General features: G+C 75.3%; 54 protein-coding genes and 1 pseudogene (1 of these 55 cut by a window edge). 32 read left to right on the top strand and 23 right to left on the bottom strand.

Annotated elements, in window-relative coordinates:
* A protein-coding gene (locus HWY08_RS20630; RefSeq protein WP_176068795.1) for a 3-deoxy-7-phosphoheptulonate synthase crosses the window boundary here: on the top strand, positions 1-1,043 show its 3' portion. It extends 25 nt beyond the left edge of the window; only the last 1,043 of its 1,068 coding nucleotides appear in the window; its start codon lies beyond the left edge, outside the window; it ends in the stop codon at positions 1,041-1,043.
* On the opposite strand, the gene aroF is transcribed toward HWY08_RS20630, so the two are convergent.
* Positions 1,040-2,059 carry a 3-deoxy-7-phosphoheptulonate synthase gene (aroF, locus tag HWY08_RS20625; RefSeq protein ID WP_176068792.1) on the bottom strand — a complete coding sequence of 340 codons (1,020 nt, stop codon included), beginning with the start codon at positions 2,057-2,059 and terminating at the stop codon, positions 1,040-1,042. The genes HWY08_RS20630 and aroF overlap by 4 nt on opposite strands.
* Positions 2,060-2,257: 198 nt before the next feature.
* Here aroF and HWY08_RS20620 point away from each other — a divergent pair, with 198 nt between their 5' ends.
* Complete coding sequence (locus tag HWY08_RS20620; RefSeq protein WP_176068790.1) at positions 2,258-2,977, top strand: glutamine amidotransferase; 720 nt, start codon at positions 2,258-2,260, stop codon at positions 2,975-2,977.
* Positions 2,974-3,417, top strand: coding sequence for a hypothetical protein (locus HWY08_RS20615; protein ID WP_176068788.1), 444 nt, complete (start codon positions 2,974-2,976; stop codon positions 3,415-3,417). Before HWY08_RS20620 ends, HWY08_RS20615 begins: the two co-directional genes overlap by 4 nt.
* A 21-nt stretch (positions 3,418-3,438) precedes the next feature.
* On the opposite strand, the gene HWY08_RS20610 is transcribed toward HWY08_RS20615, so the two are convergent.
* Together HWY08_RS20610 and fsa are read right to left on the bottom strand one after the other, a co-directional pair.
* The gene (locus HWY08_RS20610; protein WP_176068786.1) at positions 3,439-3,915 is read right to left on the bottom strand and encodes a hypothetical protein; all 477 of its coding nucleotides are present in this window, start codon (positions 3,913-3,915) and stop codon (positions 3,439-3,441) included.
* A 163-nt stretch (positions 3,916-4,078) separates the two neighbouring features.
* Positions 4,079-4,735, bottom strand: coding sequence for a fructose-6-phosphate aldolase (fsa, locus tag HWY08_RS20605; protein WP_176068784.1), 657 nt, complete (start codon positions 4,733-4,735; stop codon positions 4,079-4,081).
* Between the two features lie 114 nt (positions 4,736-4,849).
* On the opposite strand from fsa, the gene HWY08_RS20600 reads away from it, so the two are divergent.
* From HWY08_RS20600 to HWY08_RS20590, 3 genes are all read left to right on the top strand, one after another.
* Positions 4,850-5,878 (top strand): KpsF/GutQ family sugar-phosphate isomerase, encoded by a 1,029-nt coding sequence (locus HWY08_RS20600; protein ID WP_176068782.1) that lies wholly within the window; start codon positions 4,850-4,852, stop codon positions 5,876-5,878.
* Positions 5,878-6,531, top strand: a complete 654-nt coding sequence (locus HWY08_RS20595) for a class II aldolase/adducin family protein (protein WP_176068780.1) — start codon at positions 5,878-5,880, stop codon at positions 6,529-6,531. The genes HWY08_RS20600 and HWY08_RS20595 overlap by 1 nt, the downstream gene beginning before the upstream one ends.
* 110 nt (positions 6,532-6,641) lie before the next feature.
* Positions 6,642-8,045 (top strand): NAD-dependent succinate-semialdehyde dehydrogenase, encoded by a 1,404-nt coding sequence (locus tag HWY08_RS20590; protein ID WP_176068778.1) that lies wholly within the window; start codon positions 6,642-6,644, stop codon positions 8,043-8,045.
* A gap of 17 nt (positions 8,046-8,062) precedes the next feature.
* Here HWY08_RS20590 and folK read toward each other — a convergent pair whose 3' ends face one another.
* From folK to HWY08_RS20540, 10 genes are all read right to left on the bottom strand, one after another.
* A complete protein-coding gene (folK, locus tag HWY08_RS20585) occupies positions 8,063-8,551 on the bottom strand; it encodes a 2-amino-4-hydroxy-6-hydroxymethyldihydropteridine diphosphokinase (RefSeq protein WP_176068777.1) in 489 nt (162 codons plus the stop codon).
* 15 nt (positions 8,552-8,566) lie between these two features.
* Entirely contained in the window at positions 8,567-9,319 is a 753-nt protein-coding gene (locus tag HWY08_RS20580) for a fumarylacetoacetate hydrolase family protein (protein WP_176068775.1), read from the bottom strand.
* 1 nt (position 9,320) lies between these two features.
* Positions 9,321-10,127, bottom strand: coding sequence for a 4-hydroxy-tetrahydrodipicolinate reductase (dapB, locus tag HWY08_RS20575; protein ID WP_176068773.1), 807 nt, complete (start codon positions 10,125-10,127; stop codon positions 9,321-9,323).
* Between the two features lie 12 nt (positions 10,128-10,139).
* The gene (gene dapA / locus HWY08_RS20570) at positions 10,140-11,027 is read right to left on the bottom strand and encodes a 4-hydroxy-tetrahydrodipicolinate synthase (protein ID WP_176068771.1); all 888 of its coding nucleotides are present in this window, start codon (positions 11,025-11,027) and stop codon (positions 10,140-10,142) included.
* A 27-nt stretch (positions 11,028-11,054) separates the two neighbouring features.
* Complete coding sequence (gene lysA, locus HWY08_RS20565; RefSeq protein WP_176068769.1) at positions 11,055-12,338, bottom strand: diaminopimelate decarboxylase; 1,284 nt, start codon at positions 12,336-12,338, stop codon at positions 11,055-11,057.
* A complete protein-coding gene (locus HWY08_RS20560) occupies positions 12,335-12,607 on the bottom strand; it encodes a hypothetical protein (protein ID WP_176068698.1) in 273 nt (90 codons plus the stop codon). The genes lysA and HWY08_RS20560 overlap by 4 nt, the downstream gene beginning before the upstream one ends.
* Complete coding sequence (gene argH, locus HWY08_RS20555; protein ID WP_176068767.1) at positions 12,604-14,007, bottom strand: argininosuccinate lyase; 1,404 nt, start codon at positions 14,005-14,007, stop codon at positions 12,604-12,606. The genes HWY08_RS20560 and argH overlap by 4 nt, the downstream gene beginning before the upstream one ends.
* Entirely contained in the window at positions 14,007-15,950 is a 1,944-nt protein-coding gene (locus tag HWY08_RS20550) for a TIGR04551 family protein (protein ID WP_176068765.1), read from the bottom strand. The genes argH and HWY08_RS20550 overlap by 1 nt, the downstream gene beginning before the upstream one ends.
* An 82-nt stretch (positions 15,951-16,032) precedes the next feature.
* Complete coding sequence (gene mce / locus HWY08_RS20545) at positions 16,033-16,440, bottom strand: methylmalonyl-CoA epimerase (protein WP_176068763.1); 408 nt, start codon at positions 16,438-16,440, stop codon at positions 16,033-16,035.
* 78 nt (positions 16,441-16,518) lie between these two features.
* Positions 16,519-17,979, bottom strand: a complete 1,461-nt coding sequence (locus HWY08_RS20540; RefSeq protein WP_176068761.1) for a transglutaminase-like domain-containing protein — start codon at positions 17,977-17,979, stop codon at positions 16,519-16,521.
* 69 nt (positions 17,980-18,048) lie between these two features.
* Between HWY08_RS20540 and HWY08_RS21675 the strand changes: the two genes are divergently transcribed.
* The 8 genes from HWY08_RS21675 (at position 18,049) to HWY08_RS20505 (ending at position 25,454) form a co-directional block, all read left to right on the top strand.
* Positions 18,049-18,645 carry a nucleoside recognition domain-containing protein gene (locus HWY08_RS21675; protein ID WP_209005200.1) on the top strand — a complete coding sequence of 199 codons (597 nt, stop codon included), beginning with the start codon at positions 18,049-18,051 and terminating at the stop codon, positions 18,643-18,645.
* 3 nt (positions 18,646-18,648) lie between these two features.
* Positions 18,649-19,188: a spore maturation protein gene (locus HWY08_RS21670; protein WP_209005199.1), complete on the top strand. Its 540-nt coding sequence runs from the start codon at positions 18,649-18,651 to the stop codon at positions 19,186-19,188.
* A gap of 139 nt (positions 19,189-19,327) precedes the next feature.
* The gene (locus tag HWY08_RS20530; protein ID WP_176068759.1) at positions 19,328-20,905 is read left to right on the top strand and encodes a zinc metalloprotease; all 1,578 of its coding nucleotides are present in this window, start codon (positions 19,328-19,330) and stop codon (positions 20,903-20,905) included.
* A gap of 9 nt (positions 20,906-20,914) precedes the next feature.
* Positions 20,915-21,511: a hypothetical protein gene (locus tag HWY08_RS20525; protein WP_176068757.1), complete on the top strand. Its 597-nt coding sequence runs from the start codon at positions 20,915-20,917 to the stop codon at positions 21,509-21,511.
* A 100-nt stretch (positions 21,512-21,611) separates the two neighbouring features.
* A complete protein-coding gene (locus HWY08_RS20520) occupies positions 21,612-22,190 on the top strand; it encodes a TIGR02265 family protein (RefSeq protein WP_176068755.1) in 579 nt (192 codons plus the stop codon).
* A 26-nt stretch (positions 22,191-22,216) separates the two neighbouring features.
* Positions 22,217-22,651 (top strand): hypothetical protein, encoded by a 435-nt coding sequence (locus HWY08_RS20515; protein ID WP_176068753.1) that lies wholly within the window; start codon positions 22,217-22,219, stop codon positions 22,649-22,651.
* Positions 22,648-23,634: an NAD(P)H-quinone oxidoreductase gene (locus HWY08_RS20510; protein ID WP_176068751.1), complete on the top strand. Its 987-nt coding sequence runs from the start codon at positions 22,648-22,650 to the stop codon at positions 23,632-23,634. Before HWY08_RS20515 ends, HWY08_RS20510 begins: the two co-directional genes overlap by 4 nt.
* A gap of 68 nt (positions 23,635-23,702) precedes the next feature.
* A complete protein-coding gene (locus HWY08_RS20505) occupies positions 23,703-25,454 on the top strand; it encodes an OPT/YSL family transporter (protein WP_235969731.1) in 1,752 nt (583 codons plus the stop codon).
* A gap of 49 nt (positions 25,455-25,503) precedes the next feature.
* On the opposite strand, the gene HWY08_RS20500 is transcribed toward HWY08_RS20505, so the two are convergent.
* Entirely contained in the window at positions 25,504-25,692 is a 189-nt protein-coding gene (locus tag HWY08_RS20500) for a hypothetical protein (RefSeq protein ID WP_176068747.1), read from the bottom strand.
* A gap of 203 nt (positions 25,693-25,895) precedes the next feature.
* On the opposite strand from HWY08_RS20500, the gene queF reads away from it, so the two are divergent.
* Complete coding sequence (queF, locus tag HWY08_RS20495; protein ID WP_176068745.1) at positions 25,896-26,267, top strand: preQ(1) synthase; 372 nt, start codon at positions 25,896-25,898, stop codon at positions 26,265-26,267.
* 402 nt (positions 26,268-26,669) lie between these two features.
* Complete coding sequence (locus HWY08_RS20490; protein ID WP_176068743.1) at positions 26,670-28,544, top strand: DUF4091 domain-containing protein; 1,875 nt, start codon at positions 26,670-26,672, stop codon at positions 28,542-28,544.
* On the opposite strand, the gene HWY08_RS20485 is transcribed toward HWY08_RS20490, so the two are convergent.
* Positions 28,541-28,783, bottom strand: coding sequence for a hypothetical protein (locus HWY08_RS20485; RefSeq protein ID WP_176068741.1), 243 nt, complete (start codon positions 28,781-28,783; stop codon positions 28,541-28,543). The two genes, HWY08_RS20490 and HWY08_RS20485, sit on opposite strands and share 4 nt — an antisense overlap.
* On the opposite strand from HWY08_RS20485, the gene HWY08_RS20480 reads away from it, so the two are divergent.
* The 6 genes from HWY08_RS20480 to HWY08_RS20455 all read left to right on the top strand — a co-directional run bounded on the left by HWY08_RS20480 (position 28,782) and on the right by HWY08_RS20455 (position 36,010).
* Positions 28,782-30,644, top strand: a complete 1,863-nt coding sequence (locus HWY08_RS20480; RefSeq protein WP_176068739.1) for a hypothetical protein — start codon at positions 28,782-28,784, stop codon at positions 30,642-30,644. The genes HWY08_RS20485 and HWY08_RS20480 overlap by 2 nt on opposite strands.
* Positions 30,645-30,745: 101 nt before the next feature.
* Positions 30,746-32,035 carry an oxalate/formate MFS antiporter gene (gene oxlT / locus HWY08_RS20475; RefSeq protein WP_255499725.1) on the top strand — a complete coding sequence of 430 codons (1,290 nt, stop codon included), beginning with the start codon at positions 30,746-30,748 and terminating at the stop codon, positions 32,033-32,035.
* Between the two features lie 18 nt (positions 32,036-32,053).
* Positions 32,054-33,586: an acyl--CoA ligase gene (locus tag HWY08_RS20470; RefSeq protein ID WP_176068736.1), complete on the top strand. Its 1,533-nt coding sequence runs from the start codon at positions 32,054-32,056 to the stop codon at positions 33,584-33,586.
* Between the two features lie 10 nt (positions 33,587-33,596).
* On the top strand, positions 33,597-34,382 hold the full coding sequence (locus HWY08_RS20465) for a fumarylacetoacetate hydrolase family protein (protein WP_176068734.1): 786 nt from the start codon (positions 33,597-33,599) through the stop codon (positions 34,380-34,382).
* Complete coding sequence (locus HWY08_RS20460) at positions 34,379-35,386, top strand: 2-dehydropantoate 2-reductase (protein ID WP_176068732.1); 1,008 nt, start codon at positions 34,379-34,381, stop codon at positions 35,384-35,386. The genes HWY08_RS20465 and HWY08_RS20460 overlap by 4 nt, the downstream gene beginning before the upstream one ends.
* A 153-nt stretch (positions 35,387-35,539) precedes the next feature.
* Entirely contained in the window at positions 35,540-36,010 is a 471-nt protein-coding gene (locus HWY08_RS20455) for a hypothetical protein (protein WP_176068730.1), read from the top strand.
* 28 nt (positions 36,011-36,038) lie between these two features.
* Here the strand turns inward: HWY08_RS20455 and HWY08_RS20450 are convergent, their stop codons facing one another.
* From HWY08_RS20450 to HWY08_RS20435, 4 genes are read right to left on the bottom strand one after another with little or no spacing between them, the layout of a single operon-like run.
* Positions 36,039-36,899: a dienelactone hydrolase family protein gene (locus HWY08_RS20450; RefSeq protein ID WP_443092844.1), complete on the bottom strand. Its 861-nt coding sequence runs from the start codon at positions 36,897-36,899 to the stop codon at positions 36,039-36,041.
* On the bottom strand, positions 36,784-37,440 hold the full coding sequence (locus tag HWY08_RS20445; RefSeq protein WP_176068726.1) for a DsbA family protein: 657 nt from the start codon (positions 37,438-37,440) through the stop codon (positions 36,784-36,786). Before HWY08_RS20445 ends, HWY08_RS20450 begins: the two co-directional genes overlap by 116 nt.
* A gap of 38 nt (positions 37,441-37,478) precedes the next feature.
* Positions 37,479-38,045 (bottom strand): hypothetical protein, encoded by a 567-nt coding sequence (locus HWY08_RS20440; protein WP_176068724.1) that lies wholly within the window; start codon positions 38,043-38,045, stop codon positions 37,479-37,481.
* 41 nt (positions 38,046-38,086) lie between these two features.
* Complete coding sequence (locus HWY08_RS20435; protein WP_176068722.1) at positions 38,087-38,821, bottom strand: thermonuclease family protein; 735 nt, start codon at positions 38,819-38,821, stop codon at positions 38,087-38,089.
* Between the two features lie 117 nt (positions 38,822-38,938).
* Here HWY08_RS20435 and HWY08_RS20430 point away from each other — a divergent pair, with 117 nt between their 5' ends.
* The gene (locus HWY08_RS20430; protein WP_235969730.1) at positions 38,939-39,787 is read left to right on the top strand and encodes a phosphodiester glycosidase family protein; all 849 of its coding nucleotides are present in this window, start codon (positions 38,939-38,941) and stop codon (positions 39,785-39,787) included.
* Between the two features lie 21 nt (positions 39,788-39,808).
* Here the strand turns inward: HWY08_RS20430 and HWY08_RS20425 are convergent, their stop codons facing one another.
* Positions 39,809-40,246: a hypothetical protein gene (locus HWY08_RS20425; RefSeq protein WP_176068720.1), complete on the bottom strand. Its 438-nt coding sequence runs from the start codon at positions 40,244-40,246 to the stop codon at positions 39,809-39,811.
* A 121-nt stretch (positions 40,247-40,367) separates the two neighbouring features.
* Here HWY08_RS20425 and HWY08_RS20420 point away from each other — a divergent pair, with 121 nt between their 5' ends.
* From HWY08_RS20420 to HWY08_RS20405, 4 genes are all read left to right on the top strand, one after another.
* Entirely contained in the window at positions 40,368-40,811 is a 444-nt protein-coding gene (locus HWY08_RS20420) for a CBS domain-containing protein (RefSeq protein ID WP_176068718.1), read from the top strand.
* Between the two features lie 54 nt (positions 40,812-40,865).
* Complete coding sequence (locus tag HWY08_RS20415; protein WP_176068716.1) at positions 40,866-41,798, top strand: GGDEF domain-containing protein; 933 nt, start codon at positions 40,866-40,868, stop codon at positions 41,796-41,798.
* A 78-nt stretch (positions 41,799-41,876) separates the two neighbouring features.
* Positions 41,877-43,124 (top strand): GAF domain-containing protein, encoded by a 1,248-nt coding sequence (locus tag HWY08_RS20410; RefSeq protein ID WP_176068714.1) that lies wholly within the window; start codon positions 41,877-41,879, stop codon positions 43,122-43,124.
* A 226-nt stretch (positions 43,125-43,350) separates the two neighbouring features.
* Positions 43,351-43,623 carry a hypothetical protein gene (locus HWY08_RS20405; RefSeq protein ID WP_176068712.1) on the top strand — a complete coding sequence of 91 codons (273 nt, stop codon included), beginning with the start codon at positions 43,351-43,353 and terminating at the stop codon, positions 43,621-43,623.
* Positions 43,624-43,708: 85 nt separating this feature from the next.
* Here HWY08_RS20405 and HWY08_RS20400 read toward each other — a convergent pair whose 3' ends face one another.
* Positions 43,709-45,187, bottom strand: coding sequence for a TolC family protein (locus HWY08_RS20400; protein ID WP_235969729.1), 1,479 nt, complete (start codon positions 45,185-45,187; stop codon positions 43,709-43,711).
* 126 nt (positions 45,188-45,313) lie between these two features.
* Positions 45,314-48,748, bottom strand: a complete 3,435-nt coding sequence (locus HWY08_RS20395; protein ID WP_176068710.1) for a tetratricopeptide repeat protein — start codon at positions 48,746-48,748, stop codon at positions 45,314-45,316.
* Between the two features lie 122 nt (positions 48,749-48,870).
* On the opposite strand from HWY08_RS20395, the gene HWY08_RS20390 reads away from it, so the two are divergent.
* From HWY08_RS20390 to HWY08_RS20370, 5 genes are read left to right on the top strand one after another with little or no spacing between them, the layout of a single operon-like run.
* The gene (locus HWY08_RS20390; protein ID WP_176068708.1) at positions 48,871-50,169 is read left to right on the top strand and encodes a protoporphyrinogen/coproporphyrinogen oxidase; all 1,299 of its coding nucleotides are present in this window, start codon (positions 48,871-48,873) and stop codon (positions 50,167-50,169) included.
* Positions 50,170-50,952 (top strand): glycosyltransferase family 2 protein, encoded by a 783-nt coding sequence (locus HWY08_RS20385; RefSeq protein WP_176068706.1) that lies wholly within the window; start codon positions 50,170-50,172, stop codon positions 50,950-50,952.
* 6 nt (positions 50,953-50,958) lie between these two features.
* Positions 50,959-51,867, top strand: coding sequence for a polysaccharide deacetylase family protein (locus HWY08_RS20380; RefSeq protein WP_176068704.1), 909 nt, complete (start codon positions 50,959-50,961; stop codon positions 51,865-51,867).
* A gap of 12 nt (positions 51,868-51,879) precedes the next feature.
* Positions 51,880-52,731 (top strand): lysophospholipid acyltransferase family protein, encoded by an 852-nt coding sequence (locus HWY08_RS20375; RefSeq protein WP_176068702.1) that lies wholly within the window; start codon positions 51,880-51,882, stop codon positions 52,729-52,731.
* Between the two features lie 41 nt (positions 52,732-52,772).
* Positions 52,773-53,693: an SDR family oxidoreductase gene (locus HWY08_RS20370; RefSeq protein ID WP_176068700.1), complete on the top strand. Its 921-nt coding sequence runs from the start codon at positions 52,773-52,775 to the stop codon at positions 53,691-53,693.
* 306 nt (positions 53,694-53,999) lie between these two features.
* Here the strand turns inward: HWY08_RS20370 and HWY08_RS20365 are convergent.
* Positions 54,000-54,268: pseudogene (locus HWY08_RS20365) on the bottom strand (transposase); the annotation flags it as partial.

Below are 54,268 nucleotides of genomic sequence, written 5' to 3'. Positions count from 1 at the left end.
GGATCGCGGCCATCCACGAGCTGGCGCCGCCGGCCCACCTCATCCGCGAGTTCCCGTGCACCGAGCGGGCGGCGGAGGTGGTCCACGCCGCGCGCCAGGCGCTGCACCGGATCCTGCACGGCGAGGACGACCGGCTGGCGGTGGTGGTCGGCCCCTGCTCCATCCACGACGTGCGCGCCGCGCGCGAGTACGCCGCGCGCCTGGCCGCGGAGCGGCGGCGGCTCGCCGGCGACCTCGAGCTCGTCATGCGCGTTTACTTCGAGAAGCCGCGCACCACCGTGGGCTGGAAGGGGCTCATCAACGACCCCGACCTCGACGGCACCTTCCAGATCAACCGCGGCCTGCGCATCGCCCGCGAGCTCCTGCTCGACGTGGCGGAGCTGGGGCTCCCGGCCGGCTGCGAGTACCTCGACATGATCACCCCGCAGTACCTGGCCGACCTCGTCTCCTGGGGCGCCATCGGCGCGCGCACCACCGAGAGCCAGGTGCACCGCGAGCTGGCGAGCGGCCTCTCCTGCCCGGTGGGCTTCAAGAACGGCACCGACGGCAACGTCCGGATCGCGGTGGACGCCATCCGCGCCGCCCGCGAGCCGCACCACTTCCTCTCGGTGACGAAGGGTGGCCACTCCGCCATCGTCGCCACCCTCGGCAACGGGGACGGCCACCTCATCCTGCGCGGCGGGCGCGCGCCCAACTACGACGCCCAGAGCGTGGCCGGCGCCTGCGAGGAGCTCACGCGCGTGGGGCTCGACCCGCACCTCATGATCGACGCCAGCCACGCCAACAGCCGCAAGGACGCCCAGCGGCAGCTCCCGGTGTGCGAGGCGATCGCCGGCCAGCTCGCGGCGGGCGAGGGGCGCATCGCGGGCGTCATGATCGAGAGCCACCTCGTGGGCGGGCGCCAGGACCTCGAGCCCGGGCGGCCGCTCGCCTACGGCCAGAGCATCACCGACGCCTGCCTCGGCTTCGAGGACACGGTGGCGGCGCTCGAGCTGCTGGCGGCGGGCGTGCGGCGGAGGCGCGAGGCGCGCCGGGCGGGCTAGCCGGCGAGCGGGCGGCCGACGGCCCCCGCGATCACCCGCACCTGCTTCATCAGCTCGGCGAACTCGGGCAGCGCCAGCGACTGGTGGCCGTCCGAGAGCGCCTGCTCGGGGTGGGGGTGCACCTCGATGATGAGCCCGTCGGCGCCGGCCGCCACGCCCGCCCTCGCCATGGCGGGCACGTGCTGGCGGAGCCCGATGCCGTGCGACGGGTCGACCACCACCGGCAGGTGCGTGAGCGACTTCAGCACCGGGACGGCGTTCAGGTCGAGCGTGTTGCGGGTCATGGTCTCGAAGGTGCGGATGCCGCGCTCGCAGAGCGCCACCTGGTAGTTGCCGTGGGCCAGGATGTACTCGGCGGCCATGAGCAGCTCCTTGATGGTGGCCGACGGCCCGCGCTTGAGCAGCACCGGCCGCTTCACCGCGCCGAGCCGGCGCAGGAGCGGGAAGTTCTGCATGCTGCGGGCGCCGATCTGGAGCACGTCGGCGTACTCGGCGCAGACCGCCAGGTCGTCCGGGTCCATGACCTCGGTCACGACCTTGAGGCCCGTCTCCTCGCGCGCCAGCGCGAGCAGCTTCAGCCCCTGCTCGCCGAGCCCCTGGAACTCGTAGGGGCTGGTGCGCGGCTTGAACGCCCCGCCGCGCAGGAAGGTGGCGCCGAGCGCCTTCACGCCGCGCGCGGCCTCGAGGAGCTGCTCCTTCGACTCGACCGAGCACGGCCCGGCGATGACGGCCACCGCCCGCCCGCCCAGCGTCGCGCCGCCGACGTCGAGGACGGTGTCCTCCTCCTTGACCTCGCGCGAGACGAGCTTGAACGGCTGCGAGACGCGGATCGCGTCGGCCACGCCCGGCATGCCGGTGAAGAGCCCCACCTCCAGCGCCCCCTTGTTGCCGGTGATGCCGATCGCGACGCGCTGCGCCCCCGGGATCGCGTGCGGCGTGTAGCCGAGCCCGCGGATCTTCTCCGCCACCGCCTCCACCTCCGAGGGGGTGGCGTGCGGCTTCATCACGATGAGCATCGCGGGAGTGTAACCCCGCGGGCGCGGACGCACCAACTGCGCGAGCGCCGGGTGGTGATCAATTGATCACTACCGAGCGCCGGCACGTGCTCCGTCTCCCTCGCCCCGCGGAGCGGGGAGAGGGCCGGGGAGAGGGGCCTCGCAACCCCGATCGTCGGCTCGCTTGCGCCCCCCGCGCTCCTGCGGCAGAAATCCGGGATGAGCCATCGCCAGAGGCGCGTGCTGCTGCTCCAGGCGGGCTCGGCGCCGGCCGCGCTGCGGGCGCGCTTCGGCGACTTTCCCGACTGGTTCGCGCGCCACCTCGCGCCGCGGGTCGAGCTCGAGGTGGTGCGCCCGTACGAGCGGGCGCTGCCCTCGCCCTCGCGGTTCCACGGCGTGCTCGTCACCGGGTCCCTGGCGAGCGTGACCGACCCGGCCCCCTGGATGGACGAGGCCGGCGCCTGGCTCGTCGACGCGGCGCGGGCGATCCCGGTGCTGGGCGTCTGCTTCGGGCACCAGCTCCTGGCGCGCGCCCTGGGCGGCCGCGTGGAGCTGAACCCGCGCGGCCGCGAGGCGGGGACGGTCGAGGTCCAGCTCACCGCGGCCGGCGCGCGTGACCCGCTCTTCGCGGGGCTGCCCGCGCGGCTCCTGGCGCAGGAGACGCACGAGGACCACGTGGCGGAGCTGCCGCCGGGAGCGACGCTGCTGGCGGGGAACGCCCGGACGCCGGTGCAGGCCTTCGGGGTGGGCGAGCGCCTGCGCTGCGTCCAGTTCCACCCCGAGTTCGACCAGGCCCGCTCGCGCCACCTGGCCGAGCTGCGGCGCGCGGCCGGCGAGGCGGCGGCCTGGGGCGACGTCGATCCGGCGGCGGTGCGCGAGACGCCGGAGGCGACCGCGGTGCTCGGCCGCTGGCTCGATCACTTCGTCGGTGCCCGGTGAGCCGCGACCGCCGCTGGGACTTCCTGTACGACCGCGAGCGGCAGCCGGTGAAGGACTGGCTGCTGGAGCGCTTCGCGGAGGCGCTCGCCGAGGAGCTCCGCGCCTGGCCGCCGCCCTGGGCCGACGCCGTCCCGCCGGAGCTCCTGGCGCGCCACGCGGCGGGGACCTCTGCCGCGCTCCCCGAGGCTGGCGTGCGGTTCGCGCTGCTGGTGGCGCGGCTCGAGCTCGCGCGGGAGGTCGAGCGGATCGACCGGCTCATGGCGGAGGAGGCGCCCCGGCGCTGGGCGGGCGAGGCGGAGGCGGCGGCGGGCCACCTCCTGGTGCGCCTCGTCACCGAGCGCTGCCTGGAGCTCAAGGAGCAGGCGGCGGCGCGGCTCGGCCGCGACGACCTCGCGCGCGCGGTGCAGCGGGCCGAGGGGCTCCTCTACCCCGGCTCCTGAGCTACAGGACGGGCGCGACCGTCACATCGGCGCGAGCCCGCGCGGGCCGGCGACCACCGGCTGGCCGACCTGGAAGGGCGGATAGCCCTCGTACACGTACCGGTCGAGGCCGCCGTCGTCGAAGCGGACGAACAGCTCGTACCAGCGCCGCTCGGCCGAGCCCTGGCTGGCGGCGGCGCCCACGGCCGCTCCGCCCACCGCGCCGACGAGCGCGCCTGCGGCGCTGCCGTGGTAGTGCCCGGTGCCCCAGCGGTCGTAGCTGGTGTGGCCGCCGAGCGCGCTGCCCAGGAGCCCGCCGATCAGGGCGCCGGCCACCGCGCCGCCGGCCGGGTTCCCCTCGTCGCGCTGCACCGTCTCTCGGACCGACTCGACGTGCCCCGGCCGCGACCACTCCTGGCCGTAGCCGTCGTCCCAGGTGCGGGTGGTGGTCCGGTGTGTGACGCAGCCTGAGAGCAGGAGCGCCGAGGCTGCGGCGGCGACGAACGGGCGAGTGCGCATGGCGGGCAGTACCTCCGCCCGGGAGTTTTGCACGCGGTGTGCCGCGGCCGAGCGGCCGCCAGGACACAGGATTTCGGCCCGGGCCGCGCCGCGCCCGTGCCGCCGGGCCACCGGCGTGCCGACGGGTCACGGCCGTGGGCAGGACAGGCGGGCGGCGGGCCGCCTACTTGAGCTCCTCCTTGGGCACCTTCTCCCAGTCCGCCAGGAACTTCTTCAGGCCGAGGTCGGTGAGCGGGTGCTTGGCGAGCTGCTCCAGCACGTTGAAGGGGATGGTCGCGACGTCCGCGCCGAGGCGGGCCGCCTCCAGGACATGGAGCGGGTGGCGCACGCTCGCCACCAGCACCTTCGTGGCGAAGTCGTAGTTCCGGTAGATCTCCAGGATCTGCGCGATGAGCGCCATCCCGTCCTCGGACACGTCGTCGAGCCGGCCGACGAACGGCGACACGTAGCTGGCGCCCGCCTTGGCGGCGAGGAGCGCCTGCACCGGCGAGAAGCAGAGGGTGACGTTGGTGCGGATGCCCTCGGCGGTGAGGTCGCGCACCGCCCGGAGGCCCTCGGTGATGAGCGGCACCTTCACCACCACGTTCTCCGCCACCTTGGCGTAGTGGCGCGCCTCGCGCATCATCCCGTCGTACTCGACGGCGGTCACCTCGGCCGACACCGGCCCCGGGACGAGCGCGGTGATCTCCTTCAGCACCTCGGAGAAGCGCCGGCCGGTTTTGGCGACGAGCGACGGGTTGGTGGTCACGCCGTCGCACAGGCCGAGCGCGAGCGCCTTCTTGATGTCCCCCACGTCGGCGGTGTCGATGAAGAACTGCATGGCGGGCTCCTCCGGTGGGGGCGGTGGGTGAACGGCGAGGGTATAGCGGAGCGGTCCGACAGGCCGCAAGCGCGCCCTGCTGTGCGGGCGGGCCGGGTGTGGTAAACGCCACGCATGCCGAGCCGGAAGAGCGCGCGGGTCCTGAAGCTGCCGAGCGGGCAGGCCGCCGCGCGGCGCCGCCGGCGCGAGCTCGTGGAGTACGGGCAGAGCGTGGTGGCGGCCGAGGCCGCGGCGCTCGGGCGGCTCGCGCTCGACGCGCCCTTCGCCACCGCGGTGGAGTGGGTGCTGGCGTGCCGCGGCCGGGTGGTCGTCACCGGCATGGGCAAGACCGGCTTCGTGGCGCAGAAGCTCTCCGCCACGCTCGCCTCGACCGGCACCCCGTCGCACTACCTCCACCCGGCCGAGGCGGCCCACGGCGACCTCGGGCGCGTGACGCGCGACGACCTGGTGCTGGCGCTGTCCAACTCGGGCGACACGGAGGAGATCCTGCGCCTCCTGCCGGCGCTGAAGAAGATCGGGGCCCGCGTGGTCGCGCTCACCCGCGACCTCGCCAACCCGCTCGCGCGCGGCGCGGACCTGGCCGTGGCCATCGGCGACATCGAGGAGGCGTGCCCGATGCGGCTCGCCCCCACCGCGTCCACCGCGGCGCTGCTGGCGGTCGCCGACGCGATCGCCATGACGGTCCTGAAGAACCGCCCCTTCGACCGCGAGGAGTACGCGCTCTACCACCCGGGCGGGAAGCTCGGCCGCGGGCTCATGAAGGTGCGCGAGGTGATGCGCACCGGCCCGGAGAACCCGCTCGTGAGCGCGACCGCGCCGCTCAAGGCGGCGGTGGCGGTCATGACCGAGACGCCGGGCCGCCCGGGCGCCTGCACCGTGGTCGACCGCGAGGGCAAGCTGGTGGGCGTCTTCACCGACGGCGACCTGCGCCGCAGCGTCGAGCGAGGGCGGGTGGACTTCGACGCGGCGGTGGCGGGCTTCATGTCGAGGAACCCGCGCACGGTGCGGCCCGAGGCGCTGGTGGCCGACGCGGCGCGGGTGCTCCGGCAGGCGCGCATCGACCAGGTGCCGGTGGTGGACGAGGCGGGCCGGCCGGTGGGGCTGCTCGACGTGCAGGACCTGCTCGCGGCGCGGGTCCTGTAGTGGGGCGGAGCGCGCCCAGCGAGGCCGCCCTCCGCCGCGCGCTGGTGGACGTCTGCCGCGCGCTCCACGCGCGCGACCTCATCGGCGCCGGCGAGGGGAACGTCTCCTGCCGCCTGGGGCCGGACCGCCTGCTCGTCACGCCCGCCGGCGCCAGCAAGGCGCTCCTCCGGCCCGCCGACCTGGTGGTGGTGGACCTCGCCGGCGCGAAGGTGCGCGGCCGGGGCCGCCCCTCGAGCGAGCTGCGCATGCACCTCGCCGCGTACGCCGCCCGCCCGGACGCGCAGGCGGCGGTCCACGCCCACCCGCTCACGGCGGTGGCGCTCACGGTGGCGGGGCTGCCGCCGCCCAACGACGTCATGCCGGAGGCCTCGGTGGTGCTGGGCGAGGTGTCGGTGGCGCCGTTCGCGACGCCCGGCACGGACGAGGTCCCGCGCGCGCTGGCCCCGCTGCTCGCGCGCCACGACGTGGTGCTGCTGGAGCGGCACGGCGCGCTGGCCCTGGGGCGCACGCTCGCCGAGGCGCTCGACCGGATCGAGACCCTGGAGCGGGTGGCGCGCGTGGCCTTCCTGGCGCGCCTCGCCGGCCGCTGCGAGCCGCTCCCGGCCGAGGCGGTGGCGAAGGTCCTGGCGGCGGCCGGCGTCACCCGGCGCTGAGCGCGGGCGCCGGCGCGGCTACGAGGTGACCGGGGGCCGCGGACGGCGGGTGACGGCCCGCGCCGAGCCCATTATCCTGTGCGCCGTCCACCCACAGGGAGGGAGGCGGCATGCAGAGCGTGAACCCGGCCACGGGCGAGGTGCTGCAGCGGTACCAGGACCACGGGCCCGCGGAGGTGGAGGCGCGGCTGGCGCGCGCGGCGGCCACCTTCCCGAACTACCGCCGCACGTCCTTCGCGGAGCGCAGCCGCTGGATGGCGCGCGCGGGCGAGCTCCTCGACGCCGAGAAGGACCGGATCGGCCGGCTCATGACCTCCGAGATGGGCAAGACCCTCAAGTCCGCCATCGCCGAGGCGGAGAAGTGCGCCTGGGTCTGCCGCTACTACGCGGAGCACGCCGAGCGCTTCCTCGCCGACGAGCCGGTGGAGACGAGCGCGTCGCGCAGCTTCGTCCGGCACCTGCCGCTCGGGCCGGTGCTGGCGGTCATGCCCTGGAACTTCCCCTTCTGGCAGGTCTTCCGCTTCGCCGCGCCGGCGCTCATGGCGGGGAACGTGGGGCTCCTCAAGCACGCCTCGAACGTGCCGGGCTGCGCGCTCGAGATCGAGGCGATCTTCCGGCGCGCCGGGTTCCCGGAGGGCGCCTTCCAGACCTTGCTGGTGGGCTCGGCGGCGGTGGCCGGCGTCATCGCCGATCCGCGCGTGAGGGCGGTCACGCTGACGGGCAGCGAAGGCGCCGGCGTGAAGGTGGGCGAGGCGGCCGGCCGCGCCATCAAGAAGGTCGTGCTGGAGCTGGGCGGGTCCGACCCGTTCATCGTGATGCCGAGCGCGGATCTCGACGCGGCGGCGAAGACGGCCGTCACCGCCCGCGTCATCAACAACGGCCAGTCGTGCATCGCCGCCAAGCGCTTCATCGTCCACGAGCGCGTCTACGCGGAGTTCGAGCGCCGGCTGAAGGCGGGGCTGGAGGCGCTGCGCGTCGGGGATCCCGCGCAGGACGGCGTGGACGTCGGGCCGCTCGCCACCGCGCAGGGCGTGGAGGACGTGGAGCGCCAGGTGACCGAGTCGGTGAGGGCGGGCGCGCGCCTCGTCACCGGCGGCCGGCGCGTCCCGGGCCGGGGCTGGTTCTACGCGCCGTCGGCCCTGGCGGACATCCCGCCGGCGGCGCCGGCCTACCGCGAGGAGGTGTTCGGCCCGGTGGCGCTCCTCTTCAAGGTGCGGAGCGCCGACGAGGCGATCGCGCTCGCGAACGACTCCGTGTACGGCCTGGGCTCGTCGGCGTGGACGAACGACCCGGCCGAGCGCGAGCGGTTCGCGAACGAGCTGGAGGCGGGGGCGACCTTCGTGAACGCGATGGTGGCCTCGGACCCCCGGCTGCCGTTCGGCGGCGTGAAGCACTCGGGTCACGGCCGCGAGCTGGGGCCGTGGGGCATCCGCGAGTTCGTGAACGTGAAGGCGGTCTCGATCCAGGAGCCGAAGGCGGGCGCGGCGCACCCGGGGACCCACGCGGCGGAGTAGGACGCGGCCTGGGGGCGTCACCCCGGGTACAGCCCGACCGGCTTCATGTCGTACGCCGGCACCGCCTTGAGCAGCTCGGCCACCGTGCAGCCGGTGCCGGGCACGAGGCGGTCGGGGCAGAGCTCGGCCAGCGGGGCCAGCACCCAGCGGCGGGAGATGAGGCCGGGGTGCGGGACGGTCAGGGTGGGGCTGCGGACGACGAGGTCGTCGCAGAGGAGCAGGTCGAGGTCGAGCGTGCGCGCGCCCCAGCGCAGCCCGCGCTCGCGGAAGGCGGCCTGCTCCACCGCCAGGAGCCGCTCGAGCAGCGCCTCGGGCTCGAGCGTGGTCTCGAGCTCGACCACCGCGTTGAGGTAGCGCGGCTGCGAGGGCCCCATGGGCGCCGCGTCGTGGACCCGCGAGCCGCGCAGGAAGGTGACGCCCGGGCAGGCGCGCAGCTCCCGCGCCGCGAGCGCCAGGTGCGCCCAGCGATCGCCCAGGTTCGACCCCACGCCCACGTACGCGCGCATGCGCTCCCCCGCGCCTCAGACGACCGGGTTCTTCAGCACGCCGATTCCGGAGACCTCCACCTCGACCCAGTCGCCGCGGCGGATGGGCCCGACGCCCTCCGGCGTGCCGGTGGCCACCAGGTCGCCCGGCAGGAGCGTCATGATCTGCGAGATGAAGGCGAGGAGGGCGTAGGGGTCCACCACCATGTCCCGCGTGGAGCCGCGCTGCCGCTGCTCGCCGTTGACCCGGCAGGTGACCACGGCGTCGAGCGGGTCGAGGTCGGTCTCCACCACCGGGCCGACCGGGCAGAACGTGTCGTACCCCTTGGCGCGCGTGAAGTGCTGCTCGGCGCGCTGGACGTCGCGCGCGGTGACGTCGTCGAGGCAGGTCCAGCCGAAGATCGCCTGGCGCGCCTCCGCCGCGCTGGCGCGGGTGAGGGTCCGCCCCACCACCGCCGCCAGCTCGGCCTCGTGGTGCACCTCCTTCGACGCCTCCGGCAGGCGGATCTCGCCGCCCGGCCCGATCACCGCCGTGGACGGCTTGAGGAACAGGAGCGGCTCCTTCGGCACCTCGTTCCCCAGCTCCCGCGCGTGGGCGCGGTAGTTGCGGCCGACGCAGACCACCTTCGACGGCGCCGCCGGCGCGAGCAGGCTCACCTCGGAGAGCGCGTAGGCCGGCCCCTCCGCCAGGCCGCCTGCCCAGGGCTCGGCCGTGAGCGCCCGCACCTCGAGCCCCTCGACCACGCCCCAGCGCTCGCGCCCGCCGCGCCTGAACCGGCACGTCCGCATCTCAGCTCCTCCGCAGCCCCAGCACGTCGGCCATGTCGTAGAGCCCCGGCGCCCGGCCCGCCACCCAGCGCGCCGCGCGCAGCGCCCCGCGCGCGAACTGGTCGCGCGAGGTGGCGCGGTGGGTGAGCTCGAGCCGCTCGCCCTCCCCCACGAAGTAGACGGTGTGCTCGCCCACCACGTCGCCGCCGCGGAGCGTCTGCACGCCGATCTCGCGCGGCGGCCGCTCGCCGATGATCCCGTGGCGCGCGAAGGCGAGGTCCTTGGCCGGGTCGCGCCCGAGCGCCTCGGCCGCCACCTCGGCCAGCCGCATGGCGGTGCCGGAGGGCGCGTCCTTCTTCTTGCGGTGGTGCATCTCGACCAGCTCGACGTCGTAGGCGTCGCCCAGCACCGCCGCCGCCTGCCGCACCAGCTCGAAGAGCACGTTCACCCCGACGCTCATGTTCGGGGAGAGGACGACGGGCACCTGGCGCGCCGCCGCCTCGACCCGCGCGCGCGCCTCCTTCGTGAAGCCGGTCGAGCCGACGACGAGCGCCACCCGCTCCGCCGCGCACAGCTCGGCGTGCGCCGCCGAGGCCTCGAAGCTGGTGAAGTCGATCACCACGTCGGCCCCGCCGCGCAGCGCCTGGCGCAGGTCGGCGGAGACGGGCACGCCCAGCGGCGGCAGCCCGGCCGCGGTCCCGGCGTCGAGCCCGGCGGCGAAGCCGGGCCGCTCGGTCGCCCCCGTGAGCTGGAACCCCTCCTCGCGCGCCCCGCGCAGGATGTGTCCACCCATGCGGCCGGAGACGCCGGTCACCACCACGCGGATCATGTCGCGGTCCTTTCAGGCCTGCTTCAGCAGCCCGAAGCGCACCATCGCCTCGCGCACCTTGACGAGCGTCGCGTCCGACACCGGCGCCAGCGGCAGCCGGATCTCCGGCCCCGCCCGGCCGAGCAGCGCCACCGCCGCCTTGACAGGGCCGGGGTTCGTCTCGAGGAACATGGCGCGGTTCAGGTCCGCCATCGCCACCTGCTGCTCGAGCGCCTTCGCGTGGTCGCCGCGCAGCGCGGCCGCGGTGAGCGCCTTCATCGCCGCCGGCGCGATGTTCGCCACCACCGAGATGACCCCGTGGCCACCGCAGGCGACGTAGGGCAGCACCGTGAAGTCGTCGCCCGAGAGGTAGACGATCGCGTCCCGGCCCACCTTCTCGACGAGCTGGACCTGGCGGTCCATGTTGGCGGTCGCCTCCTTGATGCCGACGATCGCGCCGGTCTTCGCGAGGCGCGCCACCGTGTCGGGGAGGAGGTCGCCCGAGGTGCGGGAGGGCACGTTGTAGGCGACCACCGGGAAGCGGGCCGCCTCCCAGATCGCCTGGTAGTGCCGGAAGAGCCCCTCCTGCGTGGGCTTGTTGTAGTAGGGCGTCACGACGAGGGCGGCGTCGGCCTTGAGCTCCTTCGCCAGCTTCACCGCCTCGACGCACTCGTGGGTGGCGTTCGAGCCGGCGCCGGCGATGACGGCGGCGCGGCCGCGCACCCGCTCCACGACCGTCCGGATGACGTCCGCCCGCTCCTTCGCCGTGAGCGTCACGCCCTCGCCGGTCGTGCCGCAGGGCACGATGCCGTCGGTGCCCTCGGCGAGCTGCCACTCGACGAGCTCCCCGAGCGCGCGCAGATCCACCGCGCCATCCTTCATCGGGGTGACGATCGCGACCATCGAACCTTGGAAGCGCATGGGACCTCCGGGCGGGAGACCTGGACTTTAACCGATCGGACGGCGGGTGCCGAAGCGGCGCGCGGGGGGGCTCGCCTGCTCTCCCCGGGTGAGGTCCGCGAAGGTCTCCCGCCGGCGGGCGAGGCGCGCCACGTCCCCGTCCACCAGTACCTCGGCCGCCCGGGGGCGGGCGTTGTAGCTGGAGGACATGGCGAAGCCGTAGGCGCCGGCCGACCGGACGCAGAGGAGCTCGCCCCCGTTCACCTCGGGCAGCCGCCGCCGCTGCGCCAGGAAGTCGGAGGACTCGCAGACCGGGCCCACCACGTCGGCCACGATCTCGTCCTCGCGCGGGCGCGCCACCGGCTCGATGGCGTGCTGCGCGCCGTAGAGCGCGGGCCGGACGAGGTCGTTCATCCCGGCGTCCACCACCACGAACTCGCGGCGGCCGTTCCGCTTGCGGTACAGGACCCGCGTCACGAGCACGCCGGCGTTCCCCACCAGCACCCGCCCCGGCTCGAGCAGCACCTCGCCGTCGAAGCCGCGCAGCGCCTTCTTCACCGCCGCGCCGTAGACGTCGGGGTGCGGCGGCTCCTCGCCGCCGTACGGGATGCCGAGGCCGCCGCCCACGTCGAGGTGGGCGAGGTGGATGCCCTCGCGCGCGAGGTCGCGCACGAGCCCCCGCACGCGCGCGATGGCGTCCACGAAGGGGCCGAGCTCGGTGATCTGCGAGCCGATGTGCATCGCGACGCCCTTGACCTGCAGGGCGGGGTCGCCGGCGGCGAGCGCGTAGAGGCGCCGCGCCTCCTCGACCGACACGCCGAACTTCGACTCGCGCAGGCCGGTCGCGATGTAGGGGTGCGTCTTCGGATCGACGGCCGGGTTCACGCGCAGCGCGATGGGGGCGCGCCGCTTCAGGCGCCGCGCGACGACGGAGACGCGCCCCAGCTCCTCCGCGCTCTCGACGTCGAGGACCTTCACGCCCTGGTCGAGCGCGAACGCGATCTCGTCGTCGCGCTTGCCGACCCCGCTGAAGACCACCTTGCCCGGCTCGCCGCCCGCCTTGAGCACCCGGTACAGCTCGCCGGCGGAGACGATGTCGAAGCCGGAGCCGAGCCGCGCGAAGAGCGACAGCACCGCCAGGTTCGAGTTGGCCTTCACCGCGTAGCAGAGGAGGTGCGGCATCCCCCGCAAGGACCGCTCCAGCACCTTCCAGTGCCGGGTGAGCGTGGCGGTGGAGTAGACGTAGAGCGGCGTGCCGTAGGCGCGGGCCAGCTCGTCGAGCGGGATGTCCTCGGCGTGGAGCACGCCGCGCCGGCGCTGAAAGTGGTTCATGGGCTGGGCGGCGCGGCGGTCGGGTTCGCCGGCGTCGGGGTCGGGGTCGGGGTCGGGGTCGGGGTCGGGGTCGGGGTCGGCGTCGGGGTCGGCGTCGGGGTCGAGGTCGGGGTCGAGGTCGGGGTCGAGGTCGGGGTCGAGGTCGGGGTCGAGGTCGACGTCGAGGTCGCGCCCGCCCCCCCGTCCGCCGGCTCCGGCAGCGGCGGCCGCGGCGGCGCCTTCACCCCGCAGGCGAGGAGAGCGGCGGCGGCCAGGGCGAGGCGCCTCATCCGGCCCTCCCCAGCTCCTTCTCCCAGCGGGCGAGCTGCCTCGCGACCTGCTTCGGCCCCGGCGCGCCGGGGATCTCCCGCCGCGCCAGGCTGGCGCGCGCGTCGAAGCGGCGGACCACGTCCGGCGCGAAGGCGCGGTGGAAGCGCCGCCACTCGGCGGCGGTCAGGGCGGCGAGCGCCTTCCCCTCGCGCGTGGCCCAGGCGGCGGCGGCGCCCACGGCCTCGTGCGCCTCGCGGAAGCGGACGCCCTTCTCCACCAGGTACTCGGCCGCGTCGGTGGCGAGCGCCTCGCCCGACCCGAGCGCCTCGGCCATGCGCTCGGCGTGGTAGGTGGCGGTCTCGACCGCGCCCGCCAGCGCCAGCGCGGTCTGGGCGAGCTTCCGCGGCGCGTCGAGCAGCGGCCGCTTGTCCTCCTGCAGATCGCGGTTGTACGAGAGCGGCAGGTTCTTCGGCAGGGTGAGCAGCGTCACCAGGTCGCCCACGGCGCTCCCCGCCCGGCCGCGTGCCAGCTCGCCGACGTCGGGGTTCTTCTTCTGCGGCATGAGCGAGCTGCCGGTCGAGAACGCGTCGGAGAGCGTCATGAAGCCGAACTCGCGCGTCGTCCAGAGGACGAGCTCCTCGCCGAGGCGCGACAGGTGCACCGCCGAGAGCGCGCAGGCGAAGCCGAGCTCGATGGCGCTGTCGCGGTCGGAGACGGCGTCGAGCGAGTTGCGCGTCACGCCGGCGAGGCCGAGCGCCCGCGCGGTGTGCGCGCGGTCGATGCGCAGGGTCGTGCCCGCCAGCGCGCCCGAGCCGAGCGGCGAGACGGCCGCCCGCGCCCGCACCTCGCCGAGGCGCTGCCGGTCGCGCCCGAGCGCCTCGACGTAGGCCAGCAGGTGGTGCGCCAGCGTCACCGGCTGCGCCCGCTGCAGGTGGGTGTAGCCGGGGAGCAGGGTGGCCTCGTGCCGCCGCGCCTGCCCGAGCAGCGCGCGCATGAGCGCGACCAGCGCCTGGTCGCACTGGCCGCAGGCGTCGACGATGAAGAGCCGCTCGTCGAGCGCCACCTGGTCGTTGCGGCTGCGGCCGGCGTGCAGGTAGCCCGCGTCGCGGCCCACCAGCTCGCCCAGGCGCCGCTCGACGTGGGTGTGGACGTCCTCCAGCGCCGGGTCGAACGCGATCTTCCCGGCGGCGAACTCCTCCCGCACCTGGGCCAGCCCGGCGTCGATGCGGCGCGCGGCCGCCTTCGGCACGAGGCCCCGCGCCGCCAGCATGGCGACGTGGGCGCGCGAGCCGCGGATGTCCTGCTCGAAGAGCGCCGCGTCCTCGCCGATGGAGACGGACAGCGCGACGAGGCGCGGGTCCGCCTCGCCCGAGAGCGCCGCCCGGGAGACCGGCTTCGCCCGCCCGCCGCGCCGGGCCATCAGAACTTCACCGCCACGCCGGAGCGGATGGCCCAGGCGCGCGACAGGTCGCCCTGCGGCGCCCCGATGGGCGCGCCGGCCGCGCCGTAGCCGAGGCCGCTGAGCGGCTGGAGCATGCCGACGTTGAGCCAGGCCAGGAAGCCGTCGTCGGACTTGTAGTTGAGCCCCGAGTCCACCTCGAGGCCGAGCGGCGTGCTGGTGCTGGAGGGGGTGGAGCTGGCGTAGATCGCCTGCGAGTAGATGACGGACAGCGTCGCCGCCAGGCCCTCGATGAACTCGTAGCGCAGGGTGGGCTTCAGGTAGAAGGCGTCGGTCACGCCCTGCAGGATGTCGCGCCAGAGGATGAGGTCGACGTGGTAGGCGGGGTTGAAGCGGAAGTTGCGGATGTCCTGCACCTTGTCGCCCGGCGCGAACTGCATCCCGTCGACGTCGCCCGCCTGCGGCTGGAGGCAGGTGGTGGTGAGCGTGCTCGAGGTGGAGCTCGTGTAGCAGCCGCGGCCGGGGCGGTTGCCGAAGCCGGGGTTCCGGTCGCCGCTCGCCATGCCGGCCTCGCCGCCGAGGGTGAACTTGCCGAGCGTCCAGGCCGCCTGCGCGGCGCCGCCGAACTGGCGCAGCAGCACCGGCCCGACGCCGTTGCCGGAGGCGTCCTGCGCGGCGTTGCCGATCTGGCCGTAGATGCCGGCCAGCTCCAGCTCGAAGCGGAACTTCTTCGTCTGGTACTTCGTCCACAGGTCGAGGGTGTGGGCGTACGCGTCGCGCTTCACCGAGCTGCCCGTCACCGGGTCGTTGGCGGTGGGGTTGGTCGAGCCGGTGGACGGCGGCGTCGTGACCCCGCCCACGGGCGTCCCGCCGGCCGGCACCGCGCCGGCCGCGAGCCACTGCGGGAACTCGTACGCCTGGGTCTTGTACATGTACCAGGCGCCGAAGGCGAGGGCGCCCTCGCCCCGCTCCAGCTTGCGCTTCACCTCGTCGTCGCTGTCGGCGCGGACGATCTTGAGGCCGATCGCCTTCGCGTCGTCGGCCATGTCGCGGTCGAACGGCTGGCCGAGCCCGCTCGACACGCGGAAGTCCTGCGAGGTGACGCCGGTCGCGACGATCTCGTACATCGGCACGAGCACCAGCCGGCCGACGGGGGTGCTGATCGGCGTGAGCGCGAACTGGAGCCGGTCGACGCTGTCGCCGAGGTCGTCGTCGATGCCGGCGCCCGCGTGCGAGAGGACGCCGAGGCCCCACGACGACGGCATGCGGCCGAACGAGAGCAGGCCGACCGGCGTCTGCACCTCGGCCCAGGCGCGCTTCGCGACCATGGAGTTGCGGTCGGAGTTGAGGCCGGCGGTCGGCGGGACCTGGCTCGTCGACTGGAACGGGTAGAGCACCGAGTCGCTGCGCGCGAACGAGCCCACCGGCGTCGAGCCGAGCACCAGGTTGTCGAGGATGTCGATCTGGCTCATCACCCGGATCTGCTCGGAGACGTTGAGCGTCGGCTCCAGGCGGAACCGCATGTTGCCGCTGGTGAGCGTGCCGCGGTGGTCCGGGTCGCGCAGCGGGCGCGGGAAGAGGAAGTAGCCGTCGGGGTCGGCCGCGCGCCGCAGGTCGAAGTTGTCCATCAGGTCCCCGCGCACGCGCAGGTACCCGTTGAGCTGCAGGAACTCGAGCTTGGGCCGGTCGCCGGCGGCGGAGGTCTCCATGAACTCGCGCGCCGACTGCGCGCCCTGGATCTCGGCCCGGACCTCGTCGCGCATCTCCTCCTTGGCGCGCTCCACCTCGCGGCGAACGAGGTCGCGCGTGGCGGGATCCACCGGCGCGCCGGACGGCGCCGCGGCGGGCGCGGGCGCGAGGGAGGGGGCGGCCGGAGAGGCGGGCTTCGCCTCGGCCGCCTGGGCGATCGCCCGCAGCGGGATGAGGGTCGAAGCCGCGAGCAGCACGGCGCAGAGCCGGGACATGGGGACACCCCTCTAGCGGAGCGCCGGGCGGGCGCTCTCTCGCTGGAATTTCAGCTCTTTTGTCACGCGCCGCGCGCGAGGGTCAAGCCTTCTGCGGACCCTGGCGCAGCTCGACCAGCACCCCGCGGCTGCCCTTGGGGTGGACGAAGGCCACCTGCGCGCCGCCGGCGCCGGGGCGCGGCACCTCGTCGAGGAGGGGCGCGCCGCCGGCCTTGAGGGCCGCCATGGCCTTCGCCAGGTCGGGGACCTCGAGGCAGACGTGGTGCAGCCCCTCGCCGCGCTTCTCGATGGCCTTCGCCATGGGGCTCGACGGGCCGGTGGGGCTCACCAGCTCGATGCGGCCGGCGCCGTGGCCGAAGATCGCCACCCGCACCTGCTCCGACGGGACCTCCTCCACCTCCGACAGCGTGAGGCCGTAGACGTCGCGGTAGAGCCGGATGGCGGCGTCGAGATCCGCGACGAGGATGGCGACGTGGTCGAGACCGGTCATGAGGGGCTCCGGGTGGGAGGCGAGGGGCGGACATCACACCTTGGGCGAGGCCGCGCGTCAACCGACCTCGACCTCGACCTACCCCTTCGGCTTCGCGCTCACCACCTGCAGCGCGCCCAGCAGGCCCACCGTGTCCACCTGCGGGCCGCGGCCCAGCACCACGTGCGTGGGATCGGCCACCGGCTGGTCGAAGGTGGGGTCCACCGCGATCCACTCCCCGCCGCTCTTCACCTCCACCCAGGCGTGCCAGTAGAGCGCCGGCACACCGTCGTCGTAGCGGGCGTAGACGAGGCCGTGCACCTGCCGCGCCGGGATGCCGGCGGCGCGCGCCAGCGCGGTGAAGAGCAGCGCGTGCTCGGTGCAGTCGCCCTTCCCGAGCGCGAGGACCTCGGTGGCGCGGTCGCGCGAGACGCCGTAGGCCTTCTCCAGGCGGCCGTAGACGAAGTGCACGAGCTTCACCGACGCCGCGTAGGCGCCGCGGGTGTCGCCCACCACCTGCCTCGAGAGCGCCTGCAGCACCGGCGCGTCCGAGTCCACCTCGGGCGTCGGCGCCAGGTCCTCCTTCAGCTCGGGAGGGAGCCCGCGCACGCGCGCCGCGTCGCGCGCGGGGTCGGCCGCGGCCGGCCGCCGCGCGGTGACCGTGAGCAGGACCGCGCCGTCCGGCTGCGGCGACCAGCTCTGGCGCGGGTCGGGGGCCTGGAACTCGCGCGGCACGCCGCGCAGCCGGAACACCAGCGCGCCCGGCACCCGGCGCGGCAAGGGCCCGGGCAGCTTCACCCGCGTCATGCCGAACAGGTCCACCTTGTCGAGGCGCTGGGCGGTGTCGGCGGGCTCGGCCCGGGCCGAGACGGCGTCGCCGAGGCGCAGCTCCACCACCCGCCCGTCCGGCGCGAAGGACACCCGCGTCGCGGCGCGGTCGCCGGCCTCGCGCTCCTCCACCTGGGCGAGCTCGGCCTCGACCCCGCCCGCGGCGGCGCGCGCCAGCCCCACGAACCGGTCCTCCATCTTCTTCACGCGCAGGGTCTCGAGGTCGAGCTGCTCGCCGCGCACCGCCTCGCGCCGGGCCGCCGCCAGCCGGGCCGCGTCGGCCTGCTCCGCCGTCTCGCCCACCGGCGGCAGCGCGCGCTCCTCGCGCTGGCCCTGCGCGGTGAGGATCGCCCGGCAGCCCTGCGGCGTGCAGCGGCCCTCCACCGTGCGGTCCCCGCCGTCGCCCTCGCGCCGGCTGCTGAAGGAGAGGAGCCGCCCGCCCGGGCGCGCCTCGTACACCTTCTCGTCCTGCTGCGTCCGCTTCACGGTGCGGTCGCCCACGGTGGCCGACAGGGTCGAGGTGTTCTTCGCCACCAGCACGCGCTGGCCGTCGCGCACCTCCAGGCCGACCCAGCCGGTGGAGAAGCCCGCCTTCTTCCCCATGAGGTAGACGCCGAACCACTCGGGCTGCGCCGGGCGGGCGAGGTTCACCACGGTGGGCTGCGCGGCGCGCGCGCCGCCGGCGAGGGTCAGCGCGGCGAGCGCGAAGGCGAGGGCGAGGGCTCGGGTCATCGGTTCTCCAGAACGCCGGTTCCTACCAAAAATTCGCCTCGCCCGTCGCCGCCGCCCAGAATCCCCGGCGTGAGCGTGCTGTGGACCCTGCTCGTGGCCGCGTCGGTGGCGGCCGCGGCCGTGAACGGCCGGATGGCGGAGCTCACCGCCGCCATCGCCACCTCGGCGCAGGCGGCGGTCACGCTGGCGCTCGGCCTGGTAGGCGTCCTGGCGCTGTGGCTCGGGCTCATGCGGGTGGCCGAGCGGGCGGGGCTGGTGGCGCTCGTCGCGCGCGCGCTGCGGCCGGCGCTCCGGCGGCTCTTCCGCGGCGTCCCCGACGACCACCCCGCGCTGGGGGCCATCGTCCTCAACGTCTCGGCCAACCTGCTCGGCCTCGGCAACGCCGCCACCCCCTTCGGCGTGGAGGCGATGCGGCGGCTGGAGGAGCTGAACCCGCGCCCCGGCACCGCCACCGACGCGCAGGCGCTCCTGTGCGCGCTCAACACCGCCTCGGTCCAGCTCGTCCCGGCGACGGTGATCGCGCTCCGCGCCGCGGCCGGCGCGCGCGACCCGGCCGACGTGGTGGGCCCGGTGCTGCTCGCCAGCGCGTGCGGGGCCGCCACCGCCGTCGTGGCCGCGAAGCTCCTCGCCCGCGCCTTCCCGGCGCCGCCGGCCGGGGCGCCCTGACCGATGGGCCGCGCCGCGCTCCAGCTCCTGTCCTCCTGGGCCATCCCGCTCGCCGTGGCCGGCGTCCCGCTGCTCGCCCTCGCGCGCAAGCAGCAGGTCTATCCGGCCTTCCTCGAGGGCGCACGGGAGGGGTTCGAGACGGCGGTGCGGATCATCCCGCCGCTGGTGGCGGTGGTGGTCGCGCTCGGCATGTTCAAGGCGTCGGGCGCGCTCGACGGCGTCGCCCGCGCGCTCGCGCCGCTCACGTCCGCGCTCGGGCTGCCCGCCCCGGTGCTGCCGCTCGTGCTGGTGCGGCCGCTCTCCGGCGGCGCCGCGCTGGGGGTGGTGGCGGACGTGCTGCGCACCGAGGGGCCGGACAGCCTCGCCGGCCGCCTCGCCTCGGTGATGGCTGGCTCGACCGAGACCACGTTCTACGTGCTCGCCGTGTACATGGGGGCCGCGCGCGTCACGCGGTACCGGCACGCGCTCGCGGCGGGCCTGCTGGCCGACGCGGCCGGGTTCGCCGCGGCGGCGCTGGTGGTGCACGCCTACTTCGGCCGGTGACGGCGCCGGGGCCCGGCCGCGGGAGCGCTTCGCACCCTGCGACAACGGCCTACCCGGGGCTGCCCCCGGCCGGGCAGCCCCGGGCCGCCGCGTTTTGCCCGCGCGGACGGCGGCGCGCCGGCGTAGAACTGGAGGACCCATGCGCCCGAGCCCACTCCTCCTCGCGCTCGCCCTCGTCGCCGCCGCCTGCGGCGGGAACTCCTCGACCCCCGCCGCGACCAAGTGCCCGCAGAAGCCGTGCGACACCGGGCTCACGTGCCAGCCCGACGGCACCTGCGCGGTCGTCACCGTGTCGCCCGACGGCGGCATCGCCGCCTGCGGGAGCGGCGACGTGAAGCCGGTGGGCGACAGCTCGCTGGCCGCCGGCAGCCAGGCGACGGGCGCCGCCTACGTGCTGAAGCGCGAGACGCACACGGTCGGCACGTCGATGACCTTCGACGTGCCCGCCGGGACGGCCAGCCTCACCCTCGTGGAGCAGGCCACGAAGGCGCCGGACGTCGTGACCTTCGTGGCCGGCGGCAGCACGTACCAACTCAGCAACACCGCCGTCCCGCACACGCTGACGTCGCCTGACCCCACCTTCAAGTTCAACGACGTCGACGACGGCCAGCTGGTGCTCCCGGACTACAGCATCCTCCCCGTCTACTTCTTCAGCGACTCGCCCGCGACCGGCACCCTCACCCTGCCCAACACGACGAAGGGGCTCTCCGTCGTCGCGGGTGGCGGCCTGCCGCCGGGCACCTGGAGCGCCCTCGTCTCCGACTACGCGTACGAGTGCGCGGCGGGGATCGGGAAGAGTCAGCTCGGCTACGACAGCTGCACGGGGGGCGCCCTCGACAGCACCTATGACGTCACCGTGATCGCGAAGCCGGTCGTCAGCGGCGCCATCCCGTCCAGCGGCACGCTCGACGTGGTGGTGTACTTCGTCGCGACGGCGGTCGACGGCATCCCGCTCAACAAGGCCCGGGCGGACGCCGGCCAGGACTCCGACGTGAACCGGCTGGTCCAGACGCTCAGAGGCCTCTACGGGAAGAACGGCGTCACCGTGAACGTCACGTTCCAGGACGCCCCGCCGAGCGTCCAGACGCGCTTCGCCTCGGGCGTCAACATCGACCAGACCGGCGCCTGCTCCGACCTGTCCCAGCTCTTCACGAGCTCGGCGAAGGGGAACACCCTCAACATCTTCCTCGTCCCGTCGCTCAACGAGACGGCCACGAGCGGCCAGGCGACCTACACGGTGGGCATCGACGGGACCATCCCGGGCCCCGCCAGCGTCGGCGGGACGGTGGCGAGCGGCGCGGCGGTCTCCGCCGCCGACCTGCGCCATAACCAGACCTCTTGCTCCGGCAGCGGCTTCGTCGGCACCTGCGGGGCGGACGAGACGGCCTACATCATCGCCCACGAGGCGGGTCACTTCCTCGGGCTCTACCACGTGACCGAGAAGTACGGCTTCGAGTTCGACACGCTCGACGACACCTTCACCTGCACCTGCCAGGCGTGCGCGCCGTCGGGCTCCGTCTGCGCGACCGCCACCGCCGCGCCGCCGAGCAACGCCTACCCGATGTCCGACGTCTCGAAGTGCGTCACCCCGACCGCCAGCAAGGACTGCGGCGGCGGCGACAACCTCATGTTCTGGCTCTTCGACCAGATCTACTCGAAGGGCACGCTCAGCACCCAGCAGGGCCAGGTGGTGCGCGCCAACCCGCTCATCCACTAGAGGTCACCCATGACCGCGCTCTCGCTCGCGCTGCTCCTCGCCCTCGGCGGCCGCCCCACGCACCCGCTGCCGCCCTCGCCCGCCGCACAGGCCCCGGCCGCCACCTCGCCCGCGCTCTCCGACGAGGAGGTCGCGCAGCGCGTGGACGGGTACCTCTCCTCCATCGACACGCCCGTCACCGCCGCCGAGTGGCGCGCGCTCGGCCCCGCGGCGGTGGGCCGGCTCGCGGCCGTCGCCACCGACGCGGGCGCGCTCCCCACCCGCCGCGCGAAGGCGCTCGGCGCCCTCTCCGTGCTGGGCGGCGCCCGGGCGCGGCAGGTGGTGCTCGAGACGGCGCAGTCCGAGCAGGCTCCGTTCGCCGTCCGCGCCAGCGCCCTGCGCGGCGCCGGGCGGCTGCTCGGCCCGAAGACCCTCGCGAAGAAGCTCGCGCCGGTCCTGCAGCAGGCGCGCGAGGCGCCGGTGCGCGCGACCGCGGCCGAGGTGCTGGCGGGGCACGCCGGCGCGGCCGGCTGCGCGGCCGTGCGGGCGCAGGCGGCCCGCGAGCCGGGCGAGGCGCGCGGCCACTTCGCGCGGGCGCTCGAGCGCTGCGGGCCCGGGAGCCCCTGACGGGAGCCATCGCGCTCCGAGCGCTGCTGCAATCTTGCGCTCCGGGGCCGGGTCGGGTTTACCTCTAGGCGCCGGGCGGGGGCCTGGAGCCGAACCCGAGATGCCTGCTGACCGCGCCGATCTGGAGCGCCGCATCGCCGCAGCCACGCCGCAGGACACCGTCCGCGGCGTCGTCTTCAAGGCCACGTCCAAGCTCCTGCGCGAGCACCTGGGCGAGGTCGCCGCCCGCGCCTGCGACCCGGGGAAGGGCTCGCGGGTCGACTTCCTCAGCTACCCGGTCGAGGACTACCTGCGGCTCGCCTGGGCGGGCGTCGACGCGCTCGAGCCGCGGCTCGGCTCGGTGGACGCGGGCTTCTTCGCCATCGGCGAGGCGGCCATGCGCGACGTGTTCGGCACGCTGCTCGGGCGGACCCTCCTCTCCCTCGCCGGCGACGACATGCGCCAGCTGCTCTCGCAGGTGGGCACCGGCTACAAGGCGACGGTGGGCTACGGCGAGCGCACGGTCGACTGGCCCGGCGAGCGGAGCGCCCACTTCGTCTTCCGCCGCGACTTCCTGGTGCCGGCCTTCCACTGCGGCGTGCTGGCGGCCGCGGCCAAGGCGCTCGGCGGCCGGGACGTGCTGGCCCAGGGGCGGCCCACCGGCTTCCTCGATCTGGAGGTCGATCTCACCTGGAGCTGAGGCGCGGCCGGCGTTAGCGAAGGGCGGTGGCCGAGGTCCTGCTCTTCGCGCTCGACGACCTGCGCGCCCGCTTCGGCCTCGCCGCCGCGGCCGGCGCCGACCCGCGCCAGGACACCGGCCCGTTCCGCGCCTTCCGCGCCGCGCTCTTGCCCGCCCTGGCCGCCGCGGCGGCCGCCGAGGCGGAGGCCAGCATGTGGTGGGAGGGCGGCTTCAACGGCTACGCGCTGGCGGTGGCGCTCGAGCCGGCCGGCGCGGTGCCGGGCGCCGAGGCGCGCGCGGGGCCCATCTGCCCGGTGGACGCCGTGCGGCTCGCGCCGGCGCGCCGCGACCGGTATCCTCTGGCCCGCCTCGCGCCCGGGCGGTACGAGCTCGCGCGCGACGAGACCGGCGCCCTCGTCGAGGCGCCCTTCGGCGCCCCGACCGGCCACTTCGGCGCGCCCGGAATGCGGAGGCTCCCATGAAGGCGGTCTTCTTCGCGGCGAAGGGCGGACCCGAGGTGATCGAGGTCCGCGAGCTGCCCGACCCGCGCCCCGCGCGCGGCGAGGTGCTGGTGCGGGTGCGGGCCGCGGGCGTCAACCGCGCCGACCTGCTCCAGCGGCGCGGCCTCTACCCACCGCCGGCCGGGCTGCGCGAGGAGGTGCCCGGGCTCGAGCTCGCCGGCGAGGTGGCGGCGGTGGGCGAAGGGGTCACCGCGCTGAAGCCGGGCGACCGGGTGATGGCCATCGCCGGCGGCGAGGCGCAGGCGGAGCTCGCCGTCGCGCACGAGCGGATGCTGGTGAAGGTGCCGCCCTCGCTCACGTTCGACGAGGCGGGCGCGGCCATGGAGGCGTTCGTCACCTCGCACGACGCGCTCGTCACCCTCGGCGGCCTCCGGTCCGGCTGGACGGTGCTCCTCCACGCCGTCGGCTCGGGCGTCGCGACCGCGGCGCTGCAGCTCGCCAAGGCGGCCGGCGCGACCGTGATCGGCACGAGCCGCACCGCCGACAAGCTCGAGCGGGCGCGCGCGCTCGGCCTCGACCACGGGATCCTCCTCGGGAAGGACGAGCCGCGCTTCGCCGACGAGGTGCGGCGGCTCACCGGGGGCGAGGGCGCGCCGGTCGTCGTCGACTTCGTCGGCGCCGCCTACGCGGCCGAGAACGTGGCGGCGCTGGCGCAGGGCGGCCGGATCGTCGTCGTCGGCACCCTGGGCGGGAACAAGGCGGCGATCGACCTCTCGCTCCTCATGCGGCGGCGCGGGGAGGTCATCGGGACGGTGCTCCGGCCGCGGCCGCTGGAGGAGAAGATCCGCGCCACCCGCCTCTTCGCGAAGGACGTCCTGCCGCTCCTGGCCCAGGGGAAGGTGAAGCCGATCGTCGACGCCGCCCTGCCGATGGCGCGCGCCCGCGAGGCGCACGAGCGGCTGGAGAAGAACGACAGCTTCGGGAAGCTGGTGCTGACCTTCTAGGGCGAGCGGACCCACCCCGAGCCGCGTCTCCCTGGCGGCGGGCGCGGAAACCGGCTTACATGCCGCGGATGGCGACGCCCTCCACGCACGTTCCAGCCCAGCCCTCCGCCGCCCCTGTCCGACGGCGCGAGCTCACCGCCCGCGCCGTCGCCGTCTCGGTGCTGGTGGCGATCATCATGGGCGCCTCGTTCCCGCCGGTGGTCCTCAAGATCGGCTACGGCCCGAACATCTCGGTCTCGGCCGCCTTCTTCGGCTTCATCGCGCTCGCGATCACCGCCGCGCTCTCGCGGGTGGGCGCGACGGTGTACGAGGCCAACATGGCGCAGACCGCCGGCACCGCCGCCGGCGAGATCGGCTTCATGTGCATCGTGCTGGCCGCCATCGACATGCTGAACGACCGGCCCGGCCTCGGCTTCTCGCTCCACCTCACCGGCTGGCAGATCTTCCTCTGGCTCACCTTCGCCGGGCTCACCGGCGCCTTCCTCGCCATCCCGCTGCGGCGCCACTACATCGACGAGGAGAACCTCACCTTCGCCGACGGCACCGCGGCCGGCGAGACGCTGGTCGTGCTGTACCAGGGCGCGCGCGAGGCGGCGATGCGGCTCAAGGCGCTCTTCGCGGGGCTGGGCCTCTCCGCCTTCGTCGCCTTCTTCCGCGACGGACCGTGGACCTTCATCCCCGGCGAGCTCCCCTTCGGCGCGCACGGCGCGGCGCTGCGCATGGGCACCGAGGTGGGCGTCCTCTCGATCGGCGCCGGCATGATGGTCGGCCTGCGCATCACCCTCTCCATGGGGCTCGGGATGGTGCTGGCCTGGGTGCTCGCGCCGCCGGCGCTGGTGGCGCAGGGCTGGGTGCCGCACCAGACGTTCCCCGAGGTGCTGCGGTGGGTGATGTGGCCGGCCACCGGGCTCATGGTGGCGGGCGGCCTCACCGCGCTCGTGCTCAAGTGGAACGTCATCGCCCGCACCTTCAGCAAGCTCTCCGCCAAGGACGTGGGGAGCGACGAGATCCCGCTCCGCTGGGTGGCGTGGGGCGCGGGGCTCTCGGCCGTGGCGCTGGCGCTGGTGCAGAAGCTCTCGCTCGACTTCCCCTACTGGCTCACCGCCGTCTCGCTGCTCCTCTCCATCCCGCTCATGCTGGTGGGGATCCGGGTGCTGGGCGAGACGAACTGGGCGCCCATCAGCGCGCTCGCGAACCTGATGCAGGCGGTGTTCGCCGGCCTGCAGCCGGGCCACGTGCCGGTCAACATGATCGGCTCCGGGATGAGCGGGACCGTGGCCGGCCAGGGCGAGCACCTCATGCAGTGCTACCGCTCGGGCAAGATCATCGGCTCGAACAACCGCAGCCTGTTCTACATGCAGCTGGTCGGGATCCCGGTCGGCGCGGCGGCGGTGGCGGTGGTCTACCCGGCGCTGCGCCAGAAGTACGGCTTCGGCGACCACGGCCTCACCTCACCCATCAGCGTGAAGTGGGCGGGCTTCGCGGAGCTCCTCGCCAAGGGCTTCTCCACCCTGCCGCAGGGCTGCCTGGCGGCGCTCTGCGTCGCGCTCGTGCTCGGCGTCGCGATCACGCTCCTCGAGCCGCGCTGGCACCGCTTCCTGCCGTCGCCGACGGCGCTCGGCATCGGCATGCTCGTCCCGGGCTACGCCATCGTCCCCATGGTGCTGGGCGGCATCGCTCAGTCGGTGTGGGCGCGCCGGAGCCCGCGGACCGAGGCCATCTACAACATCCCGGTGGCCTCCGGCTTCATCGCGGGCGAGGCGCTGGTGCTCTCCATCATCGCCATCGCGGCGGCCGTGCGGTCGCTGTCCGCAGGCTGACGGCGCCGGCCGCGCGGCCGGGCGAGCCCGGCGGGCGGGGGACCTCCCCTCAGACGAACTTGAGGTGGCGGTCCATCCGCCGGGCGAGCTGCGGGGCGGACAGGATGTTGGCTGCCCGCTCGATGCGCTGGCGACCGAACCCGTCGGCGGCCTCGTAGGCGGCCGAGACCAGATCGCCCAGCGTGGTGACGATCTTCTTGGGAAGCTTCGCGACGGCGCTCCGGCGGCTCTTCTTCATGGTGGGGGTCGTCCTCCCGTCTTCCAAAGGTGTCCGAGTCGCCGAAGACTAGCAATCGGCTTGCCGGTCCCGCGCGATCGAGATTCCAGGGACTTGCCTGCCGCGACCCCGGCCACCCGGCGGACGGGCTGTCCTTTTTTCAGCCCAGTGGGCTGGAAACGCGACAGTCACGCGCCCGCGGGCCGGGATGTTAGAAGGACCGCATGCCGACCCAGCCGTCCAAGAAGCTCGACACCTTCCCCAACCCGAGCCCGGCGCGCCCGTTCGAGATCGCGATGGAGTGCCCGGAGTTCACCTGCCTGTGCCCGATGACCGGGCAGCCCGACTTCGCCACCATCCGGCTGCGCTACGTGCCGGCGGAGCGCTGCGTGGAGCTCAAGAGCCTCAAGCTCTACCTCTGGAGCTATCGCAACGAGGGCGCCTTCCACGAGGCGGTGACGAACCGCATCTGCGACGACCTCGTGGCGGCGCTCGCGCCCCGCTGGATCGAGGTGACGGGCGACTTCACGGTCCGCGGCGGCATCCACACCGCCGTCACCGTCCGGCACGGCGAGAAGCCCGCCAGCATCGGCTGAGCACCCCTTAGATCCCACGCCACCTCTCGAGGGCGGCGCCGCCGGCTCCTGGCCGGCGCGCCGCCCTCTTCTTTTGCCCGCAGCCTGACGGCCCCCCGCTGATCCCCGCCGCGCGGGCCGCCCGCCCGCCCGCTGCGAAAACGGGGACCCCTCTCACCGGGCAGGCGAGCCCATCGCCGCCCTTCCGCGCTCCCGCCCTGCGAGGGCGGATCACCCCCACGCCTGCGCGCTCAGCGCGGCCGGGCGAGCGCTCGCGGTGCGAGCGAAGCCGACACGTCAGCCCCTGTGCTGACGTGTGGTCGCAAGGACGCACCAGGCACGCACTGCCCCACGCCTGGAGGGAACAGGCCTGCTTGGCGAGCCGTTCGGTCGACGCAGCCCAACGAACCGAAAGGACTCGCTTTGACCGTCTGCCGCCGAGCCACCCTCACCCTCGCCGCCCTGCTCTCGGTCGCCCCGGCCGCCGCTTCCGCGGCGAACGTCTGGACGGCCTCCGCGAACGAGAAGATCCGGCCGCAGGAAGCGGCCCGGAGCGATCGCTCCGCCGGCCTGGCGGCGGCGAAGAACGAGTTCGAGGCGTTCCAGGTGGTGGTGACCGGTCCGGCCAGCGGCGTCTCGGTCTCGGCGACCGAGCTCAAGGGCCCCGGGACCGTCCCCGCGCCCAAGCTCTTCCGGGAGGCGATCATCGGCGTGCAGCACCCGTCCTCCGCGGACGGCGCCACCGGCGGCTTCCCCGACGCGCTCATCCCGGACGTCGACGACGTGGTGGGGGAGAAGCGCAACGCCTTCCCGTTCGACGTGCCGGCCGGCGAGAGCCGCGCGGTGTGGGTCGAGCTGCACGTCCCGCAGGACGCCCCCGCGGGCGCGTACACCGGCAGCGTCACCGTGCACGCCGCCGACGGCGACGCGCAGGTGCCGGTGCAGCTCACCGTGTGGGACTTCGCGCTGCCCTCGACCTCGTCGCTCAAGACCGCGTTCGGGATGACCTACGGCGGCGTGCCCAAGGCCCACGGCGTGTCGGGGGAGGCGCTCACCGAGCTCCGCCAGAAGTACGCCCAGCTCGCGCTCGACCACCGCTTCAGCCTCTCGTCGCTGTGGGACGACGGCCAGCAGGGCGACTGGGCGCACTTCGACAACGCGTACGGTCCGTTCATGGACGGCCACGCCTCGACCCAGCTCGCGGGCGCGAAGCTCACCTCGCTCCAGTCGGGCGCGGACCTGAACAGCGCCGCCGCGCACGGCGACTGGGCCGCGCACTTCAAGGCGAAGGGCTGGTTCGACCGCCTCTTCCAGTACACCTGCGACGAGCCGCCCCTCACCTGCCAGTGGTCGGACATCCCGGCGCGGGCGCAGAACGCGAAGCAGGCCGACCCGAACTTCCGCACCCTCGTCACCACCGACATGGCCGACGCCACCAAGAACGGCGCGCTGGGCGCGATCGACCTCATGGTGCCGCTCGTCAACTACCTGGACGACCGCCCGCAGAGCGCCTACGGCTGGACCGCCGGCGGCCCGACCCGCTCGCAGTACGACGGGTTCCTGCAGCAGTCGAACAAGGAGCTGTGGGTCTACCAGAGCTGCATGAGCCACGGCTGCGGCGGCACCGTCGACATCGGCAACCCGAGCGCCGACCAGCTGTACTTCACCGGCTGGCCCACCTACGCCATCGACGCGAGCAACGTGCGCGCCCGCGCCATGGAGTGGTTCAGCTTCCAGTACGGGGCGACCGGCGAGCTCTACTACGAGACCACCCAGGCCTACTACGACAAGGCCGACCCCTGGACCGACCAGTACGAGTTCAACGGCAACGGCGACGGCACCCTCTTCTACCCGGGCACCCCGGCCAAGATCGGCGGGAAGACCGACATCCCGGTGGCGTCGCTCCGCATGAAGATGATCCGCGAGGGCATGGAGGACTTCGAGTACCTGAAGCTGCTCGCGAGCCTGGGCGGCGCGAGCGACGCGAAGAGCATCGCGCAGCAGCTCTTCCCGCACCCGTGGCAGTCGGAGGCGAAGCCGGCCGATCTCATGGCGGCGCGCGAGGCGCTGGCCCAGAAGATCCTCGCGGCCAGCGGCAAGCCGGCGCAGCCCACCGGCACCGGGACGGGCGGCGGCTCCGGCTCCGGCTCTGGCGGCTCGACCAACCTCTCCGCCGGCGGCGCGGGCGGCGGCGGCTGCGGCACCGCGGCCGGCCAGCCCGGCGGGCTGCTCGGGCTGGCGCTCATCCCGTTCGCCCTCGTGCTGCAGCGCCGCCGCGCGCGCCGCCGCCGCGCCTAATCGGCGAGCCGGGGCATCTCGAGCGGGCCGCCCACGGGCGGCCCGCTCTCTTTTTCGGCCGCGCCGCGGTCGCGGTTGCGGTCGCGGTCGCGGTCGCGGCCGCGGTCGAGGCCGCGGTCGAGGTCGCGCTCGAGGTCGCACGCGCCCCGCGCCCGCGGCCAAGCGCTCGCCGCCTCCGGGGAAGGCCCCGTGAGCCCCCCCTTCCCTCCCCGCCCGGCGAGCACATGTTGCTCGGGCATGACCGCGCTCGCCCTCCGCCCCCTCGCCCTCTCGCTCGCCGCGCTGGCGTGCAGCTCCCCCGCGCCCGGCGCCGCGCCTGCCGCCGGCGGGACGGCCGCCGCGGCGGCGGCCGGCGCGAGCCCAGGCGGCGCGCCCGCGGGCGCGCCGGCGGCCTGCGCGGGCGCCACCGGCCCGTTCTGCTGGGTGAACCCGCTCCCCCAGGGCGATCCGCTCGTCAGCCTGTGGGCCGCCCAGCCAGGCGACGCCTGGGCCCCCGGGCCTCCGGGCGTCCTGCTCCACTGGGACGGCGCCGCGCTCACGCCGGTGCCGGTGCCCACCGCGGCGCCGCTGCGCGCCGTCTGGGGCCGCGCGGCGGACGACGTGTGGGCGGCCGGCGACGCGGTCCTCCACTACGACGGTGCGCGCTGGGCGCTGGCGCCGGGCGCGCCGGCGGGCTCCTGGAACGCGGTGCACGGGGACGGCCGCGGCGAGGTCTGGCTGGTCGGCGCCGGCGGCGCGGCGGCGCGCTTCGACGGCGCGCGCTGGGCGGCGGTGGCCACCCCGACCGCGGACGAGCTGGCGGCGGTGGCGGTGGTCTCGCCGTCCGAGGTGTACGTGGCGGCGGCGCGCGGCGGGGCGGTGCTCCGCTGGGACGGCGCCGGCTTCTCGGTGTCGGCCCGCCTGGCGGCGCGGACGCTCCGGGCGCTCTTCGCGCCGGGCCCGGGCGAGCTGTGGGCCGCCGGCGAGCCGCTCGACGTGAACGCGGCGGCGGGCGCCCGCGGCACCGCGCTCGCGCACCTGCAGGGCGGGAGCTGGAGCGACGCCGCGGTGCCGGGGCTCGAGACCGCCTCCTGGTTCGCGCTGCACGGCGCGGGGGGCGCGCTTTGGGCGGCCGGCGCGACCAGCGGCGGCGCGGGGCGGGTCGCACGGCTCGACGGCGCGGGGTGGCAGATCGAGGAGCTCCCGGCGCTCCCGCTCCGCGCCGTGCAGGCGGTGGGCGGCGGCGCCCTGGCGGCCGGCGACGGCGGCGAGCTCTTCGCCCGCACCGCCTCCGGCTGGAGCGCGGTCCACCGCGGCGCCCCGGGCTACCTGCAGGCGGCGGCCTTCAGCCCGCAGGGCGACGGCTGGTTCGCCGCGGTGGCGCCCGGCGCGCCCCCGGCGGCGCCGGAGGCGCAGCTGCTCCGGGTCGCGCGCGGGGCGGTGGAGGCGGTGCCGGCCGGCGTGGCGGACGTGATCTACGGCGTGTGGGCCACCGCCAGCGACGACGTGTGGGCCGGCTCGCTCTCGAACGGCTTCCTGCACTACGACGGCCGCCGCTTCACCGCGGGCGCGGGGGGCTACCGCGGCCTCGTGGACGGGGTCTGGGCGAGCGGCGCCGCCGACGTGTGGGGCGTGGCGGGCGACGCCGCCCTCCACTTCGACGGCAGCACCGTGACCCGGCAGGCCCTCCCGGGCGGCGGCGCGCGGCGCATCTTCGGGTTCTCGCCCCGCGACCTGTGGGCGGTCGGCGCGACCGGCGCCGCCTACCGGTACGACGGCGCCCGCTGGTCCTCGTGGGCCATCCCCGGCCTGGCGCTGGCGGTCTGGGGGCGCGCCGCCGACGACGTGTGGCTGGTCGGCGAGGGGGGCCTGGCGCTGCACTGGGACGGACACGGCTTCACCCCGGTCGCGACCGGCACGACCGCGACGCTGTGGGCGGTGAGCGGGACGGCGACCGGCGAGGTGTGGGCGGTGGGCGCCGGCGGCACCGCGCTCCGGTTCGACGGGAGCGGGTTCCAGCCGGTGGCGACCGGCACCCGGAACACCCTGGCAGCGGTCGCGGTGAGCCCGGGCGGCCGGGTGTACGTGGCGGGGGAGTTCGGGGCGATCCTGATGAAGTGACGCCCCGCGCCAAAACGGGCGCTCCCCGCGCGGTTCCTTGTCCATCCGCCCCTTCCCACCGATCGTGAACGTTTGATTTTCGTCAAACCCTGGGAGGGGATGTGACCGACGGCTCCGCTGCACGCCCACCGCCCGGGCGGTGGCTTCAACTCGTCCTCGGCGTCTTCTGCATGGTGCAGATCGCGAACCTCCAGTACGGCTGGACGCTCTTCGTCGGCCCCATCGACCACAAGTTCCACTGGGGCCGCACGGCCATCCAGGTCGCCTTCACGCTCTTCGTCCTCACCGAGACCTGGCTCGTCCCGATCGAGGGCTACCTGGTGGATCGCTTCGGCCCGCGCGCGGTCGTGCTGGGCGGCGGGGTGCTGGTGGGGCTCTCGTGGGTCCTGAACGCCCGCGCCAGCTCGCTGCCGGCGCTCTACACGGCGGCGGTGGTGGGCGGCGTCGGGGCCGGGGCGGTCTACGGCACCGCGGTCGGCAACTCCCTCAAGTGGTTCACCGACCGCCGCGGGCTCGCCGCGGGCGTCACCGCCGCCGGGTTCGGCGCCGGCTCGGCGCTCACCGTCGCGCCCATCGCCAACATGATCGCGTCGGCCGGGTACGAGCAGGCCTTCCTCCAGTTCGGGCTGCTGCAGGGCGCGCTGGTGCTCCTCTTCGCGCTCTTCCTGCGCGCGCCGCGCCCGGGCGAGGTCCCCGCCCCCGCCGCGGGGAAGTGGTCCCAGCAGGGCGCCCGCGACTACCGCCCGGCCGAGGCGGTCCGCACCAGCATGTTCTGGGTGATGTACGCGATGTTCGTCCTGGTCGCGACCGGCGGGCTCATGGTGGTGGCGCAGCTCGCGCCCATCGCCAAGGACTACAAGGTCGCCGACGTGCCGGTCTCGCTCGCCGGGCTCACCCTGCCCGCGGTCACCTTCGCCCTCTCCATCGACCGCGTCATGAACGGCGTGACGCGCCCGTTCTTCGGCTGGGTGAGCGACCACCTCGGCCGCGAGCTCACCATGTTCGGGGCCTTCCTGCTGGAAGGCGTCGGCATCCTCCTGCTCCTGCGCTACGCTCAGAGCCCGGTGCTCTTCGTCGTGCTCTCCGGGTGCGTCTTCTTCGCGTGGGGCGAGATCTACAGCCTCTTCCCCGCCACCTGCGCCGACATCTACGGCCGGAAGTACTGCACCACCATCTACGGCATGCTCTACACGGCCAAGGGCACGGCGGCGCTCCTCGTGCCGCTCTCGAGCTGGCTCTCGCTGCGGAGCGGCTGGTCCGCCGTGTTCGCGGTGGCCGCCGTCCTCAACTTCGCCGCCGCCGCGCTGGCGCTGCTGGTGCTGCGGCCGGCGCGGGCGCGCGCCCTCTCCGCCGTGCTCATCCCCGACGCCATGGGCATCCCCCGCGTCTGACGCCTGCAGGAGTCCCGCATGTCCTCCCCCGCCACCCTCGCCGAGCTGCTCGCGCAGGCCGCCCCCGACGCCCCCGCGCTGGGCGCGCCGGAGCACACCCCCTCGCTCACCTACGGCGCGCTCGCGGCGCTGGCGCGCCGGACCGTCGAGACGCTCAACGCGCTCGGCGTCGGGCGCCAGGACCGCGTCGGGATCGTCCTCCCCAACGGGCCGGAGATGGCCGCCGCCTTCGTCTGCGTCGGCGCCGGCGCCACCACCGCCCCGCTCAACCCCGCCTACCGCGCCGAGGAGTTCGAGTTCTACCTCACGGACCTCCGCGCCAAGGCGCTGGTGGTGGAGGCGGGCGCCGACACGCCCGCGCGCGCGGTGGCGCGGAAGCTCGGGGTGCCGGTGGTGGAGCTCCAGGCGGACCGCGCCCGGGGCGCCGGGACCTTCGCGCTCCGCCCGCTCGACGCCATGGGCGGCGCGCCGGCGCAGGGCGGCCCGGCCGAGCCGGAGGACACCGCGCTCGTGCTCCACACCTCGGGGACCACGTCGCGCCCGAAGATGGTCCCGCTCTCGCACCGCAACGTCCTCGCCTCGGCGCGCCACATCCGCGAGACGCTCCGCCTCGTCCCCGAGGACGTCTGCCTCAACATCATGCCGCTCTTCCACATCCACGGGCTCATGGCGGCGACGCTCGCCTCGCTCGCGGCGGGCGGCCAGGTCTCGTGCACGCCCGGCTTCAACGCGCTCAAGTTCTTCGCCTGGCTCGACGAGGTGAGGCCCACCTGGTACACGGCCGTCCCCACCATGCACCAGGCCATCCTGGCGCGCGCCGGGCGCAACCAGGAGATCCTGGCGCGGAGCCGGCTGCGCTTCGTCCGCTCCTCGTCCGCCTCGCTGCCGCCGCAGGTCATGGCGGAGCTGGAGCAGGTGTTCCGCGCCCCGGTCATCGAGGCCTACGGCATGACCGAGGCCTCGCACCAGATGGCCTCGAACCCGCTCCCGCCGCGGCCGCGCAAGCCGGGCGCGGTGGGGCTGGCGGCGGGGCCGGAGGTGGCGGTGATGGACGAGGCGGGCAGCCTCCTGCCGCCGGGCGCGGTGGGCGAGGTGGTCATCCGCGGGCCGAACGTCACCCGCGGCTACGAGGCGAACCCCGAGGCGAACGCCAAGGCGTTCACCGCCGGCTGGTTCCGCACCGGCGACCAGGGCGTGCTCGACGAGGACGGCTACCTGCGCCTCACCGGCCGGCTGAAGGAGCTCATCAACCGCGGCGGCGAGAAGATCTCGCCGCTCGAGGTGGACGAGGTGCTCATGGACCACCCGGCGGTGCAGCAGGTGGTCACCTTCGCCGTGCCGCACGACAAGCTGGGCGAGGAGGTGGCGGCGGCGGTGGTGCTGCGCGAGGGGCAGACCGCCACCGAGCGCGAGCTGCGCGACTTCGCGGCGCTGCGCCTCACCGACTGCAAGGTGCCGCGCCGGATCGTGCTCCTCCCCGAGATCCCCAAGGGCGCCACCGGCAAGCTGCAGCGCATCGGGCTCGCCCAGAAGCTCGGGCTCGCCTCGTAGCGGAGCGACCATGGCGCTGTGGCTGCGGTGCGAGCACGCGGGCCGGACGCGGATCGGCACGCTCGAGGGCGGCGCGGTCCACCTGCACGAGGGCGACCTGTTCTCGGCGCCGCGGCCGACCGGCGAGGCGGTGCCGCTCGAGGCGGTGCGGCTCCTCACGCCCACGGTCCCGTCGAAGCTCATCGGGCTCGTGAACAACTTCCGGGAGGGCGCCGCCAAGGCGGGCCTGCCCATCCCCGCCGAGCCGCTCTGGTTCCTCAAGGCGCCCTCGAGCTACCTCGCGCCGGGGGCCGCCATCCGCCTGCCGGCCCAGGAGGTGGGGAAGGTCATCTACGAGGGCGAGCTCGGGGTGGTCATCGGCCGCGCCGCGCGCGACGTGCCCGAGGGAGAGGCGGACACCTTCATCTTCGGCTACACCTGCGTGAACGACGTGACCGCCCTCGACCTCATCGGCCGCGACGCCCAGTACCCGCAGTGGTCGCGGGCGAAGAGCTTCGACACCTTCGGCCCGTTCGGCCCGGTCGTGGCCACCGGGCTCGACCCGGACCGGCTCACCGTGAGGACGCTGGTGAAGGGCAAGGTCCGGCAGGAGTACCCGCTCTCCGACGCCGTCTTCGGGCCGCGCCAGCTCGTGGCGCACCTCTCGCGCCAGCTGACGCTCCTGCCCGGCGACGTCATCGCCTGCGGGACCTCGGTGGGCATCGGCGTGCTCCGGCCGGGCCTCACCGTCGAGGTGGCCGTGGACGGGATCGGCGCCCTCGCGAACCCCGTGGCCGGACCGGAGGGCGCGCCGTGAAGATCTGCGTGGTGGGAGCGGGCGCCATCGGGGGCCTGGTGGCGGTGAAGCTCGCCCGCGCCGGCGAGCAGGTGTCGGTGGTGGCGCGCGGGGCGCACCTCGCGGCCATCCGCGAGCGCGGCCTCACGCTCCTCGAGGGCGGGCGCGAGGAGGTGGCGCGGGTCGCGGCCACCGACCGCCTGGCGGAGCTGGGGCCGCAGGACCTGGTGGTGCTCGCCATGAAGGCGCACCAGCTGGCGCCGGTGGCGGCCGAGCTCCCGGCCCTGTGCGGACCCGAGACCGTCCTCCTCACCGCCCAGAACGGGATCCCGTGGTGGTACTTCGCGAAGTACGCCGGGCCGCTCCAGGGGGCTCGGCTCGAGAGCGTCGACCCGGGCGGCGTCATCGCCGCCCACCTCGACGTGGAGCGGGTGCTGGGGTCCATCATCTACCCGGCGGCGGAGATCGCCGCCCCGGGCGTCGTCCGCCACGTGGAGGGCAACCGCATCACGGTGGGCGAGCTGGACGGGCGCGAGACGCCGCGCCTCGGGCGGGTGGCGGAGGCGCTGCGCGCGGCCGGCTTCAAGACCCGCGTGACGGGCGACCTGCGCTCGGAGATCTGGGTGAAGCTGTGGGGCAACTGCACCTTCAACCCGCTCTCGGCGCTGACCCACGCCACGCTGGCCGGGATCATCCGCTTCCCGGCCACGCGCGCGCTGGCGACCGGGATGATGCGCGAGGCGCAGGCGGTGGGCGAGAAGCTCGGCGCCCGGTTCGGCGTCTCGCTCGAGAAGCGCATCGCCGGGGCGGAGGGCGTCGGCGAGCACAAGACCTCGATGCTGCAGGACGTGGAGAGCGGCCGCGCGCTCGAGGTGGACGCGCTCCTGGGTGCGGTGCTGGAGCTGGCGCGCCTCACCGAGACGCCCGCGCCGCACCTCGCCGCGGTCCACGCCTGCGTCAGCCTGCTCTCGCACACGTTGCAGGAGCAGGGGGCGCGGCTGCGGGTCGAGAAGCTCGGCCGATGAGAGGCGCGCTCGCGCCCAGGGTCGCGGGCGGTTCTCGCCGAGGTGCGAAATCTCGAAGAGATCCCGCGCGGGTCGCGGGGCGGCGGGAAATTGACCCTCTTCGATCGCGGGTGATATCGGCTCTTCCGGATTCTCACTCTCGGAGGAGACGCGATGGCGAAGCGCAGCGGCAAGGCGGTGAAGGGGTCGGCGGCGGGGGCGGCGGCGCAGCAGCCGGTGGCGGCGGCCCGCGAGGGGGCGCCCGCCCCGAGCTACCCGGCGGTGGCGCAGCGGGTCCCGGCTCAGGCCCCCGTCAACCTGGCGGTGAGCTGGAAGGGCACGGGCAACGGCGCGGGCGAGCTGCACCTCGCCTACGAGGGCCCGCTGGCCGCGGCCGAGGACGGCGTGCTCGCGCGCACCGGCACGCTGCGCGCCGGGGGGCGGCCGTGGTCGGAGACGCGCGACGTGCGCCTCACGCGGGCGGCGCCGGGCCGCTTCGTGGGCGTCATCGCCGTCCCGACCGGCGCGCCGGTGGAGGCGATCGAGCTCGCCTTCCACGCCGGCGACGCGTGGGACAACGGCGGCCGCGCGCCGCTCGGCTTCTACGAGTGGAGCGCGCGGGAGCAGCGGGTCGAGGTGCGGTGAGGGCCGCGGGAGCGCCCTCGCGTCGAGGTCACCCCAGGTACTTCCGGAAGAACGCGAGGCACCGCTCCCACGCCAGCTTCGCCGCCGCCGCGTCGTGGACCTCCTTGCGGTCCGAGTTCATGAAGGCGTGGTGCCCCGGGTAGCGGTACACCTCGTAGGTCTTGCCCGCCGCCCGGAGCTGCTGCTCGAAGGCGTCCGCGAAGGCGGGCGTGACCCAGTCGTCGTGCGCCGCGAAGTGGCACTGGAGCGGGACCTTCACGTCCTTCCCGGAGGCGACGTCCGCGGGGGGCAGGCCGTAGAAGCAGACCGCCGCGGAGAGCTCGGGGAGGGTGGCGGCGCCGATGACGGTGACCGCGCCGCCCAAGCAGAAGCCGGTGAGGCCGACCTTCCCGCCGCGCTGCGCGAGCCGCTGCGCCGCGCCGCGCACCGCCTCGGCCGTCGCCGCCTTGAAGTCGAGCGCCTTCATGGCGGCGCTGGCCGCGGCGGCGTCGTGGTACGGCACCACCTTGCCGCCGTAGAGGTCGGGTGCGAGCGCGGTGAAGCCGTCCTTCGCAAGCTGGTCGCAGGTGGCCTTGATCTGCCCCTGCACCCCCCACCACTCCTGGATCACCACCACCCCGGGCGCCTTCGGGTCCTTTGCCTCGGCCAGGTAACCCTGGGCCGTGCCGCCCGAGGTGCGCGGGAACGAGATCGTCGTGCCCATCGTCCGCCTCCGTGAGCGCGCAGCATGGGGCGCGTACGGGGATGGCGCACGGCTCTGTGGGGGGGGCGGGCTACTGCCCGAGCACGGCCTTCGCGTAGTAGTCCGCGCGCGGGATGCCGCTCTGTTCGGCCTTCCGGAGCGCGGCGGCGACGATCGGCGCCAGCTGGTCGTAGCTGAACGCGCCAAAGTACTCATCGCCATTGATGACGAGCGTGGGCGTACCGGGGAGGTTGAGCTGAGCGACGACGGCCATGTCGGCGGCGACTCGAGCGGCCGGCGCGGGCGTACCGAGGCACGCCTGCCAGGTCGTGATGTCGGAGACGCCCGCGGCCGTGGCCAGCGCGGGCAGGTGGGCGGGATCGAGCTGGTCCTGGTGCGCGTACAGCTGGTCGTACATCTCCCAGAACTTGCCCTGATCCGCGGCGCACTCGGCCGCGATGGCGGCACCGGGCGCGTAGACGTGCTGCGAAAGCGTGAAGTGCTTGTAGACGAGGCGCACGTCGGCGGGGTTCGCCGCCAGCACCTGCGTCAAGACCGGCGCCTCAGCGCCGCAGTACGGACACTGGAAGTCGCCGAACTCCACGATGGTGACCCACGCGTCCGAGGGGCCACGCTGCGGCGACGTGCCGACCACCACGCCGACACGTCCGCTGGGAGAGGAGGCGTCCTGTCCCGAGCAGGCCGCTGCCGTGACGGCGAGCAAGAGGAGCGCAGCGTGTCGTCGCATCCCGCGAGTCTACCGAGCGGCCGCCCAGGCGCCTAGCACTAGAACCCGAGCCCGAGCGTCATCATCGGCCCGTTGGCGTGCGTGCCGGGCCCGGGGTCGCCGGGGCGCGTCTCGCGGCTGGTGGCGAGGAAGTAGGTGAGCTCGGCGCGGAGCTGGACGAAGCCCTCCCGCCCCATGAGCACGCCCAGCGCGCCGTACGGCAGCATGCCGAACGCGCCGTCGCCGCCGAACTTGGTCCAGCCCACCTTGAAGCCGCCGCCGAGGTACGGCGTCACGTTGCCGGGGGAGAACGGGTAGTACGCGCCCAGGCCCAGCGCGAAGAAGCGCACGTGGTCGCCCACGAAGATGTCGCCGTTCAGGTCGGCGAGGAAGTCGCGGGCGTCGAACAGCACGTACGCGCCGCCGCCGCCGCCGCCCGGCTGCCCGCCGCTGGACGAGCCGAGGCCGACGACGCCGCCCAGCCGCAGGCCCAGCCACGGCATGCGGGCGGTGTCGCGGAACGGGTCCTGGCGCGCGCCGGCGTCGCGCGGCGGCGCGGGGTCGTACCGGTCGGCGGCGAAGGCGGGCGCGGCGGCGAGGAGGGCGAGGAGCGCGAGGGTCCGCATCGCGCGATGATACGCGGCCGGCGCGGCGGCGACAGCTTCTTCTAGCGCCCCCGCGGCGCGAGGCAGGCCGGCCGGTGGCGGTAGCGGCGCTCGAACGGCACGTAGACCATGCAGGCGCGGCCGGCGCCGGCGCCGGTGCACACCTCCTCGCAGGTCCGGTAGGCGCGGCGGTGCGCCTGCGGCCGCGCCGCCCCGCTGCGGGTGTCCACGACGCGGTCGTAGGTGGGGCCGCCGCCGTTCTCCTCGATCGAGTGCAAGCTGGTCGGGATCGCCGGCGGGACGCCCTTCGCCCACATGCCGAGCCCGCGGCGCTGCGCCTCGCGCTGCAGCGCGAGCAGGCGCGGCTCGGCGGGGCGATCGACCGCGTAGACCATGGCGAGCCCGGACCCCACCAGCTCGGCGGCCGCGTCGGGGCACGCGACGAGCAGGCGGTGGTAGCGATCCTCCGCGCCGCCGGTGGCGCAGCGCCAGGTGCGCGCCGCGGCGGCCGGCCCCGCCGCCTTCGCGAGGGCGAGCAGCTCCTCGCCGGACCAGCCGCCCCAGCGGTGGACCGGGCCGAAGGTCTCGAGGGCGTTGTAGCCGTCGAGCCGCGCCGCCCGCCCCGCGTACGGACCGTCAAGGAAGCGGAAGGTGTCGCCGTCGGTCCAGCGCACGTGGGCCGGAGCGCCGTCGAGGAGCACCGAGGCCGGCGGGGCGCGGCGCCGGTGGCGGTAGCGCGCCGACGCCGGGGCGGCGGCGACGAGGAGGGCGAGGGCGAGGGCGAGCCGGCGCGGCATCGCCCCATCCTACGGCGGGGTCGGACGCGCCCGCGGGGCGGAGCGCGGGACGGCCGGCCAGCTCCCCGCCGGCGCGCCCGGGGGCGGAGGCCGGCCCGGTCGGGCTATACTGCCGGCGTGCCCCTCGCTGGTCGCCTCACGCCCGCGCTGCTGGCGCTGCTCGTCTCCACGCCGGGCGGCTTCGGCGCCTCCGGGCCGCCGGCGGCGAGCCAGGAGACCGCCGGCTTCAGCGCCATGGAGCCCGGCCTCGAGCTCGGCACCTTCCCCGGCCCCGCGGGCGCGCCCGGGGACGCCAAGATCTGGATCGCGCGCGTCGACCCGGCGCGCTTCGAGCTGAAGCTCGTGAACGCCTCCGCCAGCGACGCCCGCCCGCACACGGTGAAGCAGTGGGCGCTCGGCGCCGGCGCCTCGGCGGCCATCAACGCCGGCATGTTCCAGCAGGACGGGCTCACCAGCGTCGGGCTCATGCGGACGCGCCTGCACGAGAACAACCCGCGGCGCGCCCGCAGCTACAAGGCGCTGCTCGCGTTCGACCCCGTCAGGCCCGGCCTGCCGGCCGTGCGCCTGCTCGACGGCGCCTGCGGGGAGCTCGACCTGTTCCCGCCGCCGTACGGCACGCTCATCCAGTCCATCCGGCTCGTCTCCTGCGACCGCCAGAACGTGTGGGCGCCCGAGCCGCGGCGGTGGAGCTCCGCCGCGCTCGGGGTGGACGGGCAGGGCCGGGTCCTGTTCATCCACGCGCGCTCGCCGTGGCCCGTGCACGACCTCGTGGACGCGCTGCTGGCGCTCCCCATCGACCTCCGCCGCGCCATGTACCTGGAGGGCGGCAAGGAGGCGCAGCTCTTCGTGCGCGGCGGCGGCCGCGAGGTGGAGCGGCTCGGCGCGATCGAGGCCGCCGGCGCCGAGGACCGGGCCATCCCGTGGGAGATCCCGAACGCGGTGGTGGCGGTGCGGCGGAGCCGGTGAGCGACCCGCGGGCCCTCCCCGCTACCTCGGCGCGTACAGCCGCCCGGGCGCGCCGTGCTTCCCGGGCCGCGCGTGACACGCGTCGCACTCCCCCGAGGCGCACGGTCCCCGGCGCACGCTCGCCTTCCGCTCGGCGCCCTCCCGCTGCAGCTCCACCGCCACCGGGAACGCCAGCGGCTCGGAGGTCCAGAAGTTCCCGGCCCGGTTGGTGGAGAGCCTCACCACCTTCCCGCGCGCGTCCTCGATCGTCACCTGGACGCCTTCGAGGCCGGGCGCGGGGTCGTCGCCGGCGGTCCGGTAGACCGTCCCGCCCGCGGTGAAGGGCCAGCGGCCCGCCTTCTTCCCGGGGGTGTGACACCCCACGCACTCCTCCCCGAGGTTGCGGAGCGCCTTGGGGTCGTTCGGGTCGCTGCAGGCCGCGGCGGCCAGGATCGCCAGGACTCGGGCGGACTTCCTCATCGGCTCTCTCTTATTCCCCCGCTCGGGCGCCCGCCCGGGGAGGACCCCACCAGAGCTCTCGCTGAGAGTGGAAGCGCGGCAGCTCGCCGCACTACCTTCGCCTGACCACCCCGGAGGCCTCATGGCGACGATCGAGAACCACGTCGTGCGCGACCTGGTCGCGCTGGAAGGCGGCGCCTCGTGCGCGGAGGCGGCGCGCCTCATGTCGGAGCGCGGCATCGGGGCCATCGCGGTGCGGGACGGCGGGCGCGTGGTGGGGGTGGTGACCGAGCGCGACCTGGTGGCGCGCGTGCTCGCCGAGGGCCTCCGCCCCGAGCTGCCCATCCGGCAAGCCATGCGGACCGACGTGCCGCTCGTCACGCCCTCGACCACCGAGCTCGACTGCACCGCGCTCATGCGCGACCACACCACCCGGCACCTGCTCGTGGCCGAGCGCGGCGAGGTGGTGGGCATCATCTCGATGCGCGACGTGATCCGCCTCATGCTGGACGAGAAGGAGTGGCTCATCGGCCAGCTCCACACGTTCATCGACGGGCGCGACTTCCCGGCCGCCGCGGCCGGTTGAGCGCCGGCGCCCGCGCGCCCCCCAGGGGGCGCGGCGCTGCGGTAGGATGGGGCCATGCCCGAGAAGCGCCCCGCGCTGGTCGAGCAGACCTTCACGACGCCGGTCCGTCCCGAGGCGCCGGCCGAGCAGCGCCCGTACCTGCTCGTCCTCTCCGGCCCGCAGTTCGGCGAGGTGTTCGCGATCCCCGCCGGCCGGGAGCTCGTCCTCGGCCGGAGCGCCGACGCCGACGTCCAGCTCTTCGACGACGGCGTCTCGCGCCGCCACGCCAGCCTCACCGCCCGCGAGCGCGAGGCGCGCCTCGCCGACCTCGGCAGCGCCAACGGCACCTGGATCGGCGGCGAGCGGGTGAAGGAGGCGGTGCTCCAGGACGGGGGGCGGTTCCAGGTCGGCGCCCACACCACGCTCAAGTTCGTCCTCTCCGACCACGTCGAGGCGGAGTACCAGCACAAGCTGGCGCAGGGCGCGCTGCACGAGCCGCTCACCGGGCTCTACAACCGGCGCCACTTCATGGAGCGGCTCAGCGCCGAGCTCTCGTCGGCGCAGCGCCACGCCCGCCCGCTCGCGCTGCTGCTCGTGGACATCGACCACTTCAAGCGCGTCAACGACGCGCACGGCCACGCCGCCGGCGACGAGGTGCTGAAGGCGGTGGCGAACGTGCTGCAGGGCGCCGTCCGCAAGGAGGACGTGCTGGCGCGCTTCGGCGGCGAGGAGTTCGTCGTCCTCTCGCGCGAGACGCCGCTGAGCGGCGCGAAGACGCTGGCCGAGCGCATCCGGCGCGCCGTCGAGCGGGCCCGGCTCCGGCTCGAGGGGAAGGAGAAGGACGTCGCCGTGACGGTGAGCGTCGGGGTCACCGTCTCCTTCGGGTTGACCAAGTTCGAGCCCGGCCGCACCGAGCAGCAGCTGCTGGCGGCGGTCGAGCGCGCCCTCCACCGCGCCAAGCAGAACGGGCGAAACACCGTCGTCGCCGCGCCCGCCGTGGGGCCGTGACGCGGCGCGGCAGGACAGCTTGACGGCGAGCCCGACGGGGAGCGATACCTGCCTCGACGTCCTCTCCTCGGAGCTGCCATGCCTGCGCCGACGCCTCCTCCTCCCGGCACGCCGCCGGAGTCCAGCGCGCTGCCGACCCTGGACGACGACGTCCCGGCCGACGTGCCCTCCGTCCCGCTGTCGCAGGCCGAGCGCGCCGCCCGCGCCCTGGCCGACGGCCGCCGCGAGGTGGAGCCGTTCGAGATCCAGCTCCTCACCGACGCGCTCGACTACCGCGCCACGCTGCGCACGGTGGCGGCCGCCTTCGTGCCGCGCTTCGCCGACTGGGGCTTCATCCACCTCGTCGACGAGGCAGGCATCCCACGTCGGGTGAAGGTCGCCCACGCCGACCCGGCCAAGGCCGACCTGGCGGCGAAGTTCCGCTCGGTGGCGCCGGGCCCGGGCTGGGCCACCCTGACCGCCCAGTCCATCCGCGACGGCGCCCCGCGCCTCGTCCGCGACGTGAGCGAGGAGGTGCTGCGCTGGGCCGCCCACGACGAGCGCCACCTGGCCGCGCTGCAGGCGCTCGCGCCGCACTCGATGCTGGTGCTCCCGCTCCAGGCCCGCGACCGCATCATCGGCGGCGTCACGCTCATGCGCGCGGCGCAGCCGGCGCGCTTCGCCGAGGACGACCTGGTCGCCGCCCAGAAGCTCACCGTGCCGGCGGCGCTGGCGCTCGACAACGCCCGGTCCATCGCCGCCGAGCGCTTCGCGCGCGACCGCGCCGCCGAGAGCGCGGACGTGGAGCGGCACGCGCGGATCGAGGCCGAGCGCGCCCTGGTCGGCCTCAAGCGGCTCCAGGCGCTCGTCATCTCGCTCTCGGCGCCGCTCCTCCCCGAGGCGGTGGGGCGCCTCGTCTTCGACAACGGCCTCGCCGCGCTCGGCGCCAAGACCGGCACGCTCGCGCTGGCGGTCGGCGATGGCGAGGAGGAGCTCTCCATCGCGTACGCCTACGGCTGGCCGAAGGAGCTGCTCGAGCAGTGGCGCACCTTCCGCGTCGACGCGCACTCGCTGGTGGCAGAGGCGTACCGCACGCGCGCGCCGCTCTGGATCGAGTCCTTCGAGGCGCTCTCGCAGGTCTACCCGAGCGTGGTGGAGCTGCCGCGCGCCCGCGGCGAGCAGGCCTGGGCCGCCGTCCCGCTCCTCGCCGACGGCCGCGCCGTCGGGGCGCTGGGGCTCGGGTTCGGGCAGGCGCGCCGGCTCGACGACTCCGAGCGGGAGCTCGTGCTGGCGCTCGCCGCCATGGCCGCCCAGGCGGTCGCGCGGGCCGCGGCGCGCGGGCGCTGAGCCGATCGGGGGCGAGGGCCCGGCCGCCGGGCTCGGCGGGGCGCGGCGCCCCGCACCGATCGTGAAGCCGCCCCGAACCTCTTCACCGATCCGGGGGCTTCTGCCTCGCGCGGCCCGTGAGCGTCCCCCTGGATCCGGGGCGGGCGCCGGCCGCTGCGCGGTGGCACGGGCGATGCTCATGTTCCGGGCCGTGCGGGGCTCTTCCCCCGCCCAAGGAGAAATCGACATGCGCAAGCTCAGCATGATGGTGGCAGCCCTCTTCCTCTTCGCGTCGGCTCCGGCCCTGGCCCAGAGCGGCGGCGCGGGCGCGGCCCCCAGCGACCAGCCGGCCCCGAGCGGCACGACCGGCGGCTCGGCGACCGGCAGCTCGGCCGGCGCGGACACCTCGACCAGCACCACCACCACCAAGAAGACGAAGAAGAAGACCTCGAAGAAGAAGCACCACAAGAAGGGGGCCGAGGGGTCGAGCACGACCGGCGGCGCCGACGCGGGCATGTAGCCGCGACTTCACGGGCTGGAGAAACGCGAAGCCGGCCGCCCGCGAGGGCGACCGGCTTCGTGCTTTTCGGGGACCCCCGACTCCCCTACTTCGGGTCGAACTGGCCGGCCGCCTTGAGCAGCCGCAGCGCGGCCAGGTCGGCGTTGAGCGACTCGTTCACCTGGCTCAGCTCGGCGGTGAGGAGCGCCAGGTTCGCGTCGGAGACCTCGAGGTAGGTGGCGGCGCCCGCCTTGTAGTTCACGTCCACCAGCTTCTGGTTCTCCCGCGACAGCTCCAGCTGCTCCTTGGCCTTCTGGCGGTTCGCGACGGCGCTGTCGAGGTCGAGCCGCGCCCGCTCCACCTCGTCGCGCGCCTTGAGGGCCGTGCTCTCCCGCGCCGCCTCCGCCTCGCGCACCTTGGACGCGTTCTCGCGCAGGTCCGACTCGCGCAGGAAGCCGTCGAGGATGGTCCAGCTCGCCTGGAGCCCGACGGCCCAGGAGGTGGTCTTGCCGGTGAAGCCGGTCACGTTGGCGTACTGCCAGCGGGCGAAGGCGCCCACCGACGGCAGGTAGCGGGTGAGGGTGCCGCTGCGGTTGTTCTCGGCCACGTTCACCTGCTCGCGCGTGGCGAGCACGTCGGGCCGGAGCCGGAGCGCGTCCTCCTCCAGCGAGGCCGGGTTGGGCGGGAGCTGCGGCGCGGGGGGCACGTCCACCTCGAAGTCGGCCCGCTCGCGCCCGAGCAGCGTCGCGAGCGAGACGCGCGCGCCCTGATAGCCGTTCTGCGCGCGCTTCAGGTCCTGCTCGGCGCGCGACCGGTCGATCTGCGCCCGCAGCAGGGAGACCTTGGGCGTCGTGCCGGCGTCGTAGCGCACCCGCGCGTCGCGCTCGTGGTCGAGCGCGATGGCGAGCTGGCGCTGGTCGATGATGACCACCTGCTTCAGGCTCGCCGCGCCGTAGTAGGCCTGGGCGGCGCCGAAGAGGATGTCCCGCCGGGCGCCCTCCACGTTGTGGGCCGAGAGCCGCTCGCCGGCGTTCGCGGCGGCGATGCCGAACCAGGCCTGCGGGGCGAAGAGCGCCTGGGTCGCCTGCACCTGCGCCGCGAGCTGGTTCTGCTTCTGGATGAGGATGTTCTCCATCCCGGTGGGCACGAGCGCGTAGGGCGACGGGGTGCCCGGCAGCCCGGGGTTCGGGTCCACCGCGGGCGTCCCCACCGTGCGGATGTCGTACCCGGTCGGCGTGGCGAAGGTGACGTCGGGGACGTCGTAGTGCGTGAAGGCGCCGGTCGCGACCACCTGCGGCAGGTAGGCCGACCACGCCTTCGCGTGCAGCTCGCGCGACTGCTCCAGCCGCTCGCGCGCCACCCGCAGGTCGAGGTTCTTCGCCTGCGCCTCGCGCAGCGCCTCTTCCAGCGTGAGCGTGGGGAGCGCCTGCAGCCCCTCCGACGCCGGCGCGGGCGCCGCCGCCGGGGCCGCTGGGGCCGCCGAGCCGGGCGCGGTGGGCGCCGGGGTGGGCGCCGGGGTGGGCGCCGGGGCGGGCGCGGGCGCCTGCGCGAGGAGCAGCGACGCCATGAGGGCGTAGGGGGTCATCGTTCCTCCCGACCTGCGAGTGAGGCGCTCGCGGCGACGCCGGAGCCGTCGCGCGGCTTAGCTCGGACGACTCGGCGCGTCAACCGCGAAACGGGCGCAGCGCGCGCCGGAGGCGGTGGTGGGCCGCTACGGCTTGCCGCCCAGGTCCTCGATCTCGCGCTCGATGTCGGCCCGGTCGTCGGCGTCGGGGCGCGCCGCCAGGTAGGCGCGGAACGCCTCGACCGCGCGGGCGCGCTGCCCCCGCTCCTTGTAGGCGAAGCCCAGGTAGTAGTTCGGCATCGCGTTCTTCGGTTCGGCCCGGGCGGCCCGCTCGAACCACGGGAGCGCCTCGCGCGAGCGGCCCGCCGCGCGCTCGGCCTCGCCGATCCGGTAGTACAGCCCGACCTGCGACGGGTCCTCCTGGAGGGCGCGCTGGAAGAGGGCCACCGCCTCGGCGTGGTGGCCGAGCCGCGCCTTGCAGTCGCCCGCCGCGACGCGGAGCCGCTGCTCCTTGGGCGCGAGCTTGAGCCCCTTCTCGAGCAGCGGCAGCGCCTCCGCGCAGCGGTTCTGCGCCGCGTAGACCCCGGCCAGGAGCTCGTACGGCTCGAGGCGGTCCGGCGCCAGGGCCTGGGCGGCGCGGTACGCGTCCACCGCCTCCGACGGGTTGCCCTGCTTCTCGAGCGCCTGGCCGAGCTGGAGCTGGTGCTCGGCGCGGCCGGGCTCGAGCTCGATCGCCTTGCGCAGCTGCTCGACCGCCGCCGGCAGCTCGCGCTTCGCCACCAGCGCCCGGCCGTACCAGCCGCGGATCTCGGCCGAGCCGACGTCGAGGTTGCTCGCGGCGAGCAGATCGGACAGGGCCGCGTCCACCTCGCCCAGCTCGAGCTCCACCGCGCCGAGGCGCCCGCGCGCGCGGGCGTCGCGGGAGTCGAGCGTCGCCGCCTGGGCGAGCGCCTTGCGCGCCCCGGCCCGGTCGCCGGCGCGCCACAGCAGGTCGCCGTAGGCCGCCTGCGCCGCCGCCAGCCGCGGCTCGATGCGCAGCGCGCGCTCCAGGCCGGCGCGGGCCGCCGCCGCCTCACCGCGGCGATCCGCCACCTGGGCCAGCCCGAGGAGCGCCGCGGCCCCGCTGGCGTCGAGCGCGAGGGCCTGCCGGTACTCCGCCTCGGCGGCGGGCAGGTCCCCGCGCGCGAGGAGCAGGTCGGCCCGCGCGGCGTGCGACGCCGCCAGCCGCGGCTCCTTCTCGAGGGCCAGCGCCAGCTCCTTCTCGGCGCGGTCGAGCTCGCCGCCGGCGAGGAGCGCCCGGCCCAGCGCGAGGTGCGGCTCCCACGCCGACGGATCGCGCGCGGTGGCCTCGGCCCACAGCTTCTCGCCCTCGGGGCGCTTGCCGCTCTGCCAGAGCACGAGGCCCTTCGCGAAGAGCAGCCGCGCGTCCCCGGCCGCGTCGGCGAGCGCGAGGTCGAGCGCGGTCACGGCGTCGAGCACGCGCCCCTGCGCCGCCAGCGCCCTCGCCTGGGCCGCGGCGAGGCGGGGGTCCTTGCTCCCGGGCGGCCCCAGCGCCGCGAGGGCCTTCTCCGGCGTGCCGTGGTCGCCCTCGAACGCCGCCAGGGCGAGCCGCGCCTCCACGTCGCCCGGCGCCTCACGGGTGGCCGCCTCGAGCTCCTGCTCGGAGGCAGCGAGCCCGCGCTCGACGTCCTCGCCCAGCGCGCGCTGCATCGCCTCGCCGGCCAGGAGGTGCGCCCGCGCCCGCAGGAGCGGCCCCGCCTCGGCCTGGGCCTCCGGCGCGAGCACGCGCGCCGTCGCCTCGCGCACGGCGGGGTAGTCGCCCTGCGCCAGCGCCAGCCGCGCCAGCTCGACGGAGGAGGCGAGGTGGCGGGCGTCGCGCGCGAGGGCCGCCTCGAACCGCGGGCGGGCCGCGGCGGCGTCCCCGCGCGCGGCGGCGACCACCCCGAGGGCGTGGCTCGCGCGCGCCGTCCCGGGGCGCGCCGCGTCGAGCCGGCCGTAGAGCGCCGCCGCCTGCGCGAAATCGCGCCGCGCCAGGGCCGCGTCGCCCAGCACCGCCAGCGCCTCCGGGTCGGCCGGTTCCTTGGCGAGGTGCTGCTGCAGCCGCAGCAAGGCCGCCTCGGGCGGCCGGCCTCCGGCGAGGAGCGCCGCCGACACGACCGCCTCCGCGGCGAGCGGATCCTCGGCCGCGCGCGCGGCGAGCCCGGGGAGCAGCGCCCGCGCCCGCTCGAGCGCCTGGGGCGGGGCTCCGTCGCGGCGCGCCAGCACCGTGGCGACGTAGACCAGGCCGGCCTGGGCCGCGGGGTCGGACGGCTCGGTGGCCAGCGCCCGCTGCGCGAGGTCGAGGGCGGCGGCGCCGGACGTGAGCCGGTCCTCGGCGAGCTTCGCGCGCGCGTCGGCGAGGAGCTTCGGGACGGGGCCGTTCGCGCCACGCCGGCCGAGCAGGTCGCGGTAGAAGAAGGCGCCGTGCGGCGTGAGCGCGGTGGCCGCGCCCAGCCCGAGGAGCGCCACGGCCGCGGCGCCGGCGATCCAGGGGAGCGGGCGCTGGGCGGCGGCGAAGGCGCGCAGCTTGCCGGCCAGCTCGGAGCCGCGCGCGCCCGCGGCCTTCGCCAGGCGCGGCGCGGCGCGGGCCGGGGCGGGCGCCGCCGGAGCCGGGCCACCCATGAACCGGCGCATCGCCTCCGCCAGGGGAGGCACCGACCCGAGCGCGGTGAACGTCTGTCCGCCGTCCGGCGAGACGTCCTCGTTCCCGAGCAGCTCGCCCTTGCCGAGCATCTCCACGATGGCGGGCTCGTCGAATGGCCCGAACACCTTCCCCGAGCGGCGGCGCACGAGGTAGCCGCCGGAGGGCTGCGGAGGGGGTGGGGGCGGGGGCGCCACCTGCGGAGGCGCGGCCGCGGGGGCGGAGGCGGCGCGGGCGGCGGCGCCCTCGTCGAACAGCATCTCGAGGTCGTCCCCGCCGGCGGGCGGCTCGGCCGGCGGGGGCGGCGCGAACGCCCCGACCGCCGGGGACTCCGGCTCGGCCTCGGCCACCTCGGGGACGGCGGCGGCCGCCGCCGCGAAGGGCTCGTCCGGCGGGGCCGAGAAGGGGTCGTGCGGAAGGGCGAACGCGGCCGGCGTGCCGCCGTCCGGCACGGCGTCCGGCGCGGCGTCGTCGAACGGGAACGGCTCGTCCGCCTTGCCCAGCCCGGAGCCGCCCCCGCCGAGATCCACCTCGCCGAACGCGAGCGCGGGCCGGCCCGCGGCGGCCGCGGGCGCCGGCTCGGGCTGCGGCGACGGCGCCGCGAACGGGGAGTCGAACAGCGCCGTCATCCGCGGCGCCGCCGGGGCCTCCGGCGGAGCGGCCGAGAACGGCGCTTCGAAGGGAGAGCTCGCCTGGGCGGCGGCGCTCGGCCCCGGCGCGGGGAGCGGCACGGTGCGGGGAGCGACCGCTCCCGGGAGCGCCACGGCCGCGGTACCGCCCTGGGGTGGCCGGACGGGGAAGGCGCCCTGGCACTTGGGGCAGCGCACGTTGAGCCCCCCCGGAGGGACCCGGCGCTCGTCGATGTTGTACTCGGAGTGGCAGGCGGGGCAGGCGACGCGCACGTGGAAAATCCCCAGGTTTTCCAGGAGCGTACCATCCGTCATCGCGCCCCAGCAAGGTTTCGTCCGAGGCCGCGCCCATGCTAGCTTCGGGCCTCCCCAGCCCCACGAACCGCACCAGGACCATGCCCGAAACGGACGTCCTCATCCTCGGCGCCGGCCTGGCCGGTCTCTCCGCGGCGCTCCACGCCCGCGGCAGCTACCGCCTGGTCGAGCGGGCGGAGCGCGTCGGCGGCCTGTGCCGGACCGACGCGCGCGGCGGCTTCCTCTTCGACGCCACCGGGCACTGGCTGCACCTCCGCGACCCCGACATGCGGCGGCTGGCGGAGGAGGCGCTGCCGGAGGGCTGGCTCGAGGTCGAGCGCAAGGCGGGGATCTGGTCCCACCAGCGCTTCACCCGCTACCCGTACCAGGTGAACACGCACGGCCTGCCGCCCGAGGTGGTGGCGGAGAACGTGCTCGGCTTCATCGAGGCGCAGTTCGGCGAAGGGGGGCGGGCGCTGCGCGAGCGCGAGCCCGCGAACTTCGCCGAGTTCATCCTGCGCCACCTCGGCGAGGGCTTCGCCCGGAACTTCATGTTCCCGTACAACGCGAAGCTGTGGACGGTCCACCCGCGCGAGATGAGCACCGCGTGGATGGGACGCTTCGTGCCGCGCCCGACCGTCGAGCAGGTGGTGCGCGGCGCGCTGGGGCTCGAGGGCGACCGCGCCGGCTACAACGCGAGCTTCATCTACCCCCGGCAGGGCGGCATCGAGGCGTTCGTGCGCGGGCTCGCCGCGAAGCTGCCGCGGCCGGCGGAGTGCGGGGTCGAGCCGGTCGCGATCGACCCCTCGGCGCGCACGGCTCGGCTCTCCACCGGCGAGGAGCTGCGGTGGCGGACGCTCGTCGCCACCATCGCCCTCCCCGAGCTGGCCCGGCTCTGCCACGGCGCACCCCCGCGCGTGCTGGAGGCGGCCGCCGCGCTGCGCGCCACCACCGTCACGTACGTCAACGTCGGCGCCCGCGACGTCGGGGCGCCGCCCTTCCAGTGGGTCTACCTCCCGGAGGAGCGGTACGCGCCCTACCGCGTGGGCTCCGCCTCGGCGGCGGTGCCGTCCCTCGCGCCCCAGGGCCACCGCAGCTTCTACGTGGAGTTCAGCGCCGGGCGGCCGCTCGACGGGCCCACCGCCGAGCGCCAGGCGGTCGAGACGCTCTCGGAGCTCGGGTTCGTGAACGGCCCGGAGGACGTGCTCTTCGCCGAGGCGCGCGCCATCCCGCACGCCTACGTCATCTACGACGAGCGCTACGGCCCCGCGAAGCAGGAGATCGTCGCCTGGCTGGAGGAGCGCGGGATCCTGGTCGCCGGCCGTTACGGTCGGTGGGAGTACTCGTCCATGGAGGACGCCTTGCTCGCGGGGCGTGAATGCGCGAGAAAGGCGGGCTGAATGGCCTCTCCTCCCCGGCTCTCGGTGGTCATCCCCGTCTACGACGAGGAGGGCATCGTGCGCGAGGCGTGCCTCGAGCTCATGGCGCGGCTCGACGAGCGCGGCTGGGACTACGAGGTGCTGGTCACCGAGAACGGCTCGAAGGACCGCACGGTCGAGCTCCTCGGCGCGCTCGCCGCCGAGCACCCGCGGCTGCGCTTCATCCACTCCGACGAGCCGAACTACGGGCTCGCCCTGCGGCGCGGCATCCTCGAGGCGCGCGGGCACTACGTCGTGGCGGACGAGATCGACCTGTGCGACGTGCGCTTCTACGACCGCGCGCTGGCGGTGCTGGACGCCGGCGGGGCCGAGATGGTGGTGGGCTCGAAGCGTGCCCCGGGCTCGCACGACCAGCGCCCGTTCTACCGGCGCCTCGCCACCGCGGTGCACAACACCTTGCTGCGGGTGGCGCTCGGCTTCCAGGGCACCGACACGCACGGCGTGAAGGCGTTCCTGCGCGAGGCGATCGCGCCCACGGCGGCACGCTGCGTGGTGGACAAGGACGTCTTCGCGAGCGAGCTCGTGCTGCGGGCGGCGCTGGAGGGGCAGCGGGTGGTCGAGATCCCCATCACGCTCGCCGAGAAGCGGCCGCCCTCCATCGCCCTCTTCAAGCGCGTGCCGAACGTGCTCCGGCAGGTGGCGAGGCTGTTCTGGGTGCTGCGGGTGGCGGCGCCGCCGCGCCGCGAGCGCCCCGGCTCCGCCTCCCAGGCCGGGGCGCCGCCCACGCGCGCCTCCGGGTCCTGACGCGCCTTGCTCGCGTCCCTCTCCATCGACCTCGACGCGCTCGAGCACTACCACCGCATCCACGGCCTGCCCGAGCGCGCCCCGGGCGACGATCCCGTCTACGGCAAGGCGGTGGAGCGCTTCGGCGAGCTGTGCGCGCGCCTCGGGCTGCGCGGCACCGCCTTCTGCGTCGGACTGAACCTGGCCGACCCGGCCGCCGCGGCGGCGGTGCGGCGGCTCGCGGCGGCCGGCCACGAGCTCGGGAACCACAGCCTCTCGCACGACTACGCCCTGTCGCGCCGGCCGGCGGCGGCCATCGCGGCCGAGGTGGAGGGCGGCGCGGCGGCGATCGCGGCGGTGACCGGGGCGCGGCCGGTGGGGTTCCGCGCGCCCGGCTACACGCTGTCGGGGCCGCTGGTGAGCGCGCTCGCCGCGCAGGGCTACCGCTACGACAGCTCGACCTTCCCCGCCCTGCCCTACTACCTCGCCAAGGCGGCCGTCCTGGGGACGCTGGCGCTCGGCGCCCGCCCCTCGCGCGCCATCCTCGACCGCCCGCGCGTGCTGGCGGCGCCGCGCCGGCCTTACCGGCCCCGCCCCGACGAGCCCTACGCGCAAGGCGAGCTCCCGCTGCTCGAGCTGCCGGTGGCGACCGGGCTGCTCGGGTTCCCGCTCACCGGCACCTTCGTCGCGACGCTGCCGGCGTGGGCGGTGCGGCTGCTGCGCGCCGGCGCCGCCCGGCGGCCGCTGCTCGCGATCGAGCTGCACGGGGTGGACCTCCTCGACGCCTCCGACGCCTCGCCGGCGCTGGCGGCCCGCCAGCGCGACCTGCGCGTCCCGGCGGCCGAGAAGCTGCGCCGCATTGAGCGCTTCGTCCGCTCGTTCGGCGAGCGCGAGTGGCTCACGCTGGCGGAAGCGGCGGCGCGGCTCGCCGCGTGATACAGAGGCGGCATGAGCGACCTCGGCGCGGCGCTCCGGCAAAGGCTGCGCGCCCTCACGCTCGAGCTGGGCGGCCCGGGGGCGCGGGAGCGGCTGGAGAAGCTCACCCCGCCTCGCAACGAGTACGGCGTCGACCCGTACGGGCTCGACCTCGACTTCGCCGTCTCGGCGCTGGCGCCCTTCCTGTGGCTCTACCGGAAGTACTTCCGGGTCGAGGTGCACGGGGTCGAGCGCGTCCCGACCGAGGGGCGGGTGCTCGTCGTCGCGAACCACTCCGGCCAGCTCCCCTTCGACGCGGCCATGCTGGGCGTGGCCATGCTGGTCGAGCTCGACCCGCCGCGCATGGCGCGGGCGCTGGTGGAGAAGTGGGTCCCCACCCTGCCCTTCGTCTCGAGCTTCTACGCGCGGCTCGGGCAGGTGGTGGGCACGCCCGAGAACTGCCGGCGGCTGCTGGCCGCCGACGAGGCGCTGCTCGTCTTCCCCGAGGGCGTGCGCGGCCTCAACAAGCCCTACAGCCGCCGGTACCAGCTGCAGGACTTCGGGGTGGGGTTCATGCGGCTCGCCCTGGAGGCGGACGCGCCCATCCTGCCGGTGGGGATCGTCGGCGCGGAGGAGCAGGCCCCGGCGCTCGCCAACCTCAAGTCGGTGGCGCGGCTGCTCGCGATGCCGTCCTTGCCGCTGTCGCCCACGCTCGGCCTGCCGCTCCCGGCGCGCTACCGCCTCCACTTCGGCGAGCCGCTCCGCTTCCACGGCTCGCCGGACGACGAGGACGGCGTGCTGGAGGAGAAGGTCCGCACCGTGAAGTCCGCCATCGAGCGGCTCCTCGCCGAGGGGCTCGCCGCGCGCAAGCACGTCTTCTGGTGACCATGCCGAGCCGCCCGACCGCTCCCGTCCGTTTCCCCGGCATGCCGGGCCGCGTCGTCATCACCGGCATCGCCGGCAACCTGGGCAAGGCGCTGGCGCGGCTGCTCCACGGCGAGGCGCGCCTGGTCGGCCTCGACCGCCGCCCCTTCCCGGAGCGGCCGAAGGACGTCGAGCACCACCAGCTCGACCTGCGCAAGCGCAAGGCGGAGGAGGTCTTCCGGCGGGCGCCGGTCGACGCGCTCATCCACCTCGGCATCATGCACGACCCGCGCATGCCGTTCTCGGAGGCGCACAGCTTCAACGTGGTCGGCACGCAGAAGATCCTCGAGCTGTGCGTCCAGCACGGCGTCCGCAAGGTGGTGGTGCTGTCGTCCGCCGACGTCTACGGGCCGCTCCCCGACAACTCCAACTTCCTCACCGAGGAGATGCCGCTCATGGCGGCGGACCGGTACTCGGACGTCCGCGACCTCATCGAGCTCGACATGTACGCGCAGTCGTTCATGTGGAAGCACCCCGAGATCGAGACCGTCCTGCTGCGCCCGGTCCACATCGTGGGGCCGACGGTGCGCAACGCGCCGTCGAACTACCTGCGCCTGGAGCGGCCGGTCACCGTGATGGGCTTCGACCCGATGGTGCAGCTCATCCACGAGGACGACGCCTGCCGCGCCATGACGCTGGCGCTCCGCCCCGGCCTGCGCGGCGTCTACAACGTGACCGGCCCCGGCGAGGTGCCGCTCTCGGCCGTGCTGCGCGAGCTCGGGCGGCGGGCGATCCCGGTGCCCCACTTCCTGGCCCGCCCGCTCCTGCGCCGCGCGTTCGAGGCGCGGCTGACGAGCTTCCCGCCGGAGGAGCTGGATCACCTGCAGTACCTGTGCGCGGTGGACGGGTCCCGGTTTGCGCGAGACGCGGGGTGGGCGCCGACGCGATCGATGCGGGAGACGATCCGGGGGGTGATGGGGTAGCGGGGGGCGCGCGGGCCGCGGGGACCGCGGGTGCCGACCGCGGGCGGACCGCGGGTGCCGGACGAGAAACTTCAAACCGAACAGATGGATGCCGGACGAGGGAAGTACGAAGACTCGGGGAGAGCCTGCTCGAGGCCCTGTCGGACCGCCGGCCGCACGTACGGGGTACGGGCGGAAGCTCCTTCGATGAGTAGATCGTGCCGTTGGAGGAACGGCGCGCGCCGGCAGACGTAATCTTCGGGCGCACTTCAGCTCGCGGGAGCCGAGAGCTGCCGCGCTGCGCTGTTCAGAAGAGCGAGGAAGTGGTCAGCTTGGCGGCGAGAGCCCGCAGGCGAGGAGCCGCCGGGCGAGCCAGGAGGCCTCGCCGACGAACGGCGCCTCGACCAGGTCGGAGCGGCGAACCAGCAGCGGCTTCAGAAAGCGCTGCGCGAAGAGGTGCAGGTAGTTTTTGCGGCGCTGCGGCCCGGTCGCGCCGAGCGCCAGGTACTCCGGCGCGTCGGTGATGAGATCGTTCGGCTCGCCGTAGGCATAGTGCCGGTGGCTGGACCACTTCCAGGCGGCGGCCGAGCGGGTCA

This window comes from Anaeromyxobacter diazotrophicus (genome assembly GCF_013340205.1).
GTDB lineage: Bacteria > Myxococcota > Myxococcia > Myxococcales > Anaeromyxobacteraceae > Anaeromyxobacter_A > Anaeromyxobacter_A diazotrophicus.
This window is presented reverse-complemented; position numbering and strand designations above follow the sequence as displayed.

Coding starts and splice junctions, on each gene's coding strand:
- aroF (WP_176068792.1), bottom strand. CDS start 2,059: ATGCTCATCGTGATGAAGCCGCACGCCACCCCCTCGGAGGTGGAGGCG.
- HWY08_RS20620 (WP_176068790.1), top strand. CDS start 2,258: ATGAGCCATCGCCAGAGGCGCGTGCTGCTGCTCCAGGCGGGCTCGGCG.
- HWY08_RS20610 (WP_176068786.1), bottom strand. CDS start 3,915: ATGCGCACTCGCCCGTTCGTCGCCGCCGCAGCCTCGGCGCTCCTGCTC.
- fsa (WP_176068784.1), bottom strand. CDS start 4,735: ATGCAGTTCTTCATCGACACCGCCGACGTGGGGGACATCAAGAAGGCG.
- HWY08_RS20600 (WP_176068782.1), top strand. CDS start 4,850: ATGCCGAGCCGGAAGAGCGCGCGGGTCCTGAAGCTGCCGAGCGGGCAG.
- HWY08_RS20590 (WP_176068778.1), top strand. CDS start 6,642: ATGCAGAGCGTGAACCCGGCCACGGGCGAGGTGCTGCAGCGGTACCAG.
- folK (WP_176068777.1), bottom strand. CDS start 8,551: ATGCGCGCGTACGTGGGCGTGGGGTCGAACCTGGGCGATCGCTGGGCG.
- HWY08_RS20580 (WP_176068775.1), bottom strand. CDS start 9,319: ATGCGGACGTGCCGGTTCAGGCGCGGCGGGCGCGAGCGCTGGGGCGTG.
- dapB (WP_176068773.1), bottom strand. CDS start 10,127: ATGATCCGCGTGGTGGTGACCGGCGTCTCCGGCCGCATGGGTGGACAC.
- dapA (WP_176068771.1), bottom strand. CDS start 11,027: ATGCGCTTCCAAGGTTCGATGGTCGCGATCGTCACCCCGATGAAGGAT.
- lysA (WP_176068769.1), bottom strand. CDS start 12,338: ATGAACCACTTTCAGCGCCGGCGCGGCGTGCTCCACGCCGAGGACATC.
- HWY08_RS20560 (WP_176068698.1), bottom strand. CDS start 12,607: ATGAGGCGCCTCGCCCTGGCCGCCGCCGCTCTCCTCGCCTGCGGGGTG.
- argH (WP_176068767.1), bottom strand. CDS start 14,007: ATGGCCCGGCGCGGCGGGCGGGCGAAGCCGGTCTCCCGGGCGGCGCTC.
- HWY08_RS20550 (WP_176068765.1), bottom strand. CDS start 15,950: ATGTCCCGGCTCTGCGCCGTGCTGCTCGCGGCTTCGACCCTCATCCCG.
- mce (WP_176068763.1), bottom strand. CDS start 16,440: ATGACCGGTCTCGACCACGTCGCCATCCTCGTCGCGGATCTCGACGCC.
- HWY08_RS20540 (WP_176068761.1), bottom strand. CDS start 17,979: ATGACCCGAGCCCTCGCCCTCGCCTTCGCGCTCGCCGCGCTGACCCTC.
- HWY08_RS21670 (WP_209005199.1), top strand. CDS start 18,649: ATGGGCCGCGCCGCGCTCCAGCTCCTGTCCTCCTGGGCCATCCCGCTC.
- HWY08_RS20530 (WP_176068759.1), top strand. CDS start 19,328: ATGCGCCCGAGCCCACTCCTCCTCGCGCTCGCCCTCGTCGCCGCCGCC.
- HWY08_RS20525 (WP_176068757.1), top strand. CDS start 20,915: ATGACCGCGCTCTCGCTCGCGCTGCTCCTCGCCCTCGGCGGCCGCCCC.
- HWY08_RS20520 (WP_176068755.1), top strand. CDS start 21,612: ATGCCTGCTGACCGCGCCGATCTGGAGCGCCGCATCGCCGCAGCCACG.
- HWY08_RS20510 (WP_176068751.1), top strand. CDS start 22,648: ATGAAGGCGGTCTTCTTCGCGGCGAAGGGCGGACCCGAGGTGATCGAG.
- HWY08_RS20505 (WP_235969731.1), top strand. CDS start 23,703: ATGGCGACGCCCTCCACGCACGTTCCAGCCCAGCCCTCCGCCGCCCCT.
- HWY08_RS20500 (WP_176068747.1), bottom strand. CDS start 25,692: ATGAAGAAGAGCCGCCGGAGCGCCGTCGCGAAGCTTCCCAAGAAGATC.
- queF (WP_176068745.1), top strand. CDS start 25,896: ATGCCGACCCAGCCGTCCAAGAAGCTCGACACCTTCCCCAACCCGAGC.
- HWY08_RS20480 (WP_176068739.1), top strand. CDS start 28,782: ATGACCGCGCTCGCCCTCCGCCCCCTCGCCCTCTCGCTCGCCGCGCTG.
- HWY08_RS20485 (WP_176068741.1), bottom strand. CDS start 28,783: ATGCCCGAGCAACATGTGCTCGCCGGGCGGGGAGGGAAGGGGGGGCTC.
- HWY08_RS20470 (WP_176068736.1), top strand. CDS start 32,054: ATGTCCTCCCCCGCCACCCTCGCCGAGCTGCTCGCGCAGGCCGCCCCC.
- HWY08_RS20465 (WP_176068734.1), top strand. CDS start 33,597: ATGGCGCTGTGGCTGCGGTGCGAGCACGCGGGCCGGACGCGGATCGGC.
- HWY08_RS20455 (WP_176068730.1), top strand. CDS start 35,540: ATGGCGAAGCGCAGCGGCAAGGCGGTGAAGGGGTCGGCGGCGGGGGCG.
- HWY08_RS20445 (WP_176068726.1), bottom strand. CDS start 37,440: ATGCGACGACACGCTGCGCTCCTCTTGCTCGCCGTCACGGCAGCGGCC.
- HWY08_RS20440 (WP_176068724.1), bottom strand. CDS start 38,045: ATGCGGACCCTCGCGCTCCTCGCCCTCCTCGCCGCCGCGCCCGCCTTC.
- HWY08_RS20435 (WP_176068722.1), bottom strand. CDS start 38,821: ATGCCGCGCCGGCTCGCCCTCGCCCTCGCCCTCCTCGTCGCCGCCGCC.
- HWY08_RS20425 (WP_176068720.1), bottom strand. CDS start 40,246: ATGAGGAAGTCCGCCCGAGTCCTGGCGATCCTGGCCGCCGCGGCCTGC.
- HWY08_RS20420 (WP_176068718.1), top strand. CDS start 40,368: ATGGCGACGATCGAGAACCACGTCGTGCGCGACCTGGTCGCGCTGGAA.
- HWY08_RS20415 (WP_176068716.1), top strand. CDS start 40,866: ATGCCCGAGAAGCGCCCCGCGCTGGTCGAGCAGACCTTCACGACGCCG.
- HWY08_RS20410 (WP_176068714.1), top strand. CDS start 41,877: ATGCCTGCGCCGACGCCTCCTCCTCCCGGCACGCCGCCGGAGTCCAGC.
- HWY08_RS20405 (WP_176068712.1), top strand. CDS start 43,351: ATGCGCAAGCTCAGCATGATGGTGGCAGCCCTCTTCCTCTTCGCGTCG.
- HWY08_RS20400 (WP_235969729.1), bottom strand. CDS start 45,187: ATGACCCCCTACGCCCTCATGGCGTCGCTGCTCCTCGCGCAGGCGCCC.
- HWY08_RS20390 (WP_176068708.1), top strand. CDS start 48,871: ATGCCCGAAACGGACGTCCTCATCCTCGGCGCCGGCCTGGCCGGTCTC.
- HWY08_RS20385 (WP_176068706.1), top strand. CDS start 50,170: ATGGCCTCTCCTCCCCGGCTCTCGGTGGTCATCCCCGTCTACGACGAG.
- HWY08_RS20375 (WP_176068702.1), top strand. CDS start 51,880: ATGAGCGACCTCGGCGCGGCGCTCCGGCAAAGGCTGCGCGCCCTCACG.
- HWY08_RS20370 (WP_176068700.1), top strand. CDS start 52,773: ATGCCGGGCCGCGTCGTCATCACCGGCATCGCCGGCAACCTGGGCAAG.